Consider the following 57671-nt stretch of genomic DNA (forward strand, 5'->3'; position numbering starts at 1 on the left):
TATATCGTGTTTTAACAACTCGTCTAAAGTTGCCATAACTTTTGCAAATTCATCACGGCGGGTAATGGTAAAAAACCTGTTAGCATCTAAAGTATCCAAACTCAAATTAACCGACTTTATACCCAACGCTTTCATTTCAGCGACATGGGGGGCCGTTAATACCCCATTAGTGGTCATGCTAAGTTCTTTTAATCCATCAAGTTTTGATAAGCCGGATAGTAATTTCATAATATCCTTGCGTACAAAAGGCTCGCCGCCGGTAATACGTATCTTTTCAATACCCATCTTTACCAGCAAGGCACAGCTGCGTAGCATTTCCTCGTAGCTCATCAATTCGGCTCGTGATAGCCAGTTAAGACCATCTTCGGGCATACAATAAAAACAACGCAGATTACACCTGTCTGTTACAGCCAGGCGCAGGTAATTAACTCTTCTGCCGTGATTATCTGTTATCAATTTATCCTCCTATAAGATGATATTTATGTAAAAGTAAATATTACAATTTATTACAATGTTTTTTAATTGTCGTTTTATATCAAAATTGTGATTTACGTTTTACTACCGATACAATAACATTCAATTATATTTGTTGAAACATCGATGAAAGAACTACAGGACATTGTAAATGCTTTTGATAAGGCCAACACAGCGGGTAAGCAAACGGCTTTAGCTACCGTGGTGCATGTAGAAGGTTCATCATACCGCCACGCCGGAGCACGTATGCTGATAACCGAAGATGGACAACTTACCGGTGCCATAAGCGGCGGCTGTTTAGAGGGTGATGCACTAAGAAAGGCAAGACTGGTGATGGTAAAGAACAAACCCATGCTTGTTACTTATGACACTACCGACGATGACGATGCCAAGTTTGGTGTAGGCTTAGGCTGCAACGGAATTATCCATATATTGATAGAGCCTATATCTCCTGAAAAACAGGACAATCCAATTAACCTATTCAAATTATTTTTAAGTAAAAGGCGCCCGGTTATAATAGCTACCCTATTTTCTTTAAAAGATAAAAAAGCGGCACAGCCGGGGACTTGTTTATTACTAACCGAAAATGAATTTATTGAGGCCCCGTTTCCTAACGATATTATACGGCAAGCCATATTAACCGATGCTAAAGACGTTCTTATAAATGGCAACTCCATAACCAAAACATATTTATATAACGACGAGTTTACCTGCTTTATTGAGCTATTACAGCCTGCGGTATCGCTGGTGATATTTGGCGCCGGTAATGATGCAATTCCGTTAATAAATTTATCTGCTAATTTGGGCTGGCATGTTACATTGATAGACGGCAGGGCAAATTATGCTGTACCCGAACGTTTTCCGCTCGCAAAAAAAGTCATAACGGCAAAACCGGAACAGGCACTTGTTCATTTAACAATTGATGAACGCACCGTAGTAATGCTAATGACCCATAATTACAACTATGACCTTGCCATATTGCGTCAGTTACTTCCGCTTCGCCTTACCTATGTTGGGGCATTGGGTCCTAAAAAGCGCCTGCATAGAATGCTTGACGATTTGAAAGAAGACGGCATAGAAGTTATCCTATCTCAATTAGAAAGTGTATATGGCCCTGCCGGATTAGATATAGGTTCTGAAAACGCAGATGAAATAGCATTATCTATTTTGGCAGAAATACAGGCGGTATTGAAAAAAAGCTCGGGAGTTTCCTTACGGGATAAAGATTTTATTCATGACCGTAAATCCGATCAAATAATTCAACAAGCCTTATGACGGGTATCATTATACTTGCCGCCGGCTCATCGAGCAGGTTAGGTACGGCTAAACAAGCCTTACAGTACCAGGGGCAAACCCTGATGCAACGGGCAATACAATCTGCGCTGGCTGCTGATTGCGATACAGTTGCTATTGTATTGGGTGCAAATGCAGAGGCGCTGCAATTAACTATAACAGACCTGCCTGTTCATGTTTTCTTTAATGATGCCTGGGAAGAAGGTATGGCTTCATCAATATGTTGCGGAATAAGCGAGCTGCAAAAAACTGCGCCACAATTAACATCCATAGTTTTAATGCTTTGCGATCAACCTTATGTTGATGCATCCATTATTAATCAGCTGATACAAAAAGCATTGCCAAATAAAATAATTGCAAGCGCTTATAATAACACGATCGGCCCGCCGGCATTGTTTGACCGTTTATTTTTCCAGGATCTGCTTTCACTTTCAGGGCATGAAGGCGCTAAAAAAATAATGCTTGGCCACCCCAATGCTGTTATTGAAATTCCCTTTCCTCTGGGCGCTATTGATATTGATACTATTGCCGATTACGATCAACTAAGTAACTAAACAGAAAACTTATAAGTAGTTTGAGTTTTATAAATCTCTCCCGGTTTTAAAACTGTTGAGGGAAAATGAGGCTGATTAGGTGAATCCGGGAAATGTTGTGTTTCCATAGCAAAAGCAGTGCACATCTTGTCTTTTACACCCCCTCTTAAAATGTTGGTACCCGGCATAAAATTTCCGGTATAAAACTGCATGCCCGGTTGGTCTGTATATACTTCCAGTTTAATGCCGCTTTTATCGCCCGTTACCGTTGCAGCAGGCGAATGTGCCCCGCGTTTGTTTAATACAAAATTATGATCATAACCATTACCAAATTTTAGCTGCTCGTTATCTGCCTTAATCCTCTTCCCTATCCTTTCCGGGTTTGTAAAATCAAACGGCGTGCCTTTAACGGGTTCTATTTTTCCTGTTGGGATCATTGTATTATTAACAGGCGTATAATTATCGGCAGCTATTTGCATTACATGGTTTAATATATCTTCATTACCCTCGCCGTTTAAGTTAAAATAAGCATGATTAGTTAAATTAACTATTGTGGTTTTATCTGTAGTAGCTTCGTAAGTTATTGTTATCGCGTTATCATCAGTAAGCTGATAGGTTATTTTTACTTTTAAATTACCCGGGTACCCCTCTTCCATATCTTCCGATAAATATTCTAATGTTACAGTTTTTGCATCAATTTGATTTGCTTCCCAAACCCTGTAACTGAAGTTATATTTACCACCATGTAAACTATTAGGGCCATTGTTTACAAACAAACGATATTCTTTTCCCTCTAAAGTAAACTTACCGTCTGCTATCCTGTTTCCATACCTGCCTATAGTAGCGCCATAATAGCTTTCTTGTTTAAGCAACCCTTCTATATTATCAAACCCTATTATCACACTGGTTAGTTTTCCCTTTTTATCAGGAACCAACGCACCTACTAAATAACCACCAAAGTTTGTAATAGCTACCTGCATACCTGCATTATTCTGAAGCACGTATAAATTGGTTTGCCTGCCGGTTATTTTTCTTTCAAATGCTGATGCATCAGGTAATTTTATAGCAGTTGGATTATATGCCATGACAATTAAATTAAAACATATCCTTCTCTACAACTGCCGATTCGCAGATATAGGTAGGCACTATGCCGGTTGCAGTGATCCGTGTATCAACATCCTGTGCTAAGGTATTGCCAGACAATACCAGTACGGTATCCAGGCCAAACTTATTACCACCTATAATATCTGTATGTAAGGTATCACCTACCATCACTATTTCTTTTTTGCTGATAGGCCGGTAATCACGTATCAGGTCATAAGCAAACATGAACATCTGCGAATCAGGTTTCCCAAAACGGATAAACTTCTTACCAACAATATTCTCTATCAATGATGCAAGCCCGCCAATGGCAATGGCTACATCATTTAGCGTAACAGGATAAGCAAGATCTGTATTAGCTACAATAACCGGAATAGTGCGCTTACGCAATAAATTAACAGCAATATTTAAATCACTGCGCCAGTCAAAACCCTCATCATCTAAAAATATCAGGGCGTTTACCCTATCAATATTACTGCTGCTTATTTGATTTACCGGTATAGTATGCAAGCCTGAACTTTCAATATAATGTGCGGAATCTTCTGTACCTAAATAAGCTACAATTCCATCCTCAACTTTAAGATCAAGATACTCTTTGGTTAACATACCCGATGATATAATACGACCGGGTGTTATAGCATGCAGACCCATTTTATGGTAAGATGCTGCCAATTGGGCCGGGCTGCGTGAGGCATCATTGGTAACTATATAATATTCCTTTTGCTGTTCTTTAAGATATTCAAAAGTTTTTTCAATACCGGGCACTAATCCCTGGTGATTTTTTATCACCCCATAAGCATCAAAAAAGATAACATTATACTTATCAATTATAGTTTTAAAATTATCAATGCGTTGCATGTGAGCGGTGAGTGGTGAATAGTGAGTGGTGAATGGTTACTATTAATACTTTATAAATTAACATGATGAACAGCTATTCAAATATAGAATTTCTTATCAAACCACTCATCATTTACTACTCACAGCTTCCTATTCTAAATTCAATGCTTTAATAATTTTCTCTGCATCAAAGTCCCTGTCGACAGATGGAAGATAAATATCAAAAGCTTCTCCCTGTAATTTTTTTGCATACTGTTCGCTAAAAAAGTACTTACCATCTTTGATGACATAATTTAAAATAAAAAAACGATAAGCTTCTTTTAAAAATCTAATTTCATTAGCAGTTAAAGGATTTATTTGGTGATATTCTTCCAAAAATGTTATAAAGCGATCTTCAGTTAGTGTTTTAATACCATAACTAAACACAGTACGGTCGCCCACATCAGATACTACCCTGCTTAAAAAATAAAAATCAAGTATCCGGTAACTCATCCGGAACCAATCATAATCCCATCTCGAATAAAGATTTAAATTAGCATCTACAGAAAAATTACCTATGTTCCAATCAATAAAAACCGGGATGATCTCGAACGAGCTCATGTTATATTTAGAGCGGTTACGCAGGAATGTTTCGCAATGGTATTTCAAAAAATCAACCTGCATGGCTGTACCAAATTGCTTTTCGTTCACCTCTAACTGGTGCATCAGCGAGTAAATATCAGTACGTAGCGTTTTGGATGATTTTGGCAATACATTCTTTATGCGGGCACAAGCTTTATGAAACTTACCCACTTGCTGGCCCAACTTACGGATATGATACTCATCCAACCTTTTAGGCATACGGTCAAATATGCGGGTGGGGTTATAAAAAACTACCCAGGCATCTGTTTTTCTGTATTTATAATGATATATGTATACCCGGTTGTTTTTTAATAATGATTTTGCCAGGAAATTTTCAAAAGGATAAAGCAGGTTATTTGATAAACTATGTATTATGCGGTGATCTTCTTTAAAATATTCGTACTTGCCAAAATAGGATAGCTTGGCAATAATTATATCGTCGTCATCAAAAGTTATCCTGAATACCCGGTTTGTAGAAACCATCGCACTGATATCTTCAATGTTTTTAATACTTTTTGAAGCATCATATCCTTCCCACGCTTTTTTTATAATTATAGAATAGTCCATTCGGGTTATATATTATTCAAAGGACCGCAAAGATATAACACAGTCTCAACTATGCTATTAATATGATCTAAATTATCTCAAAATATCTTTTCAGCTCCCAATCTGTTACACTTTTAGCAAATTGCTTGCATTCCCATAAACGGGTTTGTGTAAAGTGCTCAACAAAATCATTTCCTAATATTTCTTTAGCAATGGCCGAGTTCTTCATGTCCATAGTAGCATCATAAAGATTTGACGCAATTTTACCGTTGGCCGCATTTTGATAACCATTGCCAATAGTTTGTGGTATATCTAAACTCAGTTTATTTTTAATACCATATAAACCAGATGCCAGCGCGGCAGCCATAGCCAGGTATGGGTTGGTATCGGCGCCCGGTATGCGAGTTTCTAACCGTGTATAAGCTTCTGATGAATTTAATACACGGAAAGCCGTAGTCCTGTTTTCAACGGCCCAGGTAATGGTTGTTGGCGCCCATGCGCCCTCTATTAAACGTTTATAGCTATTTATAGTTGGCGCATACATTGGCAATATATGCGGCAGGCAATATAATTGCCCTGCTAAATATTGCTTATGCAGATCGCTCATTTTATTGGTATCGCTGCCATTATAGAACAAATTTTCAGATTGATCCTTGTTCCATAAACTTTGATGGATATGGCCGCCGCATCCCGGTAAGTTCTCATTCCATTTAGCCATAAAGGTGGCTATGATGCCATGTTTATAAGCAATTTCCTTTACAGCGGTTTTTAAAAGCACTGCCCTGTCTGCAGCTTCTAAAACATGCGTATGCAGTATTGCCGCTTCATAAACACCCGGACCGGTTTCGGTATGCAAACCCTCTAACGGGATATTGAATTGCGCTAATAGATTAAACAGATCATTAAAAAATTCATTATTTTCAGATGTACGCAGTATAGAATAGCCAAACATGCCCGGAGTTAGCGATTGTAACTTAGTGAAATTTTTATCCTGCAAGCTTTGAGGTGTTTCTTTGAAATTGAACCATTCAAACTCCTGCGCGAATTCCGGATGAAAACCCATTTCCTCGCATTGTTTGGTAATACGCTTTAACAAACTGCGTGGACAGGCAGCCAACCCATTACCATCAGGATCACTAAAATCACCTAAAAAAAACGGAATATTTTCCTGCCACGGCACCGTACGAAAGGTGGACAGATCAATATGGCAAGGCTTATCCGGATAACCGGTATGCCAGCCGGTTAGCTGTACATTATCATAACAAACATCACTGCTATCCCAGCCAAATACTACATCACAAAAACCATAACCACTTTGCAAACCGTCTATGAATTTTTTGGGATGAATTAGCTTTCCACGCAAAACGCCATCAATATCTGCAAACGCGAATTTTATTTTTTGACTATTGTTTTCTTGTAAATATGCTGTAATTTGATGTTCGTTCATGATATAGGTAAAAAATCATTCAATATTAAGCAAGATAGTTATACTAGCTTAAAATTTTATATTTAAAGATGATAAATGAATTATTGTTTGTTTATGGTTCATTATTAAATGCCGGCAATGAATTTGCTGTATACTTAAGCTGCAATGCCCATTTGCATAGTACGGGTAAATTTAAAGGAAAGTTGTATGATATTGGAGAATACCCCGGGGCGATTATCGATACCAATGGTACGCATGATGTAACCGGTAGTATTTACCAATTAAACTATCCTGAAGAAGCATTAAAAATATTGGATGATTACGAAGGATTTGGCACCGATCAGCACCAGCCTAATTTATTTATCCGTGAGTTGTTACAAGTTGAAAGTACAAATGGCGCTATAGATTGCTGGGTATATTTATACAATCTGCCTGTTGATGGATTGAAGCAGATCAAATCAGGAGATTACCTGGAGTATCTAAACAAAAAAAGCGATGAGTAAACCCATCGCTTTTAAGTATAGTTAATAGTTAAATATTAAACTTTAGCTGTTTTTACAGTTTTAATAATAACTGCAGCTACTTTATATGGATCTGCAGCCGAATTAGGGCGACGATCTTCTAAGTAACCACTCCAGTCATGATCAACAGTATAAAGCGGGATACGGATAGAAGCACCACGATCTGACACACCATAGCTAAAATCAGTTATAGATGCAGTTTCGTGTTTACCGGTTAAACGTAACTCGTTATGCGCACCATATACGGCAACACACTCAGCAACCGCAGGACGGAAAGCTTCGCAGATAGCTTCAAACTTAGCTTTGCTGTTTGCAGTACGTAAAGTAGTGTTCGAGAAGTTGGCGTGCATGCCAGAACCATTCCAATCTAAAGTACCTAATGGTTTGCAATGCCAGTTAATGGCAACGCCATAGCTTTCGCCAATTCTTTCCAGTAAATAACGTGCAACCCAAATTTGGTCGCCAGCATCTTTAGCACCTTTAGAGAATATTTGGAATTCCCATTGTCCGGCAGCAACTTCGGCGTTGATACCTTCAACGTTCAAACCAGCTTCTAAACATACGTCTAAGTGTTCTTCAACAATTTCGCGACCATAAGCATTGTTAGCACCTACTGAACAATAGTAAGGGCCTTGCGGACCCGGATAACCACCAGCCGGGAAACCAAGAGGTTTATCTGTTTTTGGATCCCACAGGAAATATTCCTGCTCAAAACCAAACCAGAAATCATTATCATCATCCTGGATAAGCGCACGGCCGTTAGACTCATGTGCTACACCTTTTGAATCAAGAACTTCGCACATTACTAAGTAAGCATCTTTTCTTTGCGGGTCCTTACAAATAAATACCGGTTTCAAAACGCAATCAGATGAACCACCTGGTGCCTGCTCGGTTGATGAACCATCAAAGCTCCAAAGCGGGCAATCTTCTAATTTACCGCTGAAATCTTTTTCAATTTTTGTTTTGCTACGAAGGCTTTGTGTTGGTTTGTATCCATCAAGCCAAATGTACTCGAGTTTTGTTGCCATGTTTAATTATATTTTGTAAAGTTTGATTCAGATAATACGTTTCACTACAATGCTTAGGTATATGCAAGCAAATTTATATTAAAAATTCTATTTTTTGCAAATTTTATCAAAAAAATAGAAAAAAAATTAAAAATGTTTAAAAAAAGCACTTTAATGACAATAAAAACAGCAAAATAAAGCCGTAAAAAATGCAAATAGTATGTTTTTGCTAATTTCATTAAAAATTTAACTGTTAAACAATAACATTATCTGCTGATATCAGCTAAAGAAAAAGCTGATATATTTATAGCTGAATGAGTATTAATTGAGATTTAATGCTATTTTAACAATGTGAAGACAGTATTTTATAATTTTTTCTTAAAATTGCAAGCAATTTAATTCCTTCTTATAAAATATAAAATATTATGAAAATAACAGTTGTTGGTGCCGGAGCTGTTGGCGCTACATGTGCGGATAACATCGCAAGAAAAGAATTAGCAGAAGAACTTATTTTATTAGACATACGCGAAGGTTTTGCCGAAGGTAAGGCTATCGATATGATGCAAACCTCTGCCCTATTAGAGTTTGATACCAAAATAAAAGGTGTTACTAATGATTATGCTGCAACTGCCGATTCGGAAGTTGTTATTATAACCTCGGGACTGCCACGTAAACCGGGCATGACCCGCGAGGAGCTGATTGGCACCAATGCTAACATTGTAAAAAGTGTTACCGAAAACATTTTAAAACATTCGCCAAATACCATCATCATTGTGGTTTCAAACCCGATGGATACCATGAATTACCTAACGCTGAAAACATCAGGCTTACCTAAGAACCGTATTATAGGTATGGGTGGCGCTTTAGATTCTGCAAGGTTTAAATATTACCTGAGCCAGGAACTGGGTTGCTCTCCTGCTGATCTTAACGCGGTTGTTATTGGCGGTCATGGGGATACCACTATGATCCCGTTGATTAATCATGCAACCTGGAACAGCATACCTGTTACTCAGTTTTTAAGCAAAGAGCAACAGGATAAGGTTGTTGCTGACACCATGGTTGGCGGTGCTACTTTAACTAAGTTAATTGGTACATCTGCCTGGTATGCACCGGGTGCCGGTACCGCGTTTATGGTTGAAGCAATTGTACGCGACCAGAAAAAACTATTATCATGCGGTGTAGCTTTAGATGGTGAGTATGGCCAAAAAGATATCTCGTTAGTTGTTCCTGTAATTTTAGGAAAAGGCGGATGGGAAAAGATCGTCGACTTTAAATTAACTACCGATGAGCAGGCTTCTTTTAACAAAAGTGCCGATGCTGTACGTGCTATGAACCAGGTATTGGCCGATAGCAACCTGATATAATATTAACCCTGTTAAATATTAACGGCTTCCATCTTCGGTGGGGGCCTTTTTTGTTATGGTTTCTTTAATCTTCTTTGCCTGCGTACCTCGTCGGGATCAGTTTTGTAAGGCATGATAGCTATCTGACTAATATAATGCGCAGGAAGATCTGCATTTTTTGCCAGTTTCAATATTTTATTATGATACCAGTCATAAGGCAAAAGGTGCGTAGTAATAGCATGTGGTTGCGTTACAAATACTTCGGCATGGTAAATATTACTATCCATATCAAAGCATAGTACCGGCTCCAGCTTTAGTGTTGTACTCCAGGTTGGGTCATAAAAATCAGATCGCTCATCGTCGTTGTATTTTATTAAAACACCCCATACTATGGCATCCGGATCAGAAGACTTTACCACATTTGCTTTAGCCGATTCATCATCGCCGGTACTGTTAAAAGCAAAGTTATATCCCAGCAGTTTAGCAACACCAAGTTTCTTTGCAGAGGGAACAGTTTTAGCAAACTTCTCTACATTCATATTGCCGGCATATGCAAATAGTATCATAGCTTTTGGTAGGTAGACAATAATTTGAACGTTTTGTTAGATGGAATAGTATTTACAAAATGTGGTTCAGCCCAAAGTGCAAAATCCAGACTCAAATAAGTAATGCAGTGTTTCACAAATAAATGAAACACATGAAACACTCTTTTAGGTTAACCCATTGATTTATAGAAATTTGACAAAATGTGTGAAACACTTTGAAACAGTACAAAAGCTTTAGATCAAACGATATAAATATCTAACAATTAGCGCTTTATGCTATTTTATGGATTTTTGCAAAAACAGGGTGAAACACCTGATGTGAAACACTTTTTTTTACCTGAAACAGTGACTCAAACCCTCTGCGGGCGACCCTGGCGGGCATATAATTAATGTAAATTATATCTTGTCTTTTCATGGGGCTACGCCGTTTATACGGCGGCTTTATTAATTAACGCGGTACATCTTACCCGGTAAGCTCCGTATAAAACCCTGCATTTCCATATTTAACAGGTTCATGGCCAGCTGGCTCATGGGCATATTGATTTTTATGGTGAGGTCATCAATTGCCAATGGTGCTTTATGCTGTTGGATAATATCAAATATGGTACGTTCCTCGGCCGATAGATCTAAAGGCAGCATAAATTGTTCAACCGGTTTAGTGTTATCAGGCTTTTCCCATCCAAGGCTGTACGCAAGGTCGGCAACGCAGGTAAGCAGCGCGGCTTTGTTGTTTCTGATTAAAAAGTTACACCCCTCAGAATATACATCATCCATCCTACCCGGAAAAGCGAATACATCCCTGTTATATGAATTGGCAATTTCGGCAGTTATTAACGCGCCGCCTTTTATGCTGGCTTCAATAACAATAGTAGCATCGGCAATGCCGGCCACAATACGGTTACGCTGCGGAAAGTTCTCCCTGCCGGGGATAGTATTTGAAGGATACTCTGTTAATAACCCGCCATGCTCCAGCATCTTATCAGCGGTTCCTTTATTTTGCGATGGATATATCCTGTCTAAACCATGGCCCAATACCCCTACTGTGGTTACATTATTTTTCAGGCATTCTCTATGAGCCGTTACATCAATCCCCAGGGCCAGGCCGCTTACTACTAAAACATCATATTGCTGCAGCTCTTCAATTAATTGCGCGCAAAGGTACCTGCCATAATCGGTAGCATTGCGGGTGCCTACTATGCTGATAATGCGGCGTGCGTTCAAATCGGCATTACCTTTACTATATAATAGTATAGGCGAATCAAAGCAGTTTTTCAATCGTTTGGGATAGCGTTTATCGGTGTAAAAAATCACTTCTATCCCATTCTTCTCTACAAACTTTATTTCATCGGCTGCCTTTTGCAGGGCATCATCAAAATTAAGTTCTCTTATGGTTTTATCTCCAATACCGGGCACATCAAGCAGTTTATGCTTTGGTGCATTAAATACGGCTTCGGCACTGCCTAAATGGCTAACTAATAATTTGCCTATGGCCGGACCAATGTTTTTTAAAAAAGTTAAAGCTATTTGATGGAGTACAGACATATATTTTATAAGCATCTAAAATAGAAAAAACTTGCTATAATTTTTAGCAAAGTTATTTTTTTATTGGGATGACGGTGATTACTCACCCCGCGGCACTTCGTGCGCGACTCTCTCTTCCGCAAGCGGGAAAGAGGGTTGCTTATTAAAAATAGATTTGTCAACTTTTTAAAAGTTGACAAATCTTTAGCCCACCGAGTACAAAACCCTCTTTACGGCTTGCCGAAGACAGGGTGATCGAGCGTAGCGATGATCGGGTGAGTAGACGGCGCGCTATGCAATTATTTTATTTTTTCAAAAACTAAAAAAATAATATTCATAAACTAAAAAAATAGTTTTATATTTAGATAATCAATTTCCTAACCAACCTTTGTGATGAGAAATATAATTTTAACCTCTGCTAAACTGGTGTTGCCTGTGTTGGCTCTTTTTATTATTTCAATTACTGCCAACGCCCAAAAATTACCAACCGTGCAAAAGGTTAGCCTACGGGCACCAGCCAACATTAAAATTGATGGCCAGGCAATAGAATGGAATTATAAACTCCAGGCCTATAACAATGCTACGGATATCGCTTACACACTTTCTAATGACGACAAATGGCTGTATTTAACAGTGCAATCTAAATATCATGACGTGGTCGATAAAATTTTAAGAGGGGGCATTACCTTAACCATAAATCATTCCTTAAAGAAAATGGACGAAAAACATGTATCCATTACTTACCCGGTATTACGCGATGCAGATATGGCCGGCGTAACAAATTTACTTGCCCATAAGGGTATTGAAAAGCGCGAAGCCGGTACAGCCCCAATAAAGGTTAACGACCTGAACGATCTGCTCGAAGCGAAAGATAAAATGATCAATATATCAGGGGTAGAATCAATTCCTGATCCTTCTATTTCTATTTATAACAACGAGGGTATAAAAGCAGCATCGCGGTTTGACAGCGACCTGGTTTATACCTGCGAACTGGCAATACCTCTGAAATTTTTATCTCTGCCAAATGATGGTGCTGATGCTTTTAGTTATCAAATTAAAGTAAATGAGCCTGCTCAAACTGTGCGTAGCGGAGATGCTCCCCCCCCACCGCCAATGATGACCACCTCATTTTCACCTACCTATTTTTGGGGCGAATACACTTTGGCCAAGAAATAGAAATTACCCCTTCACATATATCACCTGCTTAGTTTCAAAAAACTCTTCGGCGAAATAATCTTTAAGGTAATATTGCTGCACTTTTAAGCCAGATTCTTTGATCTCTTCGGCAAGGTCGCCGCCTTTTAAGTATAGAATGCCGTTAGGCAATTTATTTTTTGATGTTTTATTGAACTTGCCTTTTATCCATGGATAAAACTCGCCTAATCGGGTTACGGCGCGGGATACTATAAAGTCGAATTTCTCGTCAACCTGTTCGGCGCGAAGGTGTGATGCACGTACATTTTTAAGTCCGAGCGCGCTTGCAACTTCCTGCACTACTTTTATTTTTTTACCGATAGAATCAACCAGATAAAACTGTGTATCCGGGAACAATATAGCCAGCGGTATCCCCGGAAAGCCCCCACCGGTACCCACATCAAGCACGCTTTCGCCGGGTAAAAAAGGTATTATTTTGGCAATACCCAATGAGTGCAATACATGCCGCTCAAAAAGCTGGTCAATATCCTTGCGTGATATTACATTGATCTGGTTGTTCCAGAACTCATATAAGGCGGGCAGTTGTTCAAATTGTTGCTGCTGGATGGGTGTTAATCCGGGAAAATAGGTAAAGAGCTGCTTAGATGTCATCCCGGTTAAAGCGGTTAATAATATTGCCAAGCAAGTACCTCGCCCTAAATAATTGCGCCTTAACCGTACCTAAGGGCAAATCAAGCTGCTGTGCAATTTCTTCGTATGATAGTTCATCAAAATAACGCAGGGTAATTAAATTACGATAACGTGCCGGTAAGCTTTGTATTAACAATTTCAACTCTTCGGTTTGTTGTTTTTTGATAGAAGTTTCTTCTGGGTTTAAAACATCAGCCTTTATTTGCAACTGTTTTTCGTCGCCGTCATCATCTGTCATACCATGAATAGAGGTGGTATTAAGCTTTTTTTTCCGGATAAAATCAATACAATTATTAGTAGCCACCCTAAATAGCCAGGTACTAAAGGCATAATCCGGCTGATACTTATCCAGTTTCTCAAATGCTTTGGCAAAGGTTTCTACAGTAAGGTCCATAGCATCTTCCTTATTGTTTACCATTTTAAGCACCATAAAATAGATGGAATCTTTATAGCGTTGCATTAGGTCGGCATACGCCTTTTGGCTCCCTTCCCTTGCTTTGACTACCAAGTGGAAGTCATTCTTCGCATTTTCAGTAAAATTCGAATTTATTTCCATTGAGTAGTTTTTACAAAGGTGCCTATAAAGCCAAACACATTAATATAAATGTAGTAAACAAAATCAAAAAATGGCAAACACCACAATTGTGATGCCGAATTTAATTTTTTAAATGTTTTACGATAGATTATTATTTGGATTATCCATCTAAAAAAGAACAATCCTAAAGCAAATAAAGGTTCAAAATAATAGGCCAGGCTCCAAATAAGCAATCCGTAAAATACAAAGCCGCTCAAAGCATCAAAGCTTAGCATGTAGCGATGTGTATTCTTATACAATTTACCAACCCCCATATGTCGCTTTTTTTGACGATACAGGGCTCCCAAAGTAGTTTTGGCTGATGTAAACACAAAGGCGTCCTGGTGTATCTCAATATCGGTATTGGTAGCGGTTGCATTTTGATTTACAAAAAGATCATCATCACCAGATATTACATGCATATGTGCCGCGAAACCTTTGTTGGCAAAAAACAGTGTTTTGGTATATCCTAAATTACGGCCTATACCCATGTAAGCGCCACCATTTAACGCTGCCGACAGGTAATTTATAGCCGTTTTTAAAGTCTCAAAACGAATAATCGAATTTAAAAAATTACCGGTTTTATAATAAGGCGAGTAGCCTAATACAATATGTACCTCATTGTTAAAGTGAGCGGCCATACGGGTTATCCAGTTTGACGAAGCTGGCCGGCAATCGGCATCTGTAAATATCAAATGTTCGCTCTTTGCTGCCTTGATACCTAAAGTAAGCGCGAATTTTTTTCCCGTTTTAAAGCGCTCATGCTCTGTAATGGTTACTATTTTAAGGTGAGGATAAGTTTCTTTTAATACTTCCAAAACAATATCTGAGGAATCGTACGAGCAATCATTTATTACCACCACTTCAAAATCAGGATAATTTTGCTGTAATATAAAGGGAAGGTTTTCGTTTAAGTTCTTTGCTTCGTTACGGGCACTTATTATTATAGATATGGGTATTTTAACGTCCGGCAATTCATCCGGCACTATGTATGACGACAGCGATTTATGGCTACTGATAAGATAGTATAACTGGACAATAAAAGCCAGTAAAAAAACAACAAATAATGTGACTCGTATATAAGTTTCCAACACGTAGTAAATATGCAGCAAATTTGGAAAAAATATTGGAGATTAAAGATTGAAGATTAGAGATTAGTTAAGAAAATTAGAGCTTAGTTAATTATAGGGCAGGGATCAGGCATTCGCAGGTGAAAATTCAAGTATTTTTAGTAAAACGATAGGATATTAATTGCCAATTAACTAATCTCTGATCTTTAATACCTAATCTTTAATCTCTACCTTTGCTCCGCAAAAATGAAATTTAATTTAACAGCACAAGATCCGCTTTCTAAAGCCCGTGCGGGCGAGATTACTACCGATCACGGGACCATACAAACCCCTATTTTTATGCCTGTTGGTACAGCAGGTACCGTTAAGGCTGTTCATCAGCATGAGCTTAAAAATGATATTGAGGCACAAATAATATTAGGCAACACCTATCATTTATATTTACGGCCCGGTTTAGATGTGTTGGAAGGCGCAGGCGGCTTGCATAAATTTAATGGCTGGGACGGCCCTATTTTAACAGATAGCGGCGGCTACCAGGTATATTCTTTAAGTGAAGTACGCAAGATAAAAGAAGAAGGCGTAACGTTCCGCTCACATATCGACGGTTCAAAACACTTGTTTACACCAGAGAATGTAATGGATATTCAGCGCGTTATTGGTGCCGATATTATTATGGCCTTTGATGAGTGCACACCCTACCCCTGCGATTATACCTACGCCAAAAAATCAATAGAAATGACGCATCGCTGGTTGAAGCGTTGCTGTGAGCGTTTTGATACTACAGAACCTAAATATGGTTATAGTCAAACCCTTTTTCCGATAGTGCAGGGATCTGTTTATAAAGATCTGCGGGTACGGTCGGCAGAGGTTATTGCTTCTTTCGAGCGGGAGGGCAATGCCATAGGCGGCCTGTCTGTAGGTGAGCCTGCCGAAGAAATGTACGCTATGACAGAATTGGTGTGCAATATATTACCTGAGCAAAAACCACGTTATTTAATGGGTGTTGGTACACCTATAAATTTACTGGAAAATATTGCTTTAGGTATTGATATGTTTGATTGTGTAATGCCAACCCGCAATGCGCGTAATGGCATGCTTTTTACAAAAAATGGCGTTATTAATATTAAGAACGAAAAGTGGAAGAACGATTTTTCGCCAATTGAAGATGATAGCGAATTGTTTGCCGATAAAAATTACACAAAAGCCTATTTAAGGCATTTGATACACTCGGGCGAAATGCTGGGTGCACAGATAGCTACTTTGCATAACCTGCACTTTTACTTATGGCTGGTTAAAGAAGCACGTAAAAAAATAATTACAGGCGAGTTTTATAGCTGGAAAAATACAATGGTTAGCCGTTTGGGCCAAAGATTATAAATGAAACAATTATTAGATAAGTACTTAAAAATAATTGACTGGTATATCATAAAGAAATACCTGGGCACCTTTATTTTTACTTTATTTATAGTTATAGGTATATCAGTAGTTTTTGATATATCAGAACACCTGGATAACTTTTTATCCCACCATGCTACCGTTTATGATATAGCGTTTAAATATTACGCCGGCTTTATTCCGTTTTTCATGAACCTGCTATCGCCGTTGATTACTTTTTTGGCGGTGATATATTTTACCGCAAAAATGGCAAATCAAACAGAGATTGTGCCCATACTAAGCGGTAAAGCAAGTTTCAATCGTTTTTTAAGACCGTACTTTGTATCGGCTACTTTAATTTTTATCGTTTCGCTTTTTGCTAATGTTTACCTTATCCCATATACCAATGAGCTAAAGGTAAAGTTTGAAAATACGCATGGTTTTAATGGCGATCCTACAAAAAATGAGGTACACCTGCAATTAGATACACGTACTTATGTTTACGTACAGTCTTATGATAATGCCTCTAAAACCGCTTACCAGTTTGTTTTGGAGAAGTTTGACGGCGATAAACTACGCGAAAAAATTGTTGCAAACACCGCTACTTTTGATTCTCTGAAAAGAAAATGGAGCCTTAAAAACTATTCTATACGCTATGTAAACGGCTTACGGGAAAAGCTGAATATGAACCTGCCGCAAAAAGATACTACCCTTGAGCTCAGCCCATCTGATTTTGAGATGCATGATAATGTGTATTCGGCTATGTCTACGTCTGTTTTAAATAAGAACATTGATAAAGAGAAGATAAGGGGAGCCGGTAACCTAAAGGATATGCAGTACGAAAAATACAAGCGCTTCATATATCCGTTAGCATCATACGTACTTACCATGATAGGCGTTTCTATATCCTCGCGCAGGGTGCGCGGCGGTATCGGCTTACCTTTGGGTATAGGCCTGTTTCTTTGTTTTGCCTATATAGTGGTTGATAAGTTTGCACTGGTATTTGCCATAAAAAGTGGTCTTCCGTCTTTAATTGCGGCGGCTTTGCCTAACTTTTTGTTTGGTGTATTGGGTTGTTATTTACTTTATAAAGCACCTAAATAAATGGCACAAAGGAGCGCCAACACTTCTGAGCTTAATAAAAACCTGCTTATACTCCATTTCACGGTATTTATTTGGGGATTTACCAGCATTTTAGGCGCTTTAATATCCATATCTGCAGTACAATTGGTTTGGTATCGCGTATTAATAGCCATGGTTTCGCTGTTTTTTTACTTTAAATTTAATAAAACAGCCTTTAAAGTTAGCCGCAATACCTTCTTAAAATTGTTCTTTACGGGTGCTTTAGTAGGCGGGCATTGGATATTATTCTTCGCCTCTATCAAGCTTTCTACCGTTCCGGTTACGTTGGTATGCCTTTCTTCCATGACCTTATTTACGGCTGTATTAGAGCCCTTATTCAATAAAAAGCGAATTTCAAAACTGGAGATAATAGCGGGTCTTTTAATTATTACAGGTATAGTTTTAATATTTAAATTTGAAACCCGATACACTAAGGGCATTATAGCCGGCCTGTTAAGCGCCCTGTTTGCAAGTATATTTTCTATCATTAACTCCAAACAGGTCCAAAAGTTAGAGCCTGCTATTATCTCATTTTATGAGCTTACCGGCGCCTTTTTCTGGGCCACTGTATACCTGCTTTTCACTAACGGATTTAACCATGCCATGCTGTTAAAGAACTCTGATATTGGTTATCTCCTACTGCTTGGCACTATCTGCACATCGCTTGCATATGTTGCCGGCGTATCAGTAATGCGCGAGCTTTCGGCCTTCCGGGTGGCGCTCATTACCAACCTTGAGCCGGTATATGGCATACTAATGTCTTTCCTTTTTTTTGGCGATATGAATAAAATGACCACCGGATTTTGGGTAGGTGCATTAATAATTTTATCTACCATCTTCCTGTTCCCGGTAGCCCAAAAGCAAATTCACAAGCGTACTAATCGTTAATATTCACCTGATATACTTCCTGAAATCCGTGCTATAATTTAAAACTCACAGGGTAGGGGATGATATTCACATTGCTACTACATCCATTTTAAGCCTCTCTAAGCTATCTTGAATTTCACACGCACTTGCATACATTTTACAAATTTGAATTGATTTTACGCGAAATTTCAATAATAAATTTGTGTATTGAAATCTACTATTTTCATTCTACTATAAATAGTCAATTCATACCTTATTTTAGCACAATTTTTTGAAATAAAAAATTAAAAGATAATTTTAATTTAATAAATAATATACTGTTAATCAAATAATTATACTTTTTAACTAAAGTCATTATTTAACTATTTATAAATTTTAATTTTTATAATTACTAAAATAGTTAGTATTTCTGATTTATTACAATTAAATAAACACATAAATACCTGTTAATCAAATATATAATATATGTTATCTAAACAATAAAATCAGTAAAGCTATTTTCATCAAAAACACGAGCTGTTAGTGTACTGAAAGCGCTATATTTAAATTATGCCAAAAAATACGGCATTGTGCCAGGCAGGCAGAATTTTGGAAAACCGAGTTAAAGACACAACTTTTTAACAGTGCATTTTAACAATGCATAAATAGGCGGTAATTTTATGATAATGCAAAAAAATCTCAAAAATAAAAACTACCGGTTTTGACTTTTTAAAAATCCACAACCCTCCATGTTTTTCAAATTAACATTACGCTGATCAATTTTGCTGCCCACCCTATTTTTTGAAATGATTTTAATAACACATTTAAAAAGCGGATATTGGCTAAAACTGTTAAACGCCAAAAACTATGCGCATAAAAACAATGGTCATTATTTTTATTACTGTATTGCTTACAGTAGTATTAATGCAAAACACAGAACAAGTAAAATTTAATTTTTTGTTTAGCACCTTTTATATGCCCAAGCTGGTAATGCTAACGGCCGTATCTGTAATCGCATTTATTTTAGGTGTGTTGGTAGGAAGACCCAAAAAAGTTAGAAGCATTAGCGGAGATTACCACGGCGATGACGACGACAACAACAAACCCGACACACTAAGTGATGAAGACCGCGATTACATCAGTCATCCTTAAAGAAGATTTTTTTTAGATATTGTAGAACACCTGGTTGTCTTGCTCCAGCTCGCCAAGATCGGGGGTTTTGTTAAAGATACCGAATACGGATGCCCCGCTCCCGCTCATGCTGGCATAGACAGCGCCTGCTTGGTACAGTGCGGCCTTCACCCCTCTTATCTCCACATGGTTTTTGAAGATGTTATTTTCAAAATCATTTTTGATGTGATTTTTCCATTCTGTAATTGGCGTGTAAATCAACTCTAACAATGATTGCTTCACCATGGCCGGTTTTACGCCACTGTAGGCCTCGGCAGTTGATATGTGGATGTCTGGCATCACTAAAACTATTTCATAGCCTGAGAGGTCTAATTTTATCGATTCAAACTCATTACCCTTGTCAAAAGCAAACACCGGTTTATTTTCAATAAAGAAAGCGCAATCGGCGCCTAATTGGCGGGCGTAGTTTAATTGCTGGTCGATTGATAAATTTAAATCAAACTTCTCATTCATCAGCCTGATAAAAAAAGCGGCATCGGCAGATCCGCCGCCCAGGCCCGCGCCAATCGGAATATTTTTATGCAGATGAATTTTTACCGGCGGCAGGTCATGATCTTTTTTTAACAGGTGATAGCCTTTCACGCAAAGATTATCTTCCATCCTGCCGGGAATATACAGGCCGGATGATTCAAAGCTCAATGTATCGGCTTCAATAATCTCCAGCGCATCATTTATTTTTACCGGGTAAAAAATGGTTTCCAGGTTATGGTAGCCATCAGGGCGGCGTTCGGTTATATTAAGGCCAATATTTATCTTGGCATTTGGAAATATGATCATAGAATGATTAACACAATGCTTATTTTTACACATCCGTTAGGATACCAAAAATAGATTATTTTTATTTGCGTCAGGAATTAAACATTCACTCAATTCCATCATTCACTCAATCACTCATTAAAAATGAAGCAGTATCTCGACCTAATGCGCCATGTAATGGAAACCGGCACTCAAAAGCACGACCGTACCGGCACCGGCACCATTAGTGTATTTGGCTACCAGATGCGTTTTAACCTGCAGGAGGGCTTCCCGTTGGTTACAACAAAGAAGCTGCATTTAAAATCCATTATACATGAGCTGATATGGTTCTTACAGGGCGATACCAACATTAGTTACCTGAAAGAAAATGGCGTACGTATATGGGATGAATGGGCAGACGAGAATGGAAATTTAGGGCCGGTATATGGTTACCAATGGCGCTCATGGCCCACACCTGATGGCGGGCATATTGACCAGATAAGCCAGGTCATCAACCAAATAAAAACTAACCCCGATTCGCGCCGCATCATTGTATCGGCATGGAACGTTGCCGACGTAAACCAAATGGCGTTGCCGCCCTGCCATATGCTGTTCCAGTTTTACGTGGCGCCCCCTAATCCCCTGAAGGGGGAACTAAAAGGCAAACTATCTTGTCAGCTATATCAACGCAGTGCCGATATATTTTTGGGCGTGCCGTTTAATATAGCGTCATACGCGTTGTTAACTATGATGGTGGCTCAGGCATGCGATTTGGAGCCGGGCGATTTTGTACACACTTTTGGCGATGCACACCTTTACAATAATCACCTGGAACAAACCAAGCTGCAGCTAAGCCGCGAGCCGCGCCAGCTGCCAACCATGAAAATCAATCCTAACGTAAAAGATATTTTCGATTTTAAGTTTGAGGATTTTGAATTAGAGAATTATGATCCCTGGCCGCATATTAAGGGGGCAGTTGCGGTATAGTTTGTAAAAAATGAAAGAAGAAACAGAAAATCAGAATTCTGACAAAAAACAGGTCGAAAATAATAAAGAAAAGAAAAACTGGAAGAATTCATTGAGAAAGTTTTCAAGAAGATGATGTATCTCTTAAAAGATTAGCTGATAGTTGATAATTAATTCCGCGCGTCATTGCGAGGAACGAAGCAATCTCTACAACAGACAGTCAACAAGGTAGCTCTCATTTGGCGTTAGCCAGCACGATCAATTAGCACATTGATTAGCAAGGGCAGAGATTGCTTCGTTCCTCGCAATGACGTTTCTATAAAAAATACAAATGAAATGATCGTATCCATCGTAGTAGCCATATCAGAAAACCACGCCATCGGCAAGGACAATAAATTACTTTGGCATTTACCAAAGGACCTGAAACACTTTAAAGAGATCACTACCGGCGGAACCGTAATTATGGGGCGTAAAACTTATGATTCTGTCGGCAGGCCACTGCCTAATCGCCGAAACATCGTTATAACACGCCAGCCGATAACAATTGAGGGCTGCGAAGTGGTCAATTCTATCGACGCTGCATTAGCTTTATGCGCTGATGAGGCCGAAGTTTTTATTGTTGGCGGTGCCGAAATTTATAAACAGGCCATGCACTTAACCGATAAGATCTATCTTACGATTGTTCATGCCGATTTTGAGGCAGATACTTACTTCCCTGAAATAAAAGCAGACATATGGAAAGAAACCGAACGGCAGGACCATGAACCCGACGAAAAAAACACGCTTCCATACTCATTTGTAACGCTTGAACGCGCTTAGCCAATGGACAGTTGGCAGCAGGCAGTTGGCAGTGTTTTAAAATGGCGCTCAATAAAATAGAGAGTAATTATCTTATCTATCTGTCAATCAGCCATCTTTTACCTTTTGCCTTTTACCTCTTACCTCCCTTTAAAATTGTTTCAATTTTAAATTTCATGCTTGCAAAATTTTGTTAGATTTGCCGTCTTGTTTAAAATGCTTATAAACTAATTAATTACATATTATAATTTACGATGCAAGGTAAAGGGGTTATTAAATTTTTCGCCATAGTGCTAACGATTGTTTGTATATATCAACTTTCGTTTACATGGGTGGCCCACAAAGTTGAAAAGGATGCAGCAACGTACGCCAAAGGTGATACCGCTAAAGTAAAAGCATATCTTGATTCTGTTTCATCATTACCGGCTTATCCTGTTTTGGGCCACACCTATCAATACTGCTTAGAAAGGGAGCTTGCTCTTGGCCTTGACCTTAAAGGCGGCATGAACGTTACCATGCAGATATCATTAGCCGAGTTGGTAAAAGCGTTATCAAACAATAATCCGGATGTGGTTTTTAACCAGGCGCTGGTAAATGCTACTGCTGATACAAAAACCAGCCAGAGTGATTACATTACGTTATTTGTTAATGAATACGAAAAACTAAATCCAAACGGAAAGTTAGCCTCTATTTTTTCGACTAAGGATAACCAGGCGCATCTAAAATACAACGCTTCTAACAGCGAAGTTGAAAAATATTTAAAGGATGAAGCTGATATTGCTGTAAAACAATCATACACTGTTTTAAACACACGTATTGACCAATTTGGTGTTACGCAACCAAACATTAGCTTAGAGCCAAACACTAACCGTATATTGATCGAACTGCCGGGTGTTAAAGATCCTGAGCGTGTTCGTAAACTTTTATCAGGATCGGCCAAATTAGAGTTTTTTGAAACTTTTGAGAACAAAGACCTTTATCAAACCCTTGTTGGTATAGATAATTTATTAGCTGCAAAAACTAAAGCGGTTGCTAAAGACTCGGCAAAAACTACTGTTACTGCCACTGCTAAGAAAGATACAACAGCCGCAAAAGGTGGTTTAGCTTTATTAAACAAAGTAGAAAAGAATGCCGCTAAGGATACTTCATTAGGCGGTAAGAATAAATTGATTGCTGCACATCCGTTGTTAAGCATATTATCTACCCCTTCTTATCAGGATGCGCAAGGCCAGCAGCAACTGCGCCCGGGCCCTGCAGTTGGCTGGGCTTTACAAAAAGACACTGCTAAAGTAAATACTTATTTACATAGCCCTGATGTTAAGGCTTCATTGCCGCGTAACCTAAAATTTGCGTGGGGTGTTAAACCGCTTGACAAAACTAAAATATTTGAATTATATGCCCTTAAATTATCAGGCGCCGAAAACGGTCCGGTATTACAAGGTGATGTAATTACTGATGCACAAAATGATGTTGACCAAAAAGGCAGCCCCGAAGTGAGAATGATCATGAACTCGCAGGGAGCCGAAAAATGGCGCGCCGTTACCGCACAGGCAGCACAAACAAAACAAGCTATCGCAATTGTGTTAGATGATAATGTTTACTCTGCCCCTGCTGTACAGAACGAAATTTCTGGTGGTGTATCTTCTATTTCAGGAAGTTTCACTATTGAAGATACCAAGGATTTGGCCAATGTATTAAAAGCCGGTCGTTTGCCTGCTCCTGCCCGTATAGTTGGCGAGGATGTGGTTGGCCCGTCTTTAGGTCAGGAATCTATTAACGCCGGTTTGCTTTCATGTTTAGTGGGCCTATTGGTAGTGTTAGTATTCATGGTTGCTTATTATAACCGTGCAGGTACGGTAGCGGTTGTTGCCGTTATTATCAACGTATTCTTCCTGATGGGGGTATTAACCAGCTTACGTGCTGTGTTAACCTTGCCGGGTGTCGCGGGTATCGTGTTATTGTTCGGTATGTCGGTTGATGCCAACGTACTGATCTATGAGCGTGTGCGTGAAGAATTAGCTTTAGGCAAATCAATACGCCTGGCTATAAGCGATGGTTTTAAACACGCTTTATCGTCTATATTAGACTCTAACATCAGTACCTTCTTAACGGGTTTAATACTATTCATTTTTGGTAGTGGCCCAATACAAGGCTTTGCAACTACGTTGATGATAGGTATTATTACCTCATTATTCTGTTCGTTATTAATTTCAAGATTAATATTTGAGTGGATGCTTGAAAAAGGCTGGGATATTAAATTCTCAAACCCATGGAGCTCACATACCTTTAAAAACGCGAACTTCGCGTTTGTTAAAAAACGTTTCAGGTTTTATATTTTCTCAGGAACATTTATTGTTGCGGGTATAATATCCATGTTTGTACAGGGCTTTAACTATGGTGTTGATTTCCAGGGTGGCCGTAGCTATACCATGCGCTTCCAAAATAAAAATGCAACTGATAATGATGTACGTGGCGCTGTTGAAGGTGTTTTAGGCAGTGGTACACAAGTTAAAACTTTAGGTGTCGATAAAATAAGTGTTACTACCAACTACATGATAGAAGATACGTCAACTACGGCTGACGCAAAAGTAGTAGAAACGTTATTAACTGCATTAAATAAAAAAGCGGTAACACAGGCAACCCAAAAAGACATATTAAGTTCACAAAAAGTACAGGCAACCATTGCCGACGGACTTAGAAAATCGGCTATATGGACCGTTTTGTTTGCCATATTAGTTCTCTCTGCTTATATATTGTTCCGTTTCCGCAAATGGCAATTTAGCTTAGCGGCGATGGTTGCAACGGCGCATGATGCTTTAATGGTATTGTCGTTCTACTCAATTTTCAGACATGTATTACCATTTCTGGATATTGACCAGTCATTTGTGGCAGCGATATTAACGGTAATAGGTTACTCTATTAATGATACCGTGGTTGTATTTGACCGTATCCGCGAGTTCTTAAGTTTACATCATGCAAAAACTGATGAGCCTAAAGAAGTTATTAATAACGCTATCAACAACACATTAAGCCGTACTATAATTACTGCTTTAACCGTATTGTTTGTGTTGGTAGTACTATTTATATTCGGTGGCGACGTTTTACGTGGCTTCTCATTCTCATTATTAATTGGTGTATGTTTTGGTACATATTCGTCAATTTGTATCGCGACACCGGTAATTATAGACTTTGGAAAAAAAGATCTGAGATAAAAGTTGAATTAAGTTCAATTTATTGCCAATCGACAATAAAAAAAGCCGCCTTCTAATTGCTTAGAAGGCGGCTTTTTATTTGCATAAATTATTTCTAACTTTCCAATATTACTTTTAAGGCTTTCTCTTTCGCGGCATTTCCAAAAGTATCATATGCCTCAATTATTTGATCCAGCTTAAAATGATGGGTGATCAATTTATTCGGCTCTATTTTTTTTGATTGAACGGTTTTTAGCAGCAAAGGTGTAGTAACCGTATCAACAAGCCGGGTAGTGATGGTTATATTTTTTGACCAGAGCGTTTCCAGGTGAAGTGTAACACTTTTTCCGTGAACACCAATATTAGCGATATGGCCACCTGCGGTAATAATATCGCCGCATAACTCGAAAGTAGCAGGTATCCCCACCGCTTCAATGGCTACATCAACTCCCTTTTTATTAGTAAGGCTCATTATCTTTTCAATGGCATTTTCATTTGCATTATTAATGGTGTGCGTTGCCCCAAACTTTTTGGCCACACTAAGACGATTATCATCCTGATCTATCATAATAATTTCTGCAGGCGTATAAAACTGAGCCGTTAATAAAGCAGCAATACCTATTGGCCCCGAGCCAACAATTGCCACAACATCACCGGGTTTAACTTGCCCGTTTAACACACCGCATTCAAAACCAGTTGGCAAAATATCACTTAACATAACCAGCGCTTCTTCGTCTGCCCCTGCAGGTATATGATAAAGGCTGTTGTCGGCATGAGGTATTCTAACAAATTCTGTCTGAGTACCGTCAATTGTATTACCTAATATCCATCCACCGTCATCGCAATGCGAATACATCCCTTTTTTGCAATACTCGCATTTCCCGCATGACGTGATACATGATATAATAACATGATCGCCTATTTTGAAATTACTTACAGCGCTTCCAATCTCTTCTATTACACCAACACCTTCATGGCCAATTATTCTTCCGTCAGTAACCGTAGGAACATCTCCTTTCATAATATGCAGGTCCGTTCCGCATATCGTGGTTTTCAAGATTTTTACAATCGCGTCCGTTGGTTTTGTTATTGTTGGTTTTGGTTTGTCTTCCCATGATTTTTTTCCGGGACCATGGTAAACCAGGGCTTTCATGGTTGCATTATTAATTGAATTAATACCGGATGGTGCATCGGTTTGCAACGCTGCCTTGTCTGAAACTAAATTTTCCATATCATATTCTTTTAAATAGTAAATAGATTGTTAATTCGTGACTACAAAGCTATTGCTATTAAAGCCTGATATAAATGATACAGGTCACTTATTAAAAATGATACAGATCACTTATTAAAATTTATGCCTTATTGTCATTTGCCTTTTGAGGAATGATTTTTGTATTTCTGCCAGCTGATGATAAAATAGCCCTCAATTAATTAAACGGCTTAATGATTCAACATATTATATTTGTTTATAAAAACGCTGGTTATGAATTCAACTGAAAAATCAAAGTTCCCCCAGGTAGTAATTATAGGCGGCGGTTTTGGCGGCCTTGAGGTTGCCAATCAGCTGACAGATAAACCTGTTGATGTTTTAATGCTTGATAAGCATAACTACCACACTTTTCAGCCACTGCTGTACCAGGTTGCCACCGGGAGTTTGGAATCAGAATCCATAGCTTTCTCTTTGAGAAAAAATTTTAGCGGGCAAAAAAACTTCCGGTTTCGTATAGCCGAAGTATCAGGCGTTGATCTTGAAAAAAACACAATCGCCACCGACCTGGGCGAAATAACTTACGACTATTTGGTAATAGCAACCGGATCGACCACCAACTTTTTTGGCAACAAAGAGATAGAGCATTATGCAATGCCCATGAAATCAATACCCGAGGCGTTGAACTTACGGTACCTTATCCTGCAAAACCTTGAAGAGGCCTCATTAAAGGCAACTAAAGAAGAAAAAGAACCGTTGCTAACCTTTGTACTGGTTGGTGCCGGCCCCACCGGTGTTGAGCTTGCAGGCGCATTGGCCGAATTGCGCAATCATATACTAACCCGCGATTATCCTGATCTGAAAAAAGAGGATATGAAGGTTTACCTGGTAGATTTTTTACCAAAGGTGCTCGGCCCATTTTCTGACCAGGGATCGGCAGCGGCTAAGACCTTTTTAACCGATATGGGCGTAGAGGTTTTATTAAATGTAAAGGTTGAAAGTTATAATGGCGAGGAAATAAAATTTGAAGGCGGAAAAAGCATTAAAACTAAAAATGTGATATGGAGCGCCGGGGTTATGGGTGTTGTGCCATCAGGTATTAATAAAGACATAATAGAGCGCGGCAATCGCATAAAGGTTGATAGCATAAGCCGTATAATAGGATCGTCAAACGTATTTGCTATTGGTGATGTGGCCGCTATGATAACTGATGATAACCCTAAAGGGCATCCCGGGGTAGCACAGGTAGCTATACAGCAAGGACAATTGGCCGGTAAAAATATAATACACTTAATTAAAGGCGAACCTACTGTACCATTTAAGTACAATGATAAAGGATCATTAGCCACCATAGGCCGTAACAAAGCCATTGCCGATCTGGGTAAGATAAAGTTCCAGGGATTTTTTGCATGGCTGATATGGATGTTTGTGCATTTGATATCGCTATTAGGTTTCAGGAATAAAGTAATTGTATTTATTAACTGGTTAGGAAGCTATCTTACTTATAACGGAGGAAGTAGACTAATCATCCGCAGGTTTAACCGCGAAGAGTTACCAAAAAAACACAAACAGGAAGCCAAAGCCGATTAAATAATAACTGTATAGATTGTGTATGTTTGAAACAAGCAACTTTGGTTGTAACATTAACCAATAACAAACATCCAATCTTTATATGAAACTACTTATACCTATTTGCTTCATTGGCGTTTTACTGCTAAGCGCTTGCGATAATAACGAGGATCAGGCAAAAACAGTTGATAAAAACGGCAGCGTTGAGATAGCTTTAAGCACCCGTCATCTCGATTCATTAAAAGATGAATTAACTACACATTATACGGTTTGGCGCAAAGGTGCTATTGTGCGCGAATTTAATAAACATGATACTGTACCCGGATTAGAAACCTTTAAAACTGAAGGAGAAAACGACAACGGCGACACCCAGAACGTTAAGGTTAAAAAGGACTATGAGTTTTTTGTAACTGTTAAATAACGGCACCATGAAAAAATCAAAAGCTATAACCTTAGTTTTGGTAACCGCCTTGTTGGGTTGCAAAGAAAAACGGGACGATAACAGCTGGGGTAATAACCGGCTGTACATGCGTACCGACTCTACAGGCACTTATACCCATGCGCGAAATGGTTTTATTGGCTATTATATCTTCAGGCCGTATGGTATGTTTTATGGTGGTAGGTATATGCGCCAGGGCTACTCAAATGCCGGCGTCCATATGTCAGAAGCCAGCATAACGCGGGGTGGTTTTGGCAGATCTGGCGGTTTCCATGTTTCTTCATAATTATGCAACGAATAAAAATTGAACCACGCAATAACTGGCAGCAAACGGTAGAAGGTTTGGGCTTTGGTTTCCATACCGCTGATGTTCCGTATTGGGATGAATCTGCCTATTATACCTTTACCATGCCCGAAATTTTAAAGCTGGAAGCAGTAACTGCCGAGCTTTGGGATATGTGCATACAGGCGGTACAACATGTTATAGATAATAATCTGTTCCATCAATTTATGATACCACAATATATTATTCCGCATATTATAGACTCATGGAACAATGACGCGCCTGCAATTTATGGCCGGTTTGATCTGCAGTATGATGGTAAGAACGAACCTAAACTATTAGAGTTTAATGCTGATACGCCTACCTCCATATTTGAAGCATCAATAGTGCAATGGTTTTGGTTAAAGGATTTTGATGAGCCTAAGGACCAGTTTAATTCCATGCATGAAAAACTGATAGATTACTGGAAATATTTGAAAGCCTACCTATACGAGGATAAACTATACTTTACCTGCGTTAAGGATGTTTTAGAAGATTTTACCACAACCGCCTACCTGCAGGATTGTGCCATGCAGGGCGGGTTAGAAACCCAATTTATATATATTGAAGATATTGGATGGGATAATAACAACGGTTATTTTGTTGACCTGGATAACCAACCTATACGCAATATATTCAAGCTCTATCCGTACGAATGGATGATTGATGAAGAGTTTGGGCAAAACCTGGTTAACGATCAGCTAAAAGCTATCTGGATAGAACCATCATGGAAAATGATATTGAGCAATAAGGCGATATTGCCTGTTCTTTGGCAACTCTTCCCATATCATAAAAACCTATTGCCTGCTTATTTTACAAGGAGCAATTTAAAAGATTATGTAAAGAAACCTTTGTTATCCCGCGAAGGCGCTAACATCACTATAGTAGAAAATGAGAAACTGATTGCCGAGTCGGAAGGTGATTATGGTGCCGAAGGTTATATTTTCCAGGAGCTATGCAAACTACCCGATTTTGACGGCAATTTCCCGGTTATAGGCAGTTGGATAATTGGGCAGCAGCCGGCTGGCATGGGTATAAGAGAATCGAGTACACTTATAACAGATAATGTGAGTAGATTTGTACCGCATTTGATCTTATAATTGATGTCATCAGCAATAAAACTCACCGAATGTCCGCGCGACGCGATGCAGGGTTTATCAAACTTTGTACCCACTGTTATTAAAGCTGATTATATCAACCTGTTATTGCAGGTTGGCTTTGATACCATTGATTTTGGCAGTTTTGTATCGCCAAAGGCCATACCCCAAATGCGGGATACGGCCGAAGTATTGGCACAGCTTGATCTGGGTAATACCAATTCAAAACTATTAGCCATCATCGCCAATTACCGTGGCGCCGAAGAAGCTGCCATGCATAATGAAATAACCTATCTGGGCTATCCTTTTTCCATATCCGAAACATTCCAGCTGCGTAATGCAAACTCAACCATAAATGACGCCTTTGATACGGTGAAAAAGATTAAGGGCCTATGCGTTGACAAAAATAAAGAGCTATTGGTTTACCTGTCTATGGGTTTTGGTAACCCTTACGGGGATGAATGGAACACGGAGATCATACATCAATGGACAGAGAGATTAGTAAATGAAGGCATCAACATCATTGCCCTTTCTGATACAATAGGCGTTGCTACTGCTGACCAAATAAAAAGCATATACCCGCAGCTATGTGCCGAATTCGCGAAAACAGAATTTGGTGTACACCTGCACAGCACGCCCGATACCTGGTATGAAAAGGTGGAAGCTGCTTACCAAAGCGGCTGCAAACGTTTTGACAGTGCACTAAAAGGCTACGGCGGCTGCCCAATGGCTAAAGATGACCTTACAGGCAATATCGCTACCGAGAACCTAATAAGTTATCTACGATCACAAAATGTGCTGCAAGAGCTTAATTATGATAAATTACAGGATGCGCTGGATTATTCGGTAAGAGTATTTGGGTAATGCTTAGTTTGTCATCTAACGATAGTGAGAGATCTTAAACAAGATACATTTACTAAGCGCTTGTATAAGATTTCTCCTCGTACCTCGTCGAAATGACAATTATTTAACCTATCGTTGCACCATTTTAAAATGCTGTATCCCCGCCTCTTCAAACTGCGGGCCTTCTTTCACAAATCCAAATTTTTCATAAAGACCTATTGCCAATATCTGGGCATTCAGGTATATATATGTTGCATCAGCAGGCAGATCATCCAGGACAGTTCTTACTAATTTTTGAGCAACGCCTAATCCCCTAAATTGCTTTAATACAGCAAAGCGTTCTAATTTATAGCCATTATCTGTTTTGCGCCAGCGCGATGCACCTGCAGGTATACCATCAACCGTTGCTAAAAAATGGGTAGATTCATCCTCATGCTCCCACTCCAACTCGGGCGGGCAATTTTGTTCGCCAACAAAAACTTCACGTCTTATGGCAAATACTTTTTCAAGGCTTGCCTGGTCACAGACTTTGCCTACTTGAATCTTTCTTTTTTCGGGCATCGATATAATGCTTTTTGGTTTTTAAGTTAGAAAGTTTAAATTTATGATTTTCTGTTGCAGCATCAATAGAATGGGTACAAGTTAAATCATCCTCCTGTTCGGCCAGGTCTGATAACTGCACATAAAACTTATGCAATTGGTCAAGCTCATCTTCGGTAATATCTTCAATATCAACCATCCGGTTACTTGCACCCTGGTGTGAGGCTAATAATTCGTTCAGCTTTAAATGAATGGCTTTCGAGTCTTTATTTTGTGATTTTTGAATCAGGAAAACCATCAAAAAAGTAACTATAGTTGTACCTGTATTGATAATTAACTGCCAGGTATCAGAATACTTAAATATCGGCCCGGTAACACCCCATACTATAATAATACTTATTGCTGTAAAAAAAGCTGCAGAACTGCCCGTAGCCGCTGTTGCCCAGTTAGCAAATCTTTCGAAAAAGTTTTTATTTTTAGCCATAATACTTATTTATTATGCCTTTATAACTAAAAAAAAGCGCCAATGTTTTGCATTGGCGCTCTTAATACTATCAGGTATATCTTATAATTTGTCAGTTGCGTTGATGCAATTCAAATCTTCAAAAGCGGTGGTTAAACGCTTAACAAAGTTCTCCTCGCCTTTGCGTAACCATACGCGCGGGTCATAATATTTTTTGTTTGGAGAGTCTGCACCTTCCGGGTTGCCTATTTGATCTTGCAGGTAAGCTTCTTTTGATTGGTAGTAATCCTTTATACCTTCCCAGTATGCCCATTGCATATCGGTATCAATATTCATTTTAATGGCACCATAACCAATCGCCTCACGAATCTCTTCCTGGCTCGAACCGGAACCACCATGGAACACAAAATTGATTGGCTTTTCGTCGGTTAAATCAAATTTCTTCTTCACATATTCTTGTGAGTTATGCAGTATAACCGGCTGTAGCTTTACGTTACCCGGTTTGTAAACACCATGCACATTACCAAAAGCTGCAGCCACGGTAAAGCGCGGACTTACTTTTAATAAATTCTCATAAGAATAAGCCACATCTTCCGGCTGAGTATATAAACGTGAGCTGTCTACATCAGAATTGTCAACGCCATCTTCTTCGCCGCCAGTAACACCTAATTCTATCTCAAGTGTCATACCCATTTTGGCCATACGTGCCAGGTATTTGGCAGATATTTCAATATTTTCTTCAATTGATTCTTCAGACAAGTCCAACATGTGCGATGAGAACAGCGGTTTGCCTGTTTCAGCAAAAAACTTTTCGCCATAATCTAATAAACCATCTATCCATGGTAATAACTTTTTAGCAGCATGGTCTGTATGTAAAATTACAGCAACGCCATAATGCTCTGCCAATAAATGCACATGCCGTGCAGCAGATACACCACCCAAAATACAGGCCTGTAACTTAGAGTTATCTAATGATTTGCCTGCGTAAAACTGCGCGCCGCCATGCGACAGCTGTATAATTACCGGCGAGTTTACTGCCTTTGCGGTTTCCATTACAGCGTTAATTGTATTGGTACCTATTACATTTACCGCAGGTAAAGCAAACTGGTGCTTTTTAGCTGCCTCAAATAGTTCTTGCACCTGATCGCCGTGCAAAACACCTTTATAATTTTTTAAATCCATTACCATTATTTTGTGCGCCGAAGTTAAAAAAAATCCTTGTTCTTATGAGATAAAAGTCTATAAAAATGATAGGATATTGTAAAAATTACACCATGAGCAATTTACCACACTCTATCCGGGTTTTTATATGTAAAACGAGGATAGTCGACACACTTTTTTAAAATCATTACAAACTTTTTTCGTTTCTTTGCATTAATTGAAAGAGCTAGACATAGATATGGCATGGTTTAAACGAGAGTTAAAAGGGATAATTACGACTACTGAGGAGAAGAAAGAAACCCCTGACGGGATCTGGAACAAATGCCCTCAATGTAAGAAACCCCTTCACTATTCTGAGCAGGTTGAAAATCAATACGTTTGTCATTATTGCGGTTTCCATTTACGCATCGGATCAAAAGAATACTTTTCTGTTCTGTTTGATAATAATGAGTTTACTGAATTGTTTCCTGACCTTGTATCAGGCGATCCACTGAATTTTACAGACACTAAAAAATATACCGAAAGGTTGATTGAAACCCAGTTTAAAACCGGCCTTAAAGATGCTATACGTGCCGGGGCAGGAAAAATTAACGGGCAGGACATAGTTATTGCCTGCATGGATTTTAACTTCATCGGCGGATCAATGGGGTCGGTAGTAGGCGAAAAAATAGCCCGTTCTATTGATTATTGTATTGAGCATAAAGTTCCTTTCCTTATGATATCCAAATCAGGCGGCGCGCGGATGATGGAAGCAGCATTCTCTTTAATGCAAATGGCTAAAACATCAGCTAAACTGGCTTTATTATCACAGGCCAAAGTGCCTTATATATCGTTGTTAACCGACCCTACAACAGGCGGTGTAACTGCATCATATGCTATGCTGGGTGATATTAATATTGCCGAGCCGGGTGCCTTAATTGGATTTGCGGGACCAAGGGTAATTAAAGAGACCATTAAAAAAGATTTACCAAAGGGATTCCAAACAGCAGAGTTTGTGCAGGAACATGGTTTCCTTGATTTTATTGTTGATCGCCGCGAAATGAAAGAAGAACTGACCGCATTTTTAAAAATGTTAAAAAATTAATATATTTCCTGTAGGAATACTCTATACTCCAAAACAAACGGGGTTATACATTTTGTATAACCCCGTTTGTTTTAAGTAAATATTTTAAGGAAATTATATTACTCCCGGCCTCGCGCCGTCAATTGGAGGCATATCTTTTATATAAACAGTTTTTTTATTTGAAGCATTTTTATCCTTTTCAGGTTGATTTACCTGTGATTGCTTCCTGTTTTCCTTTTGTCGATTACCGCTTCCGGAATTTTGATTATTCGTTTTCATAGCTTTGTTTTTTAAGTAAAAAAGGCTATTGGGGATAGCCTTTTTTGAATTTAAATTAACTATTTTAAGTCTTACAAGCTTTCAGTACCCGGCTCATGCCCTACCATGCGGCCGGTTCTTCGTCCTTGCGGACGGCTCTCAAAATCAGCTTTTCCAGGTCCTTCAACCGGGAATTCTTTTTGATTTGGCGGGGTAACATCATTTTGTTCGCTGTACGAAGTATCATTACCCTTATTATGTTGTTGTTGCTCTCTTTGTGGAGCGTATCCTGAACCTTCCTGTTCTGACTGGTGCCTTTCAGGAGTTTCGTCTGGTCTATTACCCTTTTGGGGGTTTTGTTTATTCGGTTCCATAGTTTTATTATTAATTGTTAATTAATTAACCGCCATAAACGTGCCAATTTTTTCCGTGTGAGAAATTAAATTAATAATAAAAATATGCTTGTCGAGCGATGGTGCGCAATCGCAAATAAGCTAAGCACTTATGCAAATTCGTGGTTACTTTGTCCCGCGCGATGAATTATAAGGGTTGTATTTTACGCGTTTACCGCAAACAGCTCGCGTACTTTATTTACTACAAAATCTATCTCTTTTTTAGTATTATACTTAGAAAAAGAAAATCTTACCGACGGCCTTATGCTGCTGGCTCCAATACCCGTAAGTACATGCGAGCCTATATCTGTACCCGAGCTGCAAGCGCTGCCGCCTGATGCGGATATACCGGCTATATCCAGGTTAAACAATAACATATCGGCCAGTTCTGTTTCGGGGAAGGAAACATTTAATATAGTGTATAAGCTTTTATCTTCGCCTGTCTCGCCATTAAATTGAACACCCGGTATGGTTTCTTTCAATTGGTTTGCCATATAGGTTTTTAAACCTTGTATATATTGGCAGTGTTGTTCCATATCAGCATAAGCAAGTTCCAAAGCTTTGGCCAAACCTGCAATACCATACACGTTTTCGGTACCACCCCGCATATTACGCTCTTGCGATCCGCCGTATATCAATGGTTTAATTTTTATTTTATGGTTGATATACAAAAAACCAACACCTTTAGGTCCGTGAAATTTATGAGCGGCGCAAACTAAAAAGTGAACCTTAAGCTTACCCAGGTCATGCCGAAAATGCCCCATGGTTTGTACCGTATCGCAATGAAAAATAGCGTTGTATTGCTCGCACAGGTTCCCTACTCTTTCAATATCAGTAAGCGTGCCTATTTCGTTATTGGCATGCATTAATGATACAAAGCTGCGCTCGTTATCTTGCAATAGTTTTTCAAGTTGGGCATAATCTATATTGCCTTTACTGTCAACATCAATAAAGCTCAACTTAATAGTGCCGGCCTTTTCCATAGCCTCAAGCGTATGAACAACCGCGTGATGCTCTATACGGGTAGTTATAGCATGAGTAATATTATTATCTATAATACCGCAACGTATGGCGGTATTATCGGCTTCGGTACCGCTGCTGGTGAAGAATATTTCGGCAGGCGAGGTATGTAGTAAATTAGCAACAGTTTTACGCGACTTTTCAACCAATGCCCGCGCCTCTCTCCCATGCGAATGTATTGATGATGGATTACCATAATTGTTTTCCATCACATCACACATAACTTTCATTACTTCCGCATCAAGCGGCGTTGTAGCAGCATTATCAAGGTATACCCTCATCAGTTAACTTTATTTATTACTGAGTGAATTAGCGAATGAGTGATTGAGTGAATGTTTTTTACTGAATGATTGAGTGAATTAGCGAATGATGAATGTTAATAAAACAGCATCATATTGCACTCTATCAATCCATTTACTCATCCCATCATACACTTTTCAATCATTATTTTATTTTTATTTGTTATGGTTTTCCTGGCAGACGATGTAACTTTTAGTATTTCGTTGCACTCTGTCATTAAACCGCTTATTTCACTTTTTGTTATAATATCCGCCAATCATAATCTCCATCCAAAATGCACTTTCATCCGCTTCCTCAACTACTAAATTCACTCAATTACTCATTAACTGAGTTGTAATATTTCCTTTATATCCGCAATGATCTTGTTAGCTAAATTATTAGCTACCGTTTCTGAATTACCCTCAGAATAAATACGAATTATCGGCTCCGTATTAGACCGGCGCAAATGTACCCATTGTTTATCAAACTCTATTTTAAGCCCATCAATTGTTGAATGTGGCTGGTCTTTATATTTATCTTCTACCTTTAACAATAACGCGTCAATATCCATTTCAGGTGTAAGCGTTATCTTATTTTTCGAGATAAAATAATTAGGGTATGAACTGCGCAGCGTTGATATAGACTTGCCATATTTAGCCAAATGCGTTAAAAACAAAGCTATACCCACCAAAGCATCGCGGCCGTAATGCAATTCCGGATAAATCACCCCACCATTACCTTCGCCACCTATAACTGCGTTAACTTCCTTCATTTTATTAACCACGTTAACCTCGCCTACGGCGGCAGCATGATATTCGCCACTTGCCTGCTCTGTAACATCGCGCAAAGCACGGGTTGATGATAAGTTAGAAACCGTATTGCCTTTTTTATTTTTTAAGATATAATCGGCAACGGCAACCAAAGTATACTCTTCACCAAACATATTACCATCCTCGCAAACAAAACAAAGACGGTCAACATCCGGGTCTACGGCTATGCCTAAGCTGGCATTTTGGCTTAATACTTCTTTTGATAATGCTACCAAATTCTCAGGCAAAGGCTCCGGATTATGCGGAAACTCGCCATCAGGCTCGCAAAATAATTTATATACCGTTTTTACACCCAATGCCTCCAGCAATGCCGGTACAAATATGCCGCCTGTAGAGTTAACACAATCAATTACTACTTTAAAATTGGCTTTTGCTATAGCGCCCACATCAACCAATGGCAGGGCCAGTATCTGGTTAATATGTTTTTGCAGGTAGCTGTCGTCAAATTTAACCTTGCCTAAAGCATTAACTTCGGCGTAGTTAAAATCACTGCTTTCGGCAATTGCTAACACCTCTTCACCATCTGCACCACTAATAAATTCACCATCAGCATTTAATAGCTTCAAGGCGTTCCATTGTTTGGGATTATGGCTGGCGGTAAGTATAATACCTCCGGCAGCTTTCTCTAATGGTACAGCAATTTCAACCGTTGGGGTTGTAGACAAGCCAATATCAACTACATCAATACCTAAGCCCTGCAATGTACCGGTAACCAGATTATTCACCATGCTGCCCGAAATACGCGCGTCGCGGCCCAATACTATCTTGTTTATACCGGTTTTTTTAACAGCCCAGGCGCCATATGCCGAAGTGAATTTTACGATATCCACCGGCGTTAAACCCTCGCCGGCTGCACCGCCAATAGTGCCGCGTATACCCGAAATTGATTTTATTAAAGTCAAAATATCATCGAATTATTAACGGGGCAAAAGTAAGGATATTTAAGCAATATACTATCAGCCTCTAAATCTCCACTTGAAGGGAAGATTTTTTATTGACATTTAAAAGCCCTCTCTTCCGCGGAGTAAAAACAAAAAGATTATTTTACCAATCCGCCCTCTACCATTTCTTTCATCTTACCAAAAATAGCCTGCCAGTTTTGTTCGGAATGCTCTTTAGCTGCTTCGTCCTTAATATTTTCCTGGCCTATCTCAAGCGTGGTTATGCCATCTTTTTCTTTTAGGTCATAACTTACATTCTGATAATTTTCGGGTTTATCTTCTGTTCCGCCCATACTGCTCCAGTAACTGTATTTTACATAAGTACCCGGCGTTATTTCTAAAATAGTACCATGATCCTCATAAGCATGACCCTCCCACTCACCACTCCAGATGATTTGGCTGCCTTTTTTCCAGTCGGATTTTACATTTGTACCAAAAAAGTATTGTTTTACAATTACAGGGTTGGTTAATGCTTGCCAAACCTGGTCGGCCGGCGCGTTAACGGTGATGGATGTTTTTAAATTTAGGTTTGCCATGATTGCTTTAGTTAGTATATGTTAAACAGCTATTTATGTTATCTGTTTGCAAATAAACAACCGGCAATTGACAACCCTATGTCAGTAGGTTACAGCATTAAAGTTTCTTTGCAGTAGTTTTTCGGCGAGTTGCCGCACCCGGTCTTTAAGGCTATCGGGTGTAATAATTTCGGCCTGTTCGCCAAACATCATGTACCAACGGGCAAAACCCTCTAACGAGTTGGTTAAAAAAGTCATTTCAATGGTGTCGTCAACTTCCTTTTCTGATATAAAACCGCTATAATATTTTTGGTTCTCTAAAAATCCATGGATACACTTTTCAACAATAATAACTACAGCTTCCAGTTCTTTCTCCTTTGCAGTTTGTGCTATATACGCTTTTAAATCGGGGTGCTCATTGCTATAACACTCATCAGTAACTGTTAGATTTTTTATGCGGTCGATCCTAAAATCACGATAATCCTTTCTTAAACGGCAATAAGCTATCAGGTGCCAATAATTGGCTAAATAAAATATGCCGATAGGTTCAACATACCTTTTAGTATGTTCCTGGCTATGCCGGGCAAAATAATTAAGTGCTAAAACCTTTTTTTGAGCTATGCTATATAAAACAGTCTGAATATGATCATTAGCCGGCATTGCAGGTTGATTTACTGTTTTTAAAACCGCTATCCTGTCATCCATTCCTTCCAGCAGGTCCTTTTCGGTAGTTTTTAATATTGCCCTAACCTTGTACATAGCCGATTTGTACTGCGCCATGGTAGATGCATCCGTTAACTTCTCAACAAATTTTTCGGCAGTTAAAAACGCGGTGGCTTCTTCTTTGGTAAACATTACCGGCGGCAAGCGGTAGCCATCCATTATAGAATACCCAACCCCGGCCTCGCCAATTAAGGGGATGCCGGCTTCTTCAAGTGTTTTTATATCGCGGTAAACAGTGCGCAAACTAATGTTAAACCGTCCGGCAATATCAGCAGCCTTTACAACTCTGCGCGATTGTAATTGTATTAAAATAGCTGAGATGCGGTCAATGCGATTCATGTAGTTAAAGTATAAATTTTCAGGCAAACTATCGTAATTAATTGCAAATTATCTAAATACATTAATTAGGCCCACAGTTTTCTTTATATTGCCCTTATGTATAATCGCCGTAAGTTCATTAAAGTGTCGTCCATTAGTGCTTCGCTAACCGCATTATTTGCATCTGCTGCTGCCAGATCTGTTTTAAATATTCAACACGCAAATTATCCTATAGTTATCTCTACCTGGGATTTTGGTGTTGCAGCCAATAAAGAGGCCTGGAAAACACTGTCAAAAGGTGGCCGCGCACTGGATGCTGTTGAGGCCGGGGTAAAAATACCAGAGGCTGATCTGAAAAATCATAGTGTGGGCAGAGCAGGGTATCCTGATAGGGACGGGCACGTTACTTTGGATGCGTGTATAATGGATGAACAAGGCAATTGCGGTGCCGTAGCCGGCATGGAAGACATAGCGCACCCTATATCGGTAGCGCGCCTGGTAATGGAAAAAACTCCACACGTTTTATTGGTTGGCGATGGTGCCCGGCAATTTGCACTGGAGCAAGGTTTTAAATCAGAGAAATTATTAACGCCCGAATCTGAAAAAGCATGGAAGGACTGGCTTAAAAAGGCCGAATATAAGCCGGTTATGAATAGTGAAAACCAAATGCCCGGCGGTAAATACAACCATGATACTATTGGTATGCTGGCCATTGATGCCAAAGGAAATATATGCGGCGCCTGTACTACCAGCGGCATGGCCTTTAAGCTGCGCGGCCGTGTTGGCGACAGCCCTATAATTGGCGCGGGCCTGTATATTGATAATGAGGTTGGCGGCGCAACATCAACCGGGGTTGGCGAAGAGGTTATACGTAATGTAGGCAGCTTTTTGGTAGTTGAACTGATGCGCCAGGGTTATTCGCCGCAGGATGCATGTAAAGAAGCGGTTAGGCGTATCATCAAAAAGAAACCCGAAGCTGCTAAGAAAATACAAGTTGGTTTTTTAGCCATAAATAAAAAGGGCCAGTATGGTGCTTATGCTATTCAAAAAGGATTTACGTTTGCTGTTTGCGATTCAAAAAATCAGGATCTGGTTATTCCTGGTAAAAGTTTTTATTGAAAAAGCCCGCTATTGCAAACATTTTCCTTATAACCTATATTTACACTCAATTAGCCCCTGTTATTAATTATGATCTCCCTCGAGATTTGCGCCAGTTCCATTACTTCGGCTTTAGCGGCGCAGGAAGGGGGCGCTATAAGAGTTGAGCTATGCGATAATTTATATGATGGGGGAACAACGCCATCGCCCGGACAAATATTAACAGCCCGAAAATTATTAAAAATTAAACTGTATGTGCTGATACGCCCGCGTGGCAGCGATTTTTTATACAACGATATTGAATTTGAAACCATGCTTGCTGATGTAAAATATTGCATTGAAGCGGGCTGCGACGGTATTGTAACAGGTATATTAAAAGCTGATGGATCAATAGATAAGAAGCGTTGTACACAACTGGTACAATTAGCTAAACAGGCAGGATTAGGCGCTACATTTCACCGGGCGTTTGATATGTGTGCCGATCAGTTCAGGGCGATGGAGGATATTATTGAGGTAGGATTTGAACGTATTTTAACTTCTGGCGGAAAGAGTACAGCGATAGAGGGATCGCGCACCATAAGTGAACTGGTTAAAAAAGCCAACGGGCGGATAACCATTATGGCCGGCAGCGGCATAACCGAAATAAACGTTGCCGACCTTATTATATTTACCGATGTAAATGAAATACACGCTACTTTGTTAACCCGGGTAAAAAGCAAAATGCAATACATCAATGACCGTATAGTTATGGGCAGCAGCTATGGCGATGAGTATTCTTTTGATACCACCAGTGCCGAGCGAGTAAGAAATGTACTGAAAAAGGCAAACGCGGGGGTGTAGTATAGCTACAACGATATACTCCCGGCTATGCCCTTATAAAAACTTCATATAAAATTTACAATTACTTAGAAGCTGTTCAAGTTTCATATATGAATAACAAATAAAGCGTCATTGCTTCGTTCCTCAATGACGCCCTGTTATTGTTTTTAAACAGATTCTTATAAGTAATAATAAAAGTATTTTCAGAAAAAAGTAACCGGCAACACCAATTCAATACGATTTCGCCCGGTGCCGCCAAACAGATCGTTATCCAGCAAACGGCTGTATCTTATACCAAAAGTTAACTGTTGCTGGTTGAACCACTTAGTATCAAAAAACACCTCGCCCCCGGTTGAACGGAAGTCGCCTTTAAACACCGTACCGTTGGTATAAAAGTCTGTGGCATGGGTATAGTCATAAAACATATTGCCCCTTATCCGCAAAAAATAAATGGTATTGGCTACACCTGCATCCGGGTATATTATCGGGAAATGATAATTAACCCCGACCTTATTCATGTTATGCAAATTCTGGGCAGTATAACCCCGCGAAAAAGGGAAATTATTAGAAAAATCAACCACATTATCCGCACCTTTTTGCTGATGCGCTGCATTGATAACCAGGTTATGGTTAACCAATATCCCCGGCAAATAAAACGTACCCGATGCCAGGAACTGGTTGGCGTTTGTACCCGTTATGGCTGTTTTATAATTTAAGCTGATGGTTTCGCCCAACCGGGGGTAAATATTCTTTTTTGCCTGCTGTATGTGGTTAGAGAAAGTGACATAATTATTTAGGTAGGTATAATTTCTGTCATTAAACAGACTTCTATAGGCCTGCTGAAATGTGCTTTGTTTATAATAAATATCACTGCCAATACTTAAGCCCGTAAATTGTTTGCCGCTGCTAAAATTTAAAGGCAGTTGTAAGCCGGCGTGTATATCGCTTTCGTTCCAGTATATGTTGCTGCCTTTGTAATACCCTCGTCTGTCTAAAATATAATCAACCCCGCCTGATATATAAGGGAACAATGCGCCATATACGGCATTAAAGCCAAACTGCTTATACCCCTCGTTACGGTTATAATTAAAAGACAATTCAGATTGAAACGTATTTAACACATTCTCGCCCACTAACGAAAACTTATAATTAGGGTCATTAAAATTTGGTATTAAACTATGAAAGTTGAACAGGTGATAGCCCTTATTATAATTAGTTACAGGAAGCGGCTTATCTGTAATTGTCGCCAGCAGACCTGTTGACGAATCTCTTTTTAATGCTGATATTTTAAAATCAGGTAATCCTCCGCCCATCTTATTACCCGGCAATATAGTCCAGTTGGCGGCACTATTATTAGCTTGCTGTAATTTATAGCCATAAGCCGTAAACTCCACCCAGGCCAGCTTATTATGGGTAATAGCGGGTTGGTATTTGTTTATTGCTCCGGGCAATTGTTGCAGTCCCAACAGTTTGCCTGTGCCTGCAACTACCGCAAATAAACGGTCATTAATACCAGCGGTTGCCGAAAAATAAATGGTGTCGCCATGAACTGCCGGAAAGGATATAGGCTGATAAGAGAACGGCAGCAAATACCTTGCTTTGCCTGTTTTTATATCAATTATTGCCAAACTCATTTTCCCATCAGTATTTCGCACTGCTGATACCAGTTGGGCATTCCCATAAAATTTGGGGTAAGTATAAAACAGGTTGGTGCTATTTGGTACTATCGATAAAACCTTACCATCATTCGCACTTAATATATGCAACATATTCTTACCTGTCGGGCTAACCTGTACCGCAACTACCTGTGTAGCATCGTTATTAAATGCCGGCGAAAAATACTTGGTATGCTTTGTTAGACGATGCTCTTCGCCAGTATTAATATCTAAAACCTGCAATTCGCTATAGTCACGATAGCTCCAGCGCTTATCGGGGTGATATGTGGCATAAACAACTTTACCGTTATGATAATCAAAGTAATTATCTATGGATACAGACCGTACACCAACCTTTTTTTCGTGCCCATTTGTATTTAGCACAAACTGCGGTAAATACTCGTAGGTGCTTTTCATGTAAATCAGGGTGCTGTCATTTACATAGGCCGGATATTCCCGGCTGGCTATAAAATGCTGCGTTTTATTAATAAGTGATTGAGTGGATGAGTGATTGAGTGAATCAGCGGTGTATTGATCCTTAAAATAGTTAAATCCATCATTTCTGAACTGTGCAAAACTCTCGCCCGAATATTTTCTGATCGCTTTTTGTAAAGGATAAAATAAACCATTAAAAGCCGCGGCATCATGTGTTACTTTTTTCCAAAAATCATCCCCATACTTTTCGCGCCCATACGCCACCATCATATATCCCATGGGGTACCAATCGGGTATATAATCGCGATACGAGCCATTGCGCAGCTTCATCCAGCTATAATCCTTCCCGGCATCCCACAAAGCCCGATAACCATTAAAAAAATAAGGCAACCGCCCCCTGCCCTGTTGACTTACATGGGTTTCGTTAAAAACAGCATCACCCTCAAAGAACCAGTTGGGTATGGCAATACCGTTACCAAATGCCTGCCCGCCCTCGCCAAACAGTACCCGCAACGCTTTAGACAGGCCCACATTAAAATTATTGTATTGCTGCACGTGCCTAAACTCATGTATAGCTAACTGATCTGTCCATGGCAGGCTGCCAATTTCAAAACTATTCTGACCGGGAGTTAAATAAAACTCGCTTCTAAAGGGTGCCAAACCCACATACGCGTTAGATATAATGGTTTGGTTTTGCAGTAAAATACTTATCTGCCGCTGTTTATAACCAATTGTTGGCTGTATTGCGTGGTTCATTTGCTGAACAATATCAGCAACCCTTAGCCCTGCACTATCCAATCCGGCAGGGAAAACTACTTTGGCCGCCGGCGTGTTTACCTGCTTCCACTTTATGGATGGCGGGTTACCGCCAAATTGCTGCGCCATTGTTGTAGTAGTGGCAGTAATGAGCAGCAGTAAAAGTATAGTGCTTAATATATTTTTGTCCTTAATCTTTAGCATTAGCGTGAAAGTACTGCAAATAAACAACCAAATAACGCAATTCACAATATCATGACACACCATCAGCCAAAACTCCATACATTTGCCGCTTGTTAACAATACACAATGGCTAAAGTTTCTATTAACCTGGCAACAGGCTCTATACAAAAAGAAGAACTGATAGTAGGGATTGACCTGGGTACTACCAACTCGTTAGTGGCCTTTATTAATCAGGATAAAGACGCGCAGGTTATTAATGATACCGGCAAAGGTGTTTTAGTGCCCTCTATTGTACACTTTGGCCCAACCGGCGATGTTACGGTGGGTAATGAAGCAAAAGAGTTTTTAATTAACGACCCGCAAAACACCATATTTTCTGTTAAACGTTTATTGGGCCGCAGCTATAAAGACATTGAAAATTATAAAGATTTCTTCTCGTACAAAGTTATTGACGATGACAGCGAAAGCCTGGTAAAAATAAAAGTAGGCGATAAATTTTATACACCTATTGAACTTTCGGGCCTGATATTAAAAGAATTAAAGGCACGTGCCGAGCACGCTTTAAAAACCCCTGTTAACCGTGCGGTTATTACCGTTCCGGCTTATTTTAACGACTCACAGCGCCAGGCCACCCGCGACGCAGGTAAACTTGCCGGCCTGGATGTTTTGCGCATTGTGAACGAGCCTACGGCTGCCAGTTTAGCTTATGGCATCGGCTTAAATCCTGAAGAAACCAAAACCATTGCGGTTTATGATCTGGGGGGCGGTACGTTTGATGTATCTATTCTGCAAATACAAAACGGAATTTTTGAGGTGCTGTCAACCAATGGCGACACTTTTTTGGGTGGCGATGATTTTGACCGGGCTATTGTTGAATACTGGATAGAAAAAAACCAATTAAACAAAGCCGAACTGGTAGCTAACCATGAGTTGGCTCAGAAGCTACGTTTAAAAGCAGAAGAAGCTAAAAAAGCATTCTCCCATCAAAGCTTGTTTAACGAAAAGATTGGCGATATATGGTGCACGCTCGACCGCAATACCTTTGAACAACTTATACTACCTAAAGTACAGCAAACCATTACGGCCTGCGAAAACGCTTTAAGGGATTCCAAACTAACTATTAACCAAATTGATGAGGTGGTGATGGTTGGCGGCTCTACACGCACCGCGTTGGTTAAAAAAATGGTGGCTGACTTTTTTAAGCGCCCCGTACATGATGAAGTTAACCCGGATGAGGTTGTTGCTTTGGGCGCTGCTATTCAGGCTGATATTTTAGCCGGTAACCGTAAAGATATTTTATTGCTGGATGTTACCCCGCTGTCATTAGGTATTGAAACTATGGGTGGATTGATGGATGTAATTATCCCGCGCAACTCTAAAGTACCAACCAAAGCAGGCAGGCAATATACTACATCGAAAGATGGACAGGTAAATATGAAAATTGCTGTTTACCAGGGCGAGCGCGACCTGATAAAGGAAAACCGTAAGCTGGCAGAGTTTGAATTGAAAGGCATACCATCTATGCCGGCTGGTTTCCCTAAGGTGGATATTAATTTTTTGCTTAACGCAGATGGTATATTGAAAATACAGGCGGTCGAGCTACGATCAGGCGTTAAACAGGAGGTTGAAGTTAAACCTACTTACGGCATTACCGATGACCAGGTGGAGCAAATGCTGATGGACAGCATTACCCATGCAAAAGACGATGTAAACCAGCGTATGCTAATAGAGGCCCGTACCGAGGGTGAACAAATGGTTTATACCGTTGAGCGTTTTATACAGAAAAATGGCAGCTATTTATCGGCAGATGAACTGGCCGAAACCAATAATTATATAGCTTCGCTAAAAGCTGTTTTAGCCAATGGCGACAAAGATGCGATATTGAAAAAAATAGACGAGGTTAACGAGTTTACCCGCCCCTTTGCCGAGCGCCTGATGGACCAGGCCATAAGCCATGCCATGAAGGGGAAGAGTATAGAATAGACCTATTTTTAATAAGAAAGGCTTTAAGGTAAAAGGATAAAGGTAAAAGGTGTTGTACTTCAGGTGCAATGCTTTTTTATTTTAAAAACGGCCAATAAAAAAAGCGGGCTGTCACTCTGAGCCCGTCGAAGAGTCGTGCGTAAAGGCCTTTGCCCGCCATGGTTCGACGGGCTCATCATGACACCCAGGCTAACACTTCACCGTTTTCTTCTTTTTCCCTAAGCTACCCCTGGCTTTTGCTTTACCTATATAATCTATCGCTTCGGGTACTTTACAGGCTGTCCCTTCCTTAATTACAGTTACCGGGCCTATCCTCTTTGCAATGGCAACCGCGTCATCTGTTAAGGATGTCACGTAGCTCCCAACCGCAATAATAAACCCATTCATAACAGAACGTACACGGTTTGGTGAAGTATGGATGCTTTTTTCTATTCGTTCTAATAAGACCTTTAACGAATTTATATCTAATTCACTATCCGGTTTCAGGGCAACTACATTGCTCAATGTTGACCAGCCCGCCGTCGCAATGTATTCTTCGCTGCTCTCTGTCCATTCCAAAGCCAATTCATATCCATAATTACTTTCGGCAGCTACCCAGGGCACGGTATACCCGTTAATATTATCTGATACTGCTGCCTTTACCCAGTTTTGCAGATCAGCTTTAGTCATGCGCTTATCGTCGGCTATTAATCCGGCAAGGTACATGGCATCGGCGTTGCCGGTAGCATACAGATCTTTGGCAAGCTGGTAATCTGTTTTAATTTTTTTTTGGATGGTTTTTAGATGTTCTACTTTAACACCAAAAAAAGGTTCTTTTACGCCATGCTTGAGCAATACTTTTTTAATGCTGTCACTGCCGTTTGCCTGCAGATCGGCCATTATATCATTTACTGTCATGATGGTTTCGTAGTTGAATACGCTGTCTACAGTAAAAATAACATAAAACCGACAAATAAAAAAGACCCATTCGGAGCCTTTTTATTGTGCTTTAAGTGCTTCTTGTTCTTTTAAAGCGGTGATATTGTTTTTATCGCTGAAAGTATTTGTCTGGTTGGCAAAGTCTTCCAGCAAGCCCGCTATTGTATCTAAATTATCTGCTACACGTTGGTGCATATCGGGCAGGTCCTTTTCCAATCTCTTATCACCCAATTCCATATTATCAACTTCAATTTTACTTATTTTTTGAATAATTGCCTGCTGGCTATTTTTTAGGTCTTCTAATTCATGGACAATCTTTTCCATTAGTCCAAACTTTTTTAAAGTATCCATAATGTGTTTTTTTAATTAGTTAATGAATAAGTATAACCCTGCTAATATCATTTTGTTTATTATTTGGACATATCATTTATAACTAATAATTTAGTTTTATGAAAACCCTACTATCTGCCACATTTCTATTATTAGTATTATTAACCAATTTGTTTGCGCAAAGCAGAAGGGCTGATGACGCTCTTCTGCTCGACTATTACCAGGGCCAGCACTTTGCCGATGCTCTTACCTATCTTAAAGGTGTTTACCCCGAACCTGTAAACGATGCAAGAGAATTATCGCGCCTGGCTTATACTTCTAACATGGCAGGTATGCTGCCTGATGCAGAGAGCTATTATCAGCGCATTTATGATAAAGATTCTACCAATCAATCGGTACTATATAACATAGCTGTTATTAACCAGCGCAGGGGGAACAACACAAAAGCTGAATTTTATTATAGGAAACTGATAGTTTTAGATAGCAACAACTTTAGTGTTAACAAACGGCTGGCGCAGATATACCATGATAAGCTTGATATTAAAAATGAAGTTTATTATTTACAACGGTCCAATATTATTAACCCAACGGATGCCGACCTGGCATCGGACCTTAGCGACGCCTACATTGTACAAAAGCAATTCCCGAAGGCAGAGAAGGTTTTGAAGGTTGCTATTGCTGCCGATCCGGAAAATATTATTTTACAACAAAGCCTGTTAAAATTGAGCTATGCCGAAAAAAACTGGCGCGAAACCGTTAGAACCGGCGAACAGCTATTATTGGTTGGCGATAGTTCGGCTTCAACCACATCAAAATTAGGGCGTGCCTATTACGAAACAAAAAATTACCAGTGCGGGATAACGGCTTTGTTGTCTATACAAGAGAGCTACCAAACTGAAAACTCAGTTTATTATACCGCTGCTTGTTATAAGCAGTTGAAAGATCAAAAAAACGCCATCTTCTATTTTAATAAGGCTATTTTTTTAAGTATATCACCAAGTACCGGTACCTATTATAATGAAATAGCCGATAGCTATGAAACCCTGAAACAGTTTAAAAAAGCGCAAGGATCATACGAAAAAGGATTACTCTATGATGATAAGCCAATAACTTATTATTTTTTGGCGATAATGTATGATACGGAACTAAAGGACAAAAAAGGTGCGCTTAAATACTATAAAAAGTTCCTTGCAGCAAAACCCGATAAAACACAACAAAGCTATATTGATTACAGCACCGCACGCATTGGTATATTGTCGATGAAGTAGTATGTTTGGATAAATATTTATATCCATGGCTATACTCAGATCCTTATCTTTATTTATACTGGCGGGCCTATGCGAAATAGGTGGTGGCTACCTGGTATGGCTATGCCTTAAAGAAGAAAAACCTTTATGGTACGGCATAGTTGGCGGCGCTGTATTGGTATTATATGGTGTAATAGCTACCTGGCAAACCGCCAATTTTGGTCGGGTTTATGCCGCATACGGTGGCATATTTATTATAATGGCGCTGATATGGGCATGGAAAGTGGATGGCTTCAGACCCGATAAATATGATATTATTGGCGCACTTATAGCAGTATTGGGTGCCTGCATCATTATTTACATGCCAAGGAAATAATTACCGTTGCATCAACCTCGCCACATACTTCCCTATAATATCGAACTCCAAATTAACTACAGAGCCTTTACGTACATTATGCAAATTGGTATGCTCAAAAGTATAAGGTATTATAGCGACAGAAAAACTGTTAGCCTGCGAGTTTACCACAGTAAGACTGATACCGTTAACACATATCGAACCTTTTTCAACAGTGATATTGCCGGGTGCCGCATCATATTCGAAAGTATATTCCCAACTGCCGTCTAATTCTTTAAACGCTGTACAAACCGCGGTTTGGTCTACATGGCCCTGTACAATGTGGCCATCAAGGCGTGCATTCATTTGCATACAGCGCTCCAGGTTAACCGGCTCGCCTGTTTTTAAATGGCCCAGGCTTGTTTTATTTAAAGTTTCTTCAATAGCAGTAACAACGTGCCTGCCATCGGCTACGGCAACTACGGTTAAGCATACGCCGTTATGCGCAACGGATTGATCTATCTTTAATTCGTTTGATATAACCGATTCAACTGTAATATGCAAATTACCCTGCTCATGCCGCAGACCGGTTATTTTACCTAATGTTTCTATTATTCCTGTAAACATATGTGCCCTAACCCCCTAAAGGGAAGTTTTTGAAAAGCAAAACTAATTATATTACTTTTAGTTTTATCATAAAGCACCTCCATGTCTAAACAAAGCGCCGGAATTTTACTGTACCGCAACATTAATAAGCATTTGGAGGTCTTCCTGGTGCATCCGGGCGGTCCGTTCTTTAAAAATAAGGACGAGGGTGTATGGTCCATCCCTAAAGGCGAGTTTTTGGATGATGAAGATACTTTGGCGGCTGCTAAACGAGAATTCCTGGAAGAAACCGGGCAGGCAGTAGAGGGCAATTTTATTAAGCTAAATCCGGTAAAATTAAAAAGCGGCAAATCCGTCCACGTGTGGGCAGTTGAGGGTGATATAGATCATGAAACCATTGTAAGCAACCTGTTCGAAATGGAATGGCCGCCGCGGTCGGGCAAAAAAGCAAGTTTTGCAGAAATTGACCGGGCAGGTTGGTTTGAAACCGATGAGGCTAAAATAAAACTAAACCCGGCGCAGTCAACTTTTATTGAAGAATTAGAATCGCTTGTTTAAAAGCTCTTCCTGTTCTTCTTCCAATTAGAAGCTTCACCAAAAATTTCAGTAACGGTGGGTTTGCCTGCGCTTAATAACTGCTCCATTACCAACGCGGCAATTAATGCTTCGTCTTCATTACCGGTTTGCAGCACTTCGGGGGTAAAATATTTTTTAACAAAATGCGTATCAAAGTTGCCTGATGTAAACGCCTCATGCTGCATTACAAACCTGCCAAAACCCAATGTGGTAGTTATTCCCGTTATTTGGTATTCGTTTATAGCACGCAACATACGTTCTATGGCTTCTGTCCTGTCTTTACCATAGGCAATAAGCTTGGCTATCATGGGGTCATAATAGATGGGTATTTCCATGCCCTGTTCAAAACCATCATCAACACGTATGCCGGGGCCTTTTGGCGTAACATAGGTTTGTAATATACCAATATCAGGTAAAAAATTATTGGCAGGGTCCTCTGCATAAACACGCAACTCTACCGCGTGGCCGTTTATTTCAAGATCCTCTTGCCTAAAGCTGATGGCTTCTCCCCTTGCAATGCGTATTTGTTCTTTTACCAGGTCTATCCCGGTTATTAGTTCTGTTACCGGGTGCTCTACCTGCAAGCGGGTATTCATTTCTAAGAAATAAAAATTCAGCTGTTCGTCCATTATAAACTCGACCGTACCGGCACCTGTATAGTTAACAGATCGTGCTACATCTACCGCGCATTTTCCCATTGCCTCGCGTATCCGCGGAGTTAGTACAGACGACGGCGCTTCCTCTATCACCTTTTGATGGCGGCGCTGTACCGAGCAATCCCGCTCGAACAGATGCACTATATTGCCATGTGTATCGCCCAAAACTTGTATCTCGATATGCTTGGGCGATGATACGTAACGCTCAATAAACACCGATCCATCGCCAAATGCTGATGTAGCTTCTGATACCGCTAATTGCATCTGCTCTTCAAAATCTTCCGCGGCATCAACAATACGCATACCCTTACCACCACCGCCCGCGGCTGCTTTTATCAGGATTGGAAATCCTACCTCAATAGCCTGCTGTTTGGCTTCGTTAACATCTGTTATAGCTTCCTCAGTGCCCGGAACCATGGGGATATCATATCTCATTGCGGCGGCTTTGGCCGATAGTTTATTACCCATTACTTCCATAGCCTCCGGCGATGGACCAATTAATATGAGTCCGGCTTCGCGCACCTGCCTTGCAAAAGCCGCGTTCTCGCTTAAAAAACCATAACCGGGGTGTATGCCTTCGGCACCGGTTTGGCGGCAAGCGGCAATTATTTTATCCCCAACTAAATAAGATTGATTGGATGGAGCCTCGCCAATATATACTGCTTCATCAGCATAGCGCACATGCAGGGCATTACGGTCGGCAGCCGAATAAACGGCCACTGTTTTTATCCCCATTTCGCGCGCGGAGCGCATTACTCTTAAAGCAATTTCGCCCCGGTTGGCAATCAGTATTTTTTGCATACCTAACAAATGTAATAGATTTGTTTAAAGGTTAATAATAAGATATTGGCAGGTCAGGGCTGACATATTAAAAAAAATCCACCATCCTAACCCTCTTTACCGCTTGCGGAAGAGAGGGTGATCGAGCGACTTAGCGATGATCGGGTGAGTACTAATAAAGCGATATCACCGCCAGTGCACGGTGGCGATTACTCACCCCGACTACGCTACGCTCGCCGGCCCTCTCTTCGCTGCGCGGAAAGAGGGCAAAGAAATTTTAATGTGTCTGCACTATTGGCAGGTCAGGCATTATAAAAAAAGCCCGTCTTACATTTGCAGGACGGGCTTTTTATGTTTTTAATTTGTTACGGCTTTTTATCCGGAGACGGAGCGCCACCAGCGCCAGGACCGCTTTGCACACCGGGACCACCAGGTCCGGGACCCGGGCCACCGCCACGTTTTGGCCATGTAGCTGCCTCCAGATGGGCAACACCACGATGACAAGTATAGCAGTTTACGCTGCTTAGTTTCATCATGTTTAAAGAATCCTTTTCAGCTTTAAAATATTTTTTATTCAGTTTAGCCGCCATTAAATACATTTTGCGGGCCATTAATTTTTCAGGTTTTGCATCGCTCGGGAAATCTGTTTTCTTAGTTTCTTCGTTACGTGCATGGCAAAAGCCACACTTAACACCTAATGATGATGCCCACTGACCCATAATACGATCAAGATCTTTATGAGAAATATTTTTTGGTAATACTTTAAGATTTACGGCCTTTTCGTTTTCTTCTTTTGGGGCCTGTTGTATCAATGTCATTGAGGCCAGAAGCATAGCTCCCGAAAGCAAGCATACAGGTATTAATAATTTGGGGTTGAAACGCATAATTGTCATGATTAAGTCATCGAAAATAGTTGATTATTTTTAATGTTGCAACAATTATTTTTCAATTTTATTAATCAGCTGCTCACTCCTATTCCATAACTGGTTTCGGGCATTAACATTATTAGCAACAGCTGCGGGTTTAGTTACTTTTTTCTTATTAAAATACTTGCCGCTTTTCGATTCTATTTTTGCTTCTGTAGCTAAATAAATAGTAGTTTCCGCCCCTTTTTCCGGGGTGATCATAAACGGCCCCGCCAGCCATATTAACGCTTTGCCAAAGCCCGAAAGTTGGGCGCCAAAGCTGGTTTTAACAATACCCGGATGCAGTGCATAAGCCGTAATGCCTTTATCGGCATATTTTTCTGCTAATGATTTGGTGAAATAGATATTGAATAGTTTAGCGGTTCCATAGGCCCGCATAGCCGAATAGCCTTCCTGCTTTTGCAGGTTATCAAAATCGGGCCTGCCCATTTTATGCGCGTCTGAACTTAGATTGATAATACGCGCGTGCCCTTTCTCTAACAACGGCATTAAACGCGTGGTTAGTAAAAAATGCCCCAAATGATTTAGGGCGAAGGTCATTTCATAACCATCTTTACTCAATTCATATTTATTAAATATGCCCCCTGCGTTATTGATGAGTACATTTATGTTAAAGAGTTTTGCATTCAGCTCATCCGCGGCAGCGGCAACGCTTGCAAGGTCAGACAGATCGCACTTTACTACAAAAATATCCTTGTTACCTGTTTCTTTAATAAGCCTTTCTTTTAGCTCCTCACCTTTCTGCACATTCCGCACCAATAGATATAAGGCATGCCCTTTCTTGGCCAGCGCTAAGGCAGTAGCCTCTCCTATTCCGGATGTTGCACCGGTTAATACTGTAGTTTTTGTAGCCATGATGTTAATTTATGTTAAAGAAATGGATATGCAGGTAATTATTTAAAATAAATTTGGATAATTACGAATTAGTCGTAGATTTACGAAACAATCGTAATAATAATGGAAAAATTATCACAACAAGAGGAAGAAGCTATGCAGGCTGTATGGCAATATGGCGAAGGTTTTATTAAAGATTTCCTTGAGCTGATCAACGAGCCGAAACCACCTTATACAACTTTGGCATCGACCATAAAAAACCTGGAACGCAAAGAATTTTTAACCAGCGAAAAAATGGGTAACTCTTTCCGTTATAAAGCGACTATAAAAGAGGAAGAATACAAAAAACGTTTTATGAGCGGGTTTGTGAATGATTATTTCGAAAACTCTTACAAGGACCTGGTTACTTTTTTTGCTAAAGAAAAAAAGATAAGCGCTACCGAACTAAAAGAGATTATTAAACTAATTGAAAACCATAAATCCTAATTACCATGCCGGCATTATTTGTTTTCCTGCTTAAAGTAAATATAGCGCTGATAGTTTTTTGTTTAGGCTATTATTTTGTACTAAGGCAACTTACATTTTATACGTTAAATCGTGTGTACCTAAGCATTGCCATTATATTTTCTACACTTTATCCGCTTATTAATTTGGATAATTTTGTACAACAGCATCAGCAATTGGCTATCCCGGCACAAAGTGTCATCATTAATTGGAAAACCCCTGCCGAGCATTTTATACAACAGCCGGGTTATTGGTTCTGGGCAACAATTGTATTCTGGATAGGAGCCGCATTATTTGCGGGTAAACTGTTGATACAGTTGGTTTCGCTTTTTAAATTGTATAAAAACTCTAAACCGGGTAAAATACAGGAGCATGACGTACGTATTGTTAAAGCTAATATCAGTCCATTTTCTTTTTGGCAAAGTATCTATATAAACCCGGATAATTTAAATCCCGGCGATCTGAATGGCATTTTACAACATGAGCAAATTCATGTTACCGAATGGCACACGATGGATATTTTACTGGCCGAAATAAGCGTGATATTTTATTGGTTCAATCCCGGTGTATGGCTGATAAAAAAGGCAGTGCGCGAAAATATTGAGTTTATTACCGACCGTAAAATATTGCAAAAAGGCATGGATAGCAAAGCCTATCAATATAGCCTGTTAAACGTAAGCTTTGCCGCAACCACATCAGCAGGAATAACCAATCATTTTAATTTTTCGACACTTAAAAAACGCATAACTATGATGAACGCTAAAAAATCTTCGGCCATTAATTTAACGCGTTACGCGTTTTTGGTGCCTGTTGTTTTAATATGCCTGTTTGCTTTTAGTTTATCAAAAGCAGAATTGGTTAAAGGTGGTAAAGTTGCTTATAAAACAATTTCAGCCTCTGTAAATAACTTTAAGGTTACACTAACAAACAACATTACAATTTCCGGCAAAAAGGTTACCCATAAAGTTATAGTAAGCGATACAAATAAAAAAGCTCAAAGAATTACAATAATAGAAACCAGTGAAGGGAAGGTCGATACTGCTAAAAAATTAACATTTAAAATTGTCAAGACAAATGATTCTGTGATCTGGTATGTTAATGGCAAAAAATCATCAAAAGAAGAATTCGCGAAAATAAAGCCGAATGATATTGAAAGCTTTTCTGTATTGAAGGACCATACTCCTGATGGAATAATATCAGTACGAACAAGAGCCGAAAACAATATAAGCGCTGTAGTGATAAATGCAAAAACCAATGCAAATAATAATTCGACAACCAAAAAAGAATACACCCTTACCTATAAAACAAGTGATGGTAATGTAGCCAAAGATGTATTCGTAGGTGGTAATATTGATGAGGGTGAAAGCAAAAGCCACGACGCAAAAATTGACAACTTCTCTGATAAGCTTTTTATAATTGATGGCAAAGAAGCATCTGAAAAAGATATGAGAAAGCTCCCCGCATCTGAAATATGGAGCATTGATGTTAATACCAAAAAAGAGATGGTAGAAAAATATGGTGATAAGGCTAAAAACGGTGTGTTATTCATCACCACCAAAAAAGCAAAGCAATAGTTAATTATAACCCGAAGCCGTGTTGATTTTCTGCATGGCTTTTTTATGCCCTTTAAATCTATATCTATATGAAAACTTTAAGTACAATTTTATCAATTATTTTATTGAGCATTACAGTAAACGCACAAAAACTCCCTACCGAGCAGCAAGCCAGCCTGCGCGCTCCGGCTAATATAAAAGTTGACGGTAAAGCCATCGAATGGGACAATAAATTCCAGGCTTTTAACAAGCATGTTGATTTTTTTTACAACATGGCAAACGACGACAATAAACTTTATTTAACCATACAAGTTACAGAGCCATCCGTCATCAGGAGGATATGCAGCGCAGGGATTACCTTGCTTATAAACAAGTCCGGCAAAAAGAATGAAAAAGAAGGGATGGCAATAACATACCCTGTATTTGAAAACAACAACAGGTTTACGCCAATGTTAAAGTACACCAGCTCTGCGCCCGGTTCAATAGTAAATATAAGAAATGCAGGTATCGAGTCAAATTCGCCAAAACAGGCTCCGTTAACTGATTCTGCAATTAATGTTACCAATAAAAATATGACTGCTAAGGCAAAATTGATAAGGACAAGCGGGTTTAAAAATATTGATACCCTTATATCTGTTTACAATATAGACGGCATTAAAGCCACGGCGTTGTTTGACAATAAAATGGTGTATACATTGGAGCTGTCTATCGACTTAAAACAGCTTGACCTTTCGGTAAATAACGCAGATAAATTCACTTATGAACTACGGGTAAACGAGGTAGAGCAGCATGGCATAAACATTACCAAAGATCCTGCAGGCAATATTACTATGATTAACGTTACTGCAGGCGGCGAAATGAGCCAGGCCCAGACAGATTTCTGGGCAGATTATACCTTAGCAAAATAACACAGCTATGGAATATTTAATAATCATACAGGCAATTGCATTAACAGCACTCATTACCCTGATTGCGCTTATTGCCAGGCCGCAAAAATCATAGGATCAACTCGCTTCGGCCAGTTTTTCTTTTTCCAAAATTTGCAGCAATACTTTTTCGGCTATATTTAACTCCGCTGCTTTTACATCCTTATCTTCATCAAGCTCTTTAATATAATTGAATAGTGTACCTTCTTCGTAGCTTTTTATGATGGTTGGATGTACATAATATTTTTTACAAACCGTGCGCGTATTGCCTAAATTAACGGCAACATCATCCAATACACTTACTATTTTTTTGCGGCATTCGGTTACCGTATCAAATCCACCGGCTTCTTTAAACGCGTATAAAGCACTAACACTGCCAGACCATGTTCTAAAATCTTTGGCTGTAAAATCCTCGCCGGTTATTTCTTTTAAATAAGTATTAATATCTCCCGATCCTATGGAGCATCTTTTACCTTCTTCATCATAAAATTGAAAAAGTTCCTTACCCGGTATATCGCGGCATTGTTTTACCAGCTTTGCAAGTTTGCGGCTTTGTAAAGCAATTTTATGGAACACCCCCTTTTTGCCTTTAAACTCAAACTTTAAATTACTGCCTTCAATTTTAACATGCCTGTCTTGCAAGGTAGTTAAACCGAATGAGCCATACAGCTTTTTGTACGATTCGTTCCCTACCCTAATGCTGGTTAGTTCCATCAACCTTATAACTAAAGCGATAACTTTTTCATGGTCAAGGCTTCTGCGCGACAGGTCCTTATCTACACGCTCACGTATGGTAGGCAGGTATGATGCGAAAGTTTGCAGGCGATGGTATTTTGATTGATTACGTATTTCGTTCCAGTCGGCATGATAGCGGTATTGTTTACGGCCTGCTGCATCGGTGCCGGTAAATTGCAGGTGCCCATTTTCATGCGGTGATATCCAAACGTTGGTGTAAGCAGGCGGGATAACGAGCTTGTTAAAACGCGTAATTAACTCTTTATCCTTAACCACTTTTCCATCCGCGTCATAATAGCTCCAGCCCTCGCCTGCCTTTTTACGGGTATAGCCGGGGGTTGAGTCTGATACATAGCG

The 57671-nt window shown here is 39.6% G+C and carries 57 protein-coding genes (1 of these 57 running past the window's edge); 27 read left to right on the forward strand and 30 right to left on the reverse strand.

Annotated features, from left to right (window positions below):
* The coding region (locus JWR23_RS15360; RefSeq protein ID WP_299517112.1) for a radical SAM protein at window positions 1–456 on the reverse strand (456 nt) is incomplete at its 3' end.
* A 144-nt stretch (window positions 457–600) separates the two neighbouring features.
* On the opposite strand from JWR23_RS15360, the gene JWR23_RS15365 reads away from it, so the two are divergent.
* Together JWR23_RS15365 and JWR23_RS15370 are read left to right on the forward strand one after the other, a co-directional pair.
* Entirely contained in the window at window positions 601–1749 is a 1149-nt protein-coding gene (locus JWR23_RS15365) for an XdhC family protein (protein ID WP_299517114.1), read from the forward strand.
* Complete coding sequence (locus JWR23_RS15370; protein WP_299517116.1) at window positions 1746–2321, forward strand: nucleotidyltransferase family protein; 576 nt, start codon at window positions 1746–1748, stop codon at window positions 2319–2321. The genes JWR23_RS15365 and JWR23_RS15370 overlap by 4 nt, the downstream gene beginning before the upstream one ends.
* Here JWR23_RS15370 and JWR23_RS15375 read toward each other — a convergent pair.
* The 4 genes from JWR23_RS15375 to JWR23_RS15390 form a co-directional block, all read right to left on the reverse strand.
* On the reverse strand, window positions 2318–3385 hold the full coding sequence (locus tag JWR23_RS15375) for an aldose epimerase family protein (RefSeq protein WP_299517118.1): 1068 nt from the start codon (window positions 3383–3385) through the stop codon (window positions 2318–2320). The two genes, JWR23_RS15370 and JWR23_RS15375, sit on opposite strands and share 4 nt — an antisense overlap.
* Before the next feature lie 10 nt (window positions 3386–3395).
* Window positions 3396–4259 (reverse strand): HAD-IIA family hydrolase, encoded by an 864-nt coding sequence (locus JWR23_RS15380; RefSeq protein ID WP_299517120.1) that lies wholly within the window; start codon window positions 4257–4259, stop codon window positions 3396–3398.
* Window positions 4260–4388: 129 nt separating this feature from the next.
* On the reverse strand, window positions 4389–5426 hold the full coding sequence (locus JWR23_RS15385) for a hypothetical protein (RefSeq protein ID WP_299517121.1): 1038 nt from the start codon (window positions 5424–5426) through the stop codon (window positions 4389–4391).
* A gap of 67 nt (window positions 5427–5493) precedes the next feature.
* Window positions 5494–6852 (reverse strand): glutamine synthetase family protein, encoded by a 1359-nt coding sequence (locus JWR23_RS15390; protein WP_299517122.1) that lies wholly within the window; start codon window positions 6850–6852, stop codon window positions 5494–5496.
* A 68-nt stretch (window positions 6853–6920) separates the two neighbouring features.
* On the opposite strand from JWR23_RS15390, the gene JWR23_RS15395 reads away from it, so the two are divergent.
* On the forward strand, window positions 6921–7334 hold the full coding sequence (locus JWR23_RS15395; RefSeq protein WP_299517124.1) for a gamma-glutamylcyclotransferase: 414 nt from the start codon (window positions 6921–6923) through the stop codon (window positions 7332–7334).
* 35 nt (window positions 7335–7369) lie between these two features.
* Here the strand turns inward: JWR23_RS15395 and JWR23_RS15400 are convergent, their stop codons facing one another.
* Window positions 7370–8380 (reverse strand): glutamine synthetase beta-grasp domain-containing protein, encoded by a 1011-nt coding sequence (locus JWR23_RS15400; protein ID WP_299517126.1) that lies wholly within the window; start codon window positions 8378–8380, stop codon window positions 7370–7372.
* A 404-nt stretch (window positions 8381–8784) separates the two neighbouring features.
* Here JWR23_RS15400 and mdh point away from each other — a divergent pair, with 404 nt between their 5' ends.
* Window positions 8785–9723, forward strand: coding sequence for a malate dehydrogenase (mdh, locus tag JWR23_RS15405; RefSeq protein WP_299517128.1), 939 nt, complete (start codon window positions 8785–8787; stop codon window positions 9721–9723).
* Window positions 9724–9776: 53 nt separating this feature from the next.
* On the opposite strand, the gene JWR23_RS15410 is transcribed toward mdh, so the two are convergent.
* Together JWR23_RS15410 and dprA are read right to left on the reverse strand one after the other, a co-directional pair.
* Complete coding sequence (locus JWR23_RS15410; RefSeq protein ID WP_299517129.1) at window positions 9777–10268, reverse strand: gamma-glutamylcyclotransferase family protein; 492 nt, start codon at window positions 10266–10268, stop codon at window positions 9777–9779.
* A gap of 423 nt (window positions 10269–10691) precedes the next feature.
* Entirely contained in the window at window positions 10692–11789 is a 1098-nt protein-coding gene (dprA, locus tag JWR23_RS15415) for a DNA-processing protein DprA (protein WP_299517130.1), read from the reverse strand.
* Between the two features lie 372 nt (window positions 11790–12161).
* On the opposite strand from dprA, the gene JWR23_RS15420 reads away from it, so the two are divergent.
* Window positions 12162–12944: a hypothetical protein gene (locus tag JWR23_RS15420; protein ID WP_299517132.1), complete on the forward strand. Its 783-nt coding sequence runs from the start codon at window positions 12162–12164 to the stop codon at window positions 12942–12944.
* Window positions 12945–12947: 3 nt separating this feature from the next.
* Here the strand turns inward: JWR23_RS15420 and rsmG are convergent, their stop codons facing one another.
* Genes rsmG through JWR23_RS15435 form a run of 3 tightly spaced genes read right to left on the reverse strand, consistent with a single transcriptional unit; the run spans window position 12948 to window position 15281 of the window.
* Window positions 12948–13574 (reverse strand): 16S rRNA (guanine(527)-N(7))-methyltransferase RsmG, encoded by a 627-nt coding sequence (gene rsmG, locus JWR23_RS15425; protein WP_299517134.1) that lies wholly within the window; start codon window positions 13572–13574, stop codon window positions 12948–12950.
* Window positions 13564–14169: a sigma-70 family RNA polymerase sigma factor gene (locus JWR23_RS15430; protein WP_299517135.1), complete on the reverse strand. Its 606-nt coding sequence runs from the start codon at window positions 14167–14169 to the stop codon at window positions 13564–13566. Before JWR23_RS15430 ends, rsmG begins: the two co-directional genes overlap by 11 nt.
* Window positions 14160–15281 (reverse strand): glycosyltransferase, encoded by a 1122-nt coding sequence (locus JWR23_RS15435; protein WP_299517137.1) that lies wholly within the window; start codon window positions 15279–15281, stop codon window positions 14160–14162. Before JWR23_RS15435 ends, JWR23_RS15430 begins: the two co-directional genes overlap by 10 nt.
* Window positions 15282–15503: 222 nt before the next feature.
* Here JWR23_RS15435 and tgt point away from each other — a divergent pair, with 222 nt between their 5' ends.
* The 4 genes from tgt to JWR23_RS15455 all read left to right on the forward strand — a co-directional run bounded on the left by tgt (window position 15504) and on the right by JWR23_RS15455 (window position 19751).
* Window positions 15504–16634, forward strand: a complete 1131-nt coding sequence (gene tgt / locus JWR23_RS15440; protein ID WP_299517138.1) for a tRNA guanosine(34) transglycosylase Tgt — start codon at window positions 15504–15506, stop codon at window positions 16632–16634.
* Complete coding sequence (locus JWR23_RS15445; RefSeq protein WP_299517139.1) at window positions 16635–17735, forward strand: LptF/LptG family permease; 1101 nt, start codon at window positions 16635–16637, stop codon at window positions 17733–17735.
* Window positions 17736–18641 (forward strand): EamA family transporter, encoded by a 906-nt coding sequence (locus JWR23_RS15450; RefSeq protein WP_299517140.1) that lies wholly within the window; start codon window positions 17736–17738, stop codon window positions 18639–18641.
* Window positions 18642–19466: 825 nt separating this feature from the next.
* Complete coding sequence (locus JWR23_RS15455; protein ID WP_299517141.1) at window positions 19467–19751, forward strand: hypothetical protein; 285 nt, start codon at window positions 19467–19469, stop codon at window positions 19749–19751.
* 12 nt (window positions 19752–19763) lie between these two features.
* Here JWR23_RS15455 and ispE read toward each other — a convergent pair whose 3' ends face one another.
* The gene (gene ispE / locus JWR23_RS15460) at window positions 19764–20567 is read right to left on the reverse strand and encodes a 4-(cytidine 5'-diphospho)-2-C-methyl-D-erythritol kinase (RefSeq protein WP_299517142.1); all 804 of its coding nucleotides are present in this window, start codon (window positions 20565–20567) and stop codon (window positions 19764–19766) included.
* 123 nt (window positions 20568–20690) lie between these two features.
* On the opposite strand from ispE, the gene JWR23_RS15465 reads away from it, so the two are divergent.
* The 3 genes from JWR23_RS15465 to secDF all read left to right on the forward strand — a co-directional run bounded on the left by JWR23_RS15465 (window position 20691) and on the right by secDF (window position 25501).
* Window positions 20691–21512: a thymidylate synthase gene (locus JWR23_RS15465; RefSeq protein WP_299517144.1), complete on the forward strand. Its 822-nt coding sequence runs from the start codon at window positions 20691–20693 to the stop codon at window positions 21510–21512.
* 315 nt (window positions 21513–21827) lie between these two features.
* On the forward strand, window positions 21828–22310 hold the full coding sequence (locus tag JWR23_RS15470; protein WP_299517145.1) for a dihydrofolate reductase: 483 nt from the start codon (window positions 21828–21830) through the stop codon (window positions 22308–22310).
* 233 nt (window positions 22311–22543) lie between these two features.
* Window positions 22544–25501, forward strand: coding sequence for a protein translocase subunit SecDF (secDF, locus tag JWR23_RS15475; RefSeq protein ID WP_299517146.1), 2958 nt, complete (start codon window positions 22544–22546; stop codon window positions 25499–25501).
* Between the two features lie 94 nt (window positions 25502–25595).
* On the opposite strand, the gene JWR23_RS15480 is transcribed toward secDF, so the two are convergent.
* The gene (locus JWR23_RS15480; protein ID WP_299517147.1) at window positions 25596–26711 is read right to left on the reverse strand and encodes a zinc-dependent alcohol dehydrogenase family protein; all 1116 of its coding nucleotides are present in this window, start codon (window positions 26709–26711) and stop codon (window positions 25596–25598) included.
* 252 nt (window positions 26712–26963) lie between these two features.
* Between JWR23_RS15480 and JWR23_RS15485 the strand changes: the two genes are divergently transcribed.
* The 5 genes from JWR23_RS15485 (at window position 26964) to JWR23_RS15505 (ending at window position 30978) form a co-directional block, all read left to right on the forward strand.
* Window positions 26964–28277: an NAD(P)/FAD-dependent oxidoreductase gene (locus JWR23_RS15485; protein WP_299517149.1), complete on the forward strand. Its 1314-nt coding sequence runs from the start codon at window positions 26964–26966 to the stop codon at window positions 28275–28277.
* Between the two features lie 82 nt (window positions 28278–28359).
* Complete coding sequence (locus JWR23_RS15490; protein WP_299517151.1) at window positions 28360–28677, forward strand: hypothetical protein; 318 nt, start codon at window positions 28360–28362, stop codon at window positions 28675–28677.
* A gap of 7 nt (window positions 28678–28684) precedes the next feature.
* Complete coding sequence (locus tag JWR23_RS15495; RefSeq protein WP_299517152.1) at window positions 28685–28981, forward strand: hypothetical protein; 297 nt, start codon at window positions 28685–28687, stop codon at window positions 28979–28981.
* 2 nt (window positions 28982–28983) lie between these two features.
* Window positions 28984–30117, forward strand: a complete 1134-nt coding sequence (locus tag JWR23_RS15500; protein ID WP_299517153.1) for a glutathionylspermidine synthase family protein — start codon at window positions 28984–28986, stop codon at window positions 30115–30117.
* A 3-nt stretch (window positions 30118–30120) separates the two neighbouring features.
* Window positions 30121–30978 carry a hydroxymethylglutaryl-CoA lyase gene (locus JWR23_RS15505; RefSeq protein WP_299517155.1) on the forward strand — a complete coding sequence of 286 codons (858 nt, stop codon included), beginning with the start codon at window positions 30121–30123 and terminating at the stop codon, window positions 30976–30978.
* Between the two features lie 108 nt (window positions 30979–31086).
* On the opposite strand, the gene JWR23_RS15510 is transcribed toward JWR23_RS15505, so the two are convergent.
* The 3 genes from JWR23_RS15510 to fbaA all read right to left on the reverse strand — a co-directional run bounded on the left by JWR23_RS15510 (window position 31087) and on the right by fbaA (window position 33142).
* The gene (locus tag JWR23_RS15510; protein WP_299517156.1) at window positions 31087–31518 is read right to left on the reverse strand and encodes a GNAT family N-acetyltransferase; all 432 of its coding nucleotides are present in this window, start codon (window positions 31516–31518) and stop codon (window positions 31087–31089) included.
* A complete protein-coding gene (locus tag JWR23_RS15515; RefSeq protein WP_299517157.1) occupies window positions 31478–31981 on the reverse strand; it encodes a low affinity iron permease family protein in 504 nt (167 codons plus the stop codon). The genes JWR23_RS15510 and JWR23_RS15515 overlap by 41 nt, the downstream gene beginning before the upstream one ends.
* 81 nt (window positions 31982–32062) lie before the next feature.
* Window positions 32063–33142, reverse strand: a complete 1080-nt coding sequence (gene fbaA, locus JWR23_RS15520; RefSeq protein ID WP_299517158.1) for a class II fructose-bisphosphate aldolase — start codon at window positions 33140–33142, stop codon at window positions 32063–32065.
* 217 nt (window positions 33143–33359) lie between these two features.
* Between fbaA and accD the strand changes: the two genes are divergently transcribed.
* Window positions 33360–34205, forward strand: coding sequence for an acetyl-CoA carboxylase, carboxyltransferase subunit beta (gene accD, locus JWR23_RS15525; protein WP_299517212.1), 846 nt, complete (start codon window positions 33360–33362; stop codon window positions 34203–34205).
* 93 nt (window positions 34206–34298) lie between these two features.
* On the opposite strand, the gene JWR23_RS15530 is transcribed toward accD, so the two are convergent.
* From JWR23_RS15530 to JWR23_RS15555, 6 genes are all read right to left on the reverse strand, one after another.
* Window positions 34299–34463: a hypothetical protein gene (locus JWR23_RS15530; RefSeq protein WP_299517159.1), complete on the reverse strand. Its 165-nt coding sequence runs from the start codon at window positions 34461–34463 to the stop codon at window positions 34299–34301.
* A 71-nt stretch (window positions 34464–34534) separates the two neighbouring features.
* Window positions 34535–34816 carry a hypothetical protein gene (locus JWR23_RS15535; protein WP_299517161.1) on the reverse strand — a complete coding sequence of 94 codons (282 nt, stop codon included), beginning with the start codon at window positions 34814–34816 and terminating at the stop codon, window positions 34535–34537.
* A 182-nt stretch (window positions 34817–34998) separates the two neighbouring features.
* Window positions 34999–36135 carry a cysteine desulfurase family protein gene (locus JWR23_RS15540; RefSeq protein ID WP_299517162.1) on the reverse strand — a complete coding sequence of 379 codons (1137 nt, stop codon included), beginning with the start codon at window positions 36133–36135 and terminating at the stop codon, window positions 34999–35001.
* A 341-nt stretch (window positions 36136–36476) separates the two neighbouring features.
* On the reverse strand, window positions 36477–37865 hold the full coding sequence (gene glmM / locus JWR23_RS15545; protein WP_299517163.1) for a phosphoglucosamine mutase: 1389 nt from the start codon (window positions 37863–37865) through the stop codon (window positions 36477–36479).
* 137 nt (window positions 37866–38002) lie between these two features.
* A complete protein-coding gene (locus tag JWR23_RS15550; RefSeq protein ID WP_299517164.1) occupies window positions 38003–38440 on the reverse strand; it encodes an SRPBCC family protein in 438 nt (145 codons plus the stop codon).
* An 81-nt stretch (window positions 38441–38521) separates the two neighbouring features.
* On the reverse strand, window positions 38522–39481 hold the full coding sequence (locus JWR23_RS15555) for a YafY family protein (RefSeq protein ID WP_299517165.1): 960 nt from the start codon (window positions 39479–39481) through the stop codon (window positions 38522–38524).
* Between the two features lie 96 nt (window positions 39482–39577).
* On the opposite strand from JWR23_RS15555, the gene JWR23_RS15560 reads away from it, so the two are divergent.
* Both JWR23_RS15560 and JWR23_RS15565 read left to right on the forward strand, forming a co-directional pair.
* Window positions 39578–40579 carry a N(4)-(beta-N-acetylglucosaminyl)-L-asparaginase gene (locus JWR23_RS15560; protein WP_299517166.1) on the forward strand — a complete coding sequence of 334 codons (1002 nt, stop codon included), beginning with the start codon at window positions 39578–39580 and terminating at the stop codon, window positions 40577–40579.
* A 69-nt stretch (window positions 40580–40648) separates the two neighbouring features.
* Window positions 40649–41398, forward strand: a complete 750-nt coding sequence (locus tag JWR23_RS15565) for a copper homeostasis protein CutC (RefSeq protein WP_299517167.1) — start codon at window positions 40649–40651, stop codon at window positions 41396–41398.
* A 182-nt stretch (window positions 41399–41580) separates the two neighbouring features.
* On the opposite strand, the gene JWR23_RS15570 is transcribed toward JWR23_RS15565, so the two are convergent.
* On the reverse strand, window positions 41581–44427 hold the full coding sequence (locus JWR23_RS15570; RefSeq protein ID WP_299517168.1) for a hypothetical protein: 2847 nt from the start codon (window positions 44425–44427) through the stop codon (window positions 41581–41583).
* Between the two features lie 105 nt (window positions 44428–44532).
* Between JWR23_RS15570 and hscA the strand changes: the two genes are divergently transcribed.
* Window positions 44533–46389: a Fe-S protein assembly chaperone HscA gene (gene hscA, locus JWR23_RS15575; protein WP_299517170.1), complete on the forward strand. Its 1857-nt coding sequence runs from the start codon at window positions 44533–44535 to the stop codon at window positions 46387–46389.
* A gap of 189 nt (window positions 46390–46578) precedes the next feature.
* Here hscA and JWR23_RS15580 read toward each other — a convergent pair whose 3' ends face one another.
* Both JWR23_RS15580 and JWR23_RS15585 read right to left on the reverse strand, forming a co-directional pair.
* On the reverse strand, window positions 46579–47286 hold the full coding sequence (locus JWR23_RS15580; protein WP_299517172.1) for a DNA alkylation repair protein: 708 nt from the start codon (window positions 47284–47286) through the stop codon (window positions 46579–46581).
* Between the two features lie 81 nt (window positions 47287–47367).
* Window positions 47368–47658 (reverse strand): hypothetical protein, encoded by a 291-nt coding sequence (locus tag JWR23_RS15585; RefSeq protein ID WP_299517173.1) that lies wholly within the window; start codon window positions 47656–47658, stop codon window positions 47368–47370.
* 98 nt (window positions 47659–47756) lie between these two features.
* Here JWR23_RS15585 and JWR23_RS15590 point away from each other — a divergent pair, with 98 nt between their 5' ends.
* Window positions 47757–48905 carry a tetratricopeptide repeat protein gene (locus JWR23_RS15590; protein WP_299517175.1) on the forward strand — a complete coding sequence of 383 codons (1149 nt, stop codon included), beginning with the start codon at window positions 47757–47759 and terminating at the stop codon, window positions 48903–48905.
* Between the two features lie 25 nt (window positions 48906–48930).
* Window positions 48931–49260, forward strand: a complete 330-nt coding sequence (locus tag JWR23_RS15595; protein WP_366143539.1) for a YnfA family protein — start codon at window positions 48931–48933, stop codon at window positions 49258–49260.
* Here the strand turns inward: JWR23_RS15595 and JWR23_RS15600 are convergent, their stop codons facing one another.
* Window positions 49261–49845 carry a riboflavin synthase gene (locus JWR23_RS15600; protein ID WP_299517177.1) on the reverse strand — a complete coding sequence of 195 codons (585 nt, stop codon included), beginning with the start codon at window positions 49843–49845 and terminating at the stop codon, window positions 49261–49263.
* Window positions 49846–49926: 81 nt separating this feature from the next.
* Here JWR23_RS15600 and JWR23_RS15605 point away from each other — a divergent pair, with 81 nt between their 5' ends.
* Window positions 49927–50382, forward strand: coding sequence for an NUDIX domain-containing protein (locus tag JWR23_RS15605; RefSeq protein ID WP_299517179.1), 456 nt, complete (start codon window positions 49927–49929; stop codon window positions 50380–50382).
* On the opposite strand, the gene accC is transcribed toward JWR23_RS15605, so the two are convergent.
* From accC to JWR23_RS15620, 3 genes are all read right to left on the reverse strand, one after another.
* Window positions 50379–51857: an acetyl-CoA carboxylase biotin carboxylase subunit gene (gene accC, locus JWR23_RS15610; protein ID WP_299517180.1), complete on the reverse strand. Its 1479-nt coding sequence runs from the start codon at window positions 51855–51857 to the stop codon at window positions 50379–50381. The genes JWR23_RS15605 and accC overlap by 4 nt on opposite strands.
* Before the next feature lie 344 nt (window positions 51858–52201).
* Window positions 52202–52720, reverse strand: coding sequence for a c-type cytochrome (locus tag JWR23_RS15615; RefSeq protein WP_299517181.1), 519 nt, complete (start codon window positions 52718–52720; stop codon window positions 52202–52204).
* Window positions 52721–52774: 54 nt separating this feature from the next.
* Entirely contained in the window at window positions 52775–53617 is an 843-nt protein-coding gene (locus JWR23_RS15620; RefSeq protein ID WP_299517182.1) for an SDR family oxidoreductase, read from the reverse strand.
* A gap of 102 nt (window positions 53618–53719) precedes the next feature.
* Between JWR23_RS15620 and JWR23_RS15625 the strand changes: the two genes are divergently transcribed.
* The 3 genes from JWR23_RS15625 (at window position 53720) to JWR23_RS15635 (ending at window position 56561) form a co-directional block, all read left to right on the forward strand.
* Window positions 53720–54082 carry a BlaI/MecI/CopY family transcriptional regulator gene (locus tag JWR23_RS15625; RefSeq protein ID WP_299517184.1) on the forward strand — a complete coding sequence of 121 codons (363 nt, stop codon included), beginning with the start codon at window positions 53720–53722 and terminating at the stop codon, window positions 54080–54082.
* 5 nt (window positions 54083–54087) lie between these two features.
* Complete coding sequence (locus tag JWR23_RS15630) at window positions 54088–55674, forward strand: M56 family metallopeptidase (RefSeq protein ID WP_299517185.1); 1587 nt, start codon at window positions 54088–54090, stop codon at window positions 55672–55674.
* Window positions 55675–55742: 68 nt separating this feature from the next.
* Window positions 55743–56561, forward strand: coding sequence for a hypothetical protein (locus tag JWR23_RS15635; RefSeq protein ID WP_299517186.1), 819 nt, complete (start codon window positions 55743–55745; stop codon window positions 56559–56561).
* A gap of 96 nt (window positions 56562–56657) precedes the next feature.
* On the opposite strand, the gene JWR23_RS15640 is transcribed toward JWR23_RS15635, so the two are convergent.
* Window positions 56658–57671: the 3' portion of a DNA topoisomerase IB gene (locus JWR23_RS15640; RefSeq protein WP_299517187.1), read on the reverse strand. It continues 72 nt past the right edge of the window; the window shows 1014 of its 1086 coding nt (coding positions 73–1086); its start codon lies off the right edge, out of view; it ends in the stop codon at window positions 56658–56660.

Origin of the sequence: Mucilaginibacter sp. (assembly GCF_028288205.1) — a bacterium.
Classification (GTDB): Bacteria; Bacteroidota; Bacteroidia; order Sphingobacteriales; family Sphingobacteriaceae; genus Mucilaginibacter.

Bases quoted from the DNA above. Each gene is read 5' to 3' on its own strand.
- JWR23_RS15365 (WP_299517114.1), top strand. From the start codon at position 601: ATGAAAGAACTACAGGACATTGTAAATGCTTTTGATAAGGCCAACACA.
- JWR23_RS15370 (WP_299517116.1), top strand. From the start codon at position 1,746: ATGACGGGTATCATTATACTTGCCGCCGGCTCATCGAGCAGGTTAGGT.
- JWR23_RS15375 (WP_299517118.1), bottom strand. From the start codon at position 3,385: ATGGCATATAATCCAACTGCTATAAAATTACCTGATGCATCAGCATTT.
- JWR23_RS15380 (WP_299517120.1), bottom strand. From the start codon at position 4,259: ATGCAACGCATTGATAATTTTAAAACTATAATTGATAAGTATAATGTT.
- JWR23_RS15385 (WP_299517121.1), bottom strand. From the start codon at position 5,426: ATGGACTATTCTATAATTATAAAAAAAGCGTGGGAAGGATATGATGCT.
- JWR23_RS15390 (WP_299517122.1), bottom strand. From the start codon at position 6,852: ATGAACGAACATCAAATTACAGCATATTTACAAGAAAACAATAGTCAA.
- JWR23_RS15395 (WP_299517124.1), top strand. From the start codon at position 6,921: ATGATAAATGAATTATTGTTTGTTTATGGTTCATTATTAAATGCCGGC.
- JWR23_RS15400 (WP_299517126.1), bottom strand. From the start codon at position 8,380: ATGGCAACAAAACTCGAGTACATTTGGCTTGATGGATACAAACCAACA.
- mdh (WP_299517128.1), top strand. From the start codon at position 8,785: ATGAAAATAACAGTTGTTGGTGCCGGAGCTGTTGGCGCTACATGTGCG.
- JWR23_RS15410 (WP_299517129.1), bottom strand. From the start codon at position 10,268: ATGATACTATTTGCATATGCCGGCAATATGAATGTAGAGAAGTTTGCT.
- dprA (WP_299517130.1), bottom strand. From the start codon at position 11,789: ATGTCTGTACTCCATCAAATAGCTTTAACTTTTTTAAAAAACATTGGT.
- JWR23_RS15420 (WP_299517132.1), top strand. From the start codon at position 12,162: ATGAGAAATATAATTTTAACCTCTGCTAAACTGGTGTTGCCTGTGTTG.
- rsmG (WP_299517134.1), bottom strand. From the start codon at position 13,574: ATGACATCTAAGCAGCTCTTTACCTATTTTCCCGGATTAACACCCATC.
- JWR23_RS15430 (WP_299517135.1), bottom strand. From the start codon at position 14,169: ATGGAAATAAATTCGAATTTTACTGAAAATGCGAAGAATGACTTCCAC.
- tgt (WP_299517138.1), top strand. From the start codon at position 15,504: ATGAAATTTAATTTAACAGCACAAGATCCGCTTTCTAAAGCCCGTGCG.
- JWR23_RS15445 (WP_299517139.1), top strand. From the start codon at position 16,635: ATGAAACAATTATTAGATAAGTACTTAAAAATAATTGACTGGTATATC.
- JWR23_RS15450 (WP_299517140.1), top strand. From the start codon at position 17,736: ATGGCACAAAGGAGCGCCAACACTTCTGAGCTTAATAAAAACCTGCTT.
- JWR23_RS15455 (WP_299517141.1), top strand. From the start codon at position 19,467: ATGCGCATAAAAACAATGGTCATTATTTTTATTACTGTATTGCTTACA.
- ispE (WP_299517142.1), bottom strand. From the start codon at position 20,567: ATGATCATATTTCCAAATGCCAAGATAAATATTGGCCTTAATATAACC.
- JWR23_RS15465 (WP_299517144.1), top strand. From the start codon at position 20,691: ATGAAGCAGTATCTCGACCTAATGCGCCATGTAATGGAAACCGGCACT.
- JWR23_RS15470 (WP_299517145.1), top strand. From the start codon at position 21,828: ATGATCGTATCCATCGTAGTAGCCATATCAGAAAACCACGCCATCGGC.
- secDF (WP_299517146.1), top strand. From the start codon at position 22,544: ATGCAAGGTAAAGGGGTTATTAAATTTTTCGCCATAGTGCTAACGATT.
- JWR23_RS15480 (WP_299517147.1), bottom strand. From the start codon at position 26,711: ATGGAAAATTTAGTTTCAGACAAGGCAGCGTTGCAAACCGATGCACCA.
- JWR23_RS15485 (WP_299517149.1), top strand. From the start codon at position 26,964: ATGAATTCAACTGAAAAATCAAAGTTCCCCCAGGTAGTAATTATAGGC.
- JWR23_RS15490 (WP_299517151.1), top strand. From the start codon at position 28,360: ATGAAACTACTTATACCTATTTGCTTCATTGGCGTTTTACTGCTAAGC.
- JWR23_RS15495 (WP_299517152.1), top strand. From the start codon at position 28,685: ATGAAAAAATCAAAAGCTATAACCTTAGTTTTGGTAACCGCCTTGTTG.
- JWR23_RS15500 (WP_299517153.1), top strand. From the start codon at position 28,984: ATGCAACGAATAAAAATTGAACCACGCAATAACTGGCAGCAAACGGTA.
- JWR23_RS15505 (WP_299517155.1), top strand. From the start codon at position 30,121: ATGTCATCAGCAATAAAACTCACCGAATGTCCGCGCGACGCGATGCAG.
- JWR23_RS15510 (WP_299517156.1), bottom strand. From the start codon at position 31,518: ATGCCCGAAAAAAGAAAGATTCAAGTAGGCAAAGTCTGTGACCAGGCA.
- JWR23_RS15515 (WP_299517157.1), bottom strand. From the start codon at position 31,981: ATGGCTAAAAATAAAAACTTTTTCGAAAGATTTGCTAACTGGGCAACA.
- fbaA (WP_299517158.1), bottom strand. From the start codon at position 33,142: ATGGATTTAAAAAATTATAAAGGTGTTTTGCACGGCGATCAGGTGCAA.
- accD (WP_299517212.1), top strand. From the start codon at position 33,360: ATGGCATGGTTTAAACGAGAGTTAAAAGGGATAATTACGACTACTGAG.
- JWR23_RS15530 (WP_299517159.1), bottom strand. From the start codon at position 34,463: ATGAAAACGAATAATCAAAATTCCGGAAGCGGTAATCGACAAAAGGAA.
- JWR23_RS15535 (WP_299517161.1), bottom strand. From the start codon at position 34,816: ATGGAACCGAATAAACAAAACCCCCAAAAGGGTAATAGACCAGACGAA.
- JWR23_RS15540 (WP_299517162.1), bottom strand. From the start codon at position 36,135: ATGAGGGTATACCTTGATAATGCTGCTACAACGCCGCTTGATGCGGAA.
- JWR23_RS15550 (WP_299517164.1), bottom strand. From the start codon at position 38,440: ATGGCAAACCTAAATTTAAAAACATCCATCACCGTTAACGCGCCGGCC.
- JWR23_RS15555 (WP_299517165.1), bottom strand. From the start codon at position 39,481: ATGAATCGCATTGACCGCATCTCAGCTATTTTAATACAATTACAATCG.
- JWR23_RS15560 (WP_299517166.1), top strand. From the start codon at position 39,578: ATGTATAATCGCCGTAAGTTCATTAAAGTGTCGTCCATTAGTGCTTCG.
- JWR23_RS15565 (WP_299517167.1), top strand. From the start codon at position 40,649: ATGATCTCCCTCGAGATTTGCGCCAGTTCCATTACTTCGGCTTTAGCG.
- JWR23_RS15570 (WP_299517168.1), bottom strand. From the start codon at position 44,427: ATGCTAAAGATTAAGGACAAAAATATATTAAGCACTATACTTTTACTG.
- hscA (WP_299517170.1), top strand. From the start codon at position 44,533: ATGGCTAAAGTTTCTATTAACCTGGCAACAGGCTCTATACAAAAAGAA.
- JWR23_RS15580 (WP_299517172.1), bottom strand. From the start codon at position 47,286: ATGACAGTAAATGATATAATGGCCGATCTGCAGGCAAACGGCAGTGAC.
- JWR23_RS15585 (WP_299517173.1), bottom strand. From the start codon at position 47,658: ATGGATACTTTAAAAAAGTTTGGACTAATGGAAAAGATTGTCCATGAA.
- JWR23_RS15590 (WP_299517175.1), top strand. From the start codon at position 47,757: ATGAAAACCCTACTATCTGCCACATTTCTATTATTAGTATTATTAACC.
- JWR23_RS15595 (WP_366143539.1), top strand. From the start codon at position 48,931: ATGGCTATACTCAGATCCTTATCTTTATTTATACTGGCGGGCCTATGC.
- JWR23_RS15600 (WP_299517177.1), bottom strand. From the start codon at position 49,845: ATGTTTACAGGAATAATAGAAACATTAGGTAAAATAACCGGTCTGCGG.
- JWR23_RS15605 (WP_299517179.1), top strand. From the start codon at position 49,927: ATGTCTAAACAAAGCGCCGGAATTTTACTGTACCGCAACATTAATAAG.
- accC (WP_299517180.1), bottom strand. From the start codon at position 51,857: ATGCAAAAAATACTGATTGCCAACCGGGGCGAAATTGCTTTAAGAGTA.
- JWR23_RS15615 (WP_299517181.1), bottom strand. From the start codon at position 52,720: ATGCGTTTCAACCCCAAATTATTAATACCTGTATGCTTGCTTTCGGGA.
- JWR23_RS15620 (WP_299517182.1), bottom strand. From the start codon at position 53,617: ATGGCTACAAAAACTACAGTATTAACCGGTGCAACATCCGGAATAGGA.
- JWR23_RS15625 (WP_299517184.1), top strand. From the start codon at position 53,720: ATGGAAAAATTATCACAACAAGAGGAAGAAGCTATGCAGGCTGTATGG.
- JWR23_RS15630 (WP_299517185.1), top strand. From the start codon at position 54,088: ATGCCGGCATTATTTGTTTTCCTGCTTAAAGTAAATATAGCGCTGATA.
- JWR23_RS15635 (WP_299517186.1), top strand. From the start codon at position 55,743: ATGAAAACTTTAAGTACAATTTTATCAATTATTTTATTGAGCATTACA.